The organism is Marivita sp. (assembly GCF_965656765.1).
Classification (GTDB): Bacteria; Pseudomonadota; Alphaproteobacteria; order Rhodobacterales; family Rhodobacteraceae; genus Marivita.
Genome location: NZ_CBFHLV010000012.1, coordinates 1 through 54,029, shown reverse-complemented (window position 1 = coordinate 54,029; position 54,029 = coordinate 1). Strand labels below are relative to the sequence as shown.

Genomic DNA, 54,029 nt, shown 5'->3' with positions numbered 1-54,029 from the left:
CCAAGAAGACGCATGCGGAACACGTTGGGAGCCTGGCGTTCGACGTCATGTGCGCCCATGTAGACGACGCATTTTAGACCGAACTTGGCACAGACCGTGGCGGTTGCCACACCGTGCTGGCCCGCGCCAGTTTCCGCGATGATGCGGGTTTTGCCCATGCGGCGGGCAAGGATGATCTGGCCCAGCACGTTGTTGATCTTGTGCGCGCCGGTGTGGTTCAGCTCGTCGCGCTTCATGTAGATTTTCGCACCACCCAAGCGTTCGCTCAGGCGTTCGGCGTGATAAAGCGGCGACGGACGGCCGACATAGTGCTTCCAGAGGAAGTTCATTTCAGACCAGAAACTGTCGTCGGTCTTGGCGCGCTCGTACTGCTCTTCCAGTTCAAGGATGAGCGGCATCAGGGTTTCGGACACGAACCGCCCACCGAAAATGCCAAAGCGGCCTTTTTCGTCAGGACCGGTCATGAAACTGTTGAATAGATCGTTCATCGCGCGCGCCTCTCTTGTCGAACGCGACACAGGTAGCGGGGTGGTGCGGGATGAGCAAGGGCAAGCGCCTTTGAATAGAGGCTTTCGGGCGACGTTTTGGAAGCCATACCAAACCATCAAATCAGCATTTTGGCTGCTTAATCCTCAACCGCCCTTTCAAGCGCCGGATAGCGTGCGCCAAGAGTAAGGCCGCGTGCCACGAATGAGATCAGCAGCGCCGCCCACAAGCCGTGATTGCCATAGGTCGGCACCAACACAAGTGCGGCGGTCGCATAGATGGCGGCAGAGAGCACCATCATGTTGCGCATATCTGCTGTGCGCGTCGCTCCGACAAAGATGCCGTCCAGCAGGAACGACCCCACCGCCAGCACCGGGGCCAGTGCCATCCATGCCAGATAGGTGCGCGCAGCGCTTTGCACGTCGGTGTTCTTGGCCATCAGATCAACCAATGGCGCACCAAAGAGCCAGAATCCCAGGCCAAGCAAGAACGCGCTGGCCAGCGCCAGCCTGCTCACCACCAAAGCTGCACGGCGCAGAGTTGCACGGGCCTTTGCACCTGCTGCTTGCCCGACAAGCGTTTCAGCAGCAAACGCGAAGCCATCCAGCGCATAGGCGGTGATATAGAGGAACTGCAACAGCACCTGATTGGCCGCCAGCGTCACATCTCCGAAATCAGCAGCAAGGAATATGAAGGACAAGAAAATCGCCTCGAGCAGCAGCGACCGGATCAGGATATCGGAATTGACCTGTGCCATGCGGACCAGTTTGGCGCGCTCAAAGACCCGCGCCCAGTTGCGCCAATCGGGCACTTTGAAGGCAGCGCGGCACAGATAAAGTCCCATCGCCAGCCCGCTCCATTCGGCGAGGAAGGTCGCAAAGGCCACACCGTTCACGCCCCAGTCAAAGCCCAGCACAAACAGGAAATTCAGCGCGACATTGACCCCGTTCATCCAGAACTGAAGCACCAATACAGCACGGGTGCGTTCCTGCGCGATGAGCCAACCCGTGATGCCAATGATCGCGATAGCTGCCGGGGCCGACCAGATCCGGATCGCCATATACCCGCTGGCCAGTGTTTCCACCTCATCGCTGGCCGGGGCGAGGTAAAAGGACGCCCAGATCAATGGGCTTTGCAATATGATAATCAAAGATCCGGCGATGAAGCCGATCATCAGGGCACGGGTGAGCAGCGCCGCGACCTCGGCGCGATCGCCCTGTCCCAGTGCCTGTGCAGCCAGCCCGGTGGTGCCCATGCGCAAAAAGCCGAACACCCAGTAAAGAGCCGACAGGACGATCGCGCCCAGACCAACCGCACCGATTGGGGCGGCTTCGCCCATCTGGCCGACGACGCCCGTGTCCACCGCGCCCAAGATCGGGATCGTCACATTGGACAGCACAATCGGCAGCGCGATGTTCAGAACGCGCCGGTTGGTGATGCTTTGCGGCGCTATGGCCGTGTCAGTCACTGGATGAATCGGACGTTTGGTCGGGCCTTGGCATCAAGAAATGTGCTGTTGCCTGCGCGAAAGGCCGGTCCCGATTATCTTGCCACGCGACAGCCTGCACCGATGCGTATCTCCGCCCGGCACGGGTGATCGTAGCGCGAGCATAGGCGTCGCGCGGCAGTCCGGAGCGCAGGTAGTCGACGGTAAAATCGATTGTCTTGGGCAGGCGGGGCAGGTCTCCTGCTGCCATCGCCTCGACATCCAAGCTGCCGCTTTCAAAGTCTTCCCAGATATAGGCCCAACTGAGCGAGATGACCGCCGTCACTTCGAGAAAGGCCGCCGTGACGCCGCCGTGGATTGCGGGCAGCATCGGGTTTCCGATCAGCTTGTCATCAAAGGACAGAAGGCCCGTCAATTCATCGCCGCGCCGGTCAAAGCTGATGCCCATGAAGTTGATATACGGCACACCGCTGACCAGCGCATTCAGCGCGGCATCGCGGCGTTGTTTGACAACCTGTACAGGTTCGGGGGCTTTGCGTGCCATGTCAGCGGCCCTCCACGGTGAAGGCGCCGGTGGCGGTGGCGACGGGGCGGTCTGTATCGGCGTCGCATGCGGTAGCGCGGACAAAGGCGACCGAACGGGTGATGTGATAGACCTCGGCCCGTGCTGTGATGGCCTGACCCGGGGTTGCAGCGCGCATGTAGTCGATGCGCAGGTCGATCGTCGCGGTACCTGCGGGGGCATCCGGGTGGCTCATCACTGCGGCACCGCCGCACGTGTCCATCAATGCCGACACCGCGCCACCGTGAATCACCCGCGTTTTGGGGTCGCCGATAAAGCGTTCATCATAGGGCATGGTAATTTCGGCCATGCCGTCTTCCAGCGCTGTAATCTGCATACCCAGCGCCTGGGAATGTGGGATGGTCTGGATAAACTGGCGCGCGATCTTGGCTTTGTCGGCGGTCATATGCGTCCCTTGTCCTTTGCCTTCGTTTACGCTGGAATCCGCTGTGATGCCAGACATGGCACGCTGTGGTTGCCCTTACCGAGGGTCGCTTTTATGGTCAGGCTGGGAGAAGGGGACAATATGACCGACCAGCGTCTGAGTTTCAAAGACATGTGCGCGAAGTTCGATGTGACGCCGCGCACATTGCGATACTACGAGTATATCGAACTCTTGCAGCCTGAACGCGAAGGACGATCGCGGTTTTATGGCCCCAAAGAGGTCGCGCGGATGACGTTGATCCTGCGAGGCCGAAAGTTTGGATTTCAGCTTGAAGACATCCGTCAGTGGCTCTTGATCTACGAAAACGAGGGCACCCAAGCGCAGATGCGCGCATGGATCGAGCTGGCCGACCGGCAACTGTCCGAGCTGGACGAGCAGCGCAAGCAGCTGGACGACGCGATCACCGAATTGCAGACATTGCGCAACGACACCGCCAAGACGCTCGACGGCTAACACCGTTCTTTTGGCCGCGTGGCGAAGTGTTGAATCTCGGATGACCTGAGTCGATCTGGCCTTGGACCAAGCACAGGGTATGGAATACCTGACCTGCCGCTCATGGTGCGCTCAAAGCGCTTTGAAAGAATATTTCGACCAAAGGCGGCTGACGTTGCCTGATCTTACGTCAACGCAAAAGTGACGTGGCGTCTGAGTTACGTCAACGTAAATTCCCATTGTAAGAAGACCTCAGCCTTCGCATTTCGATGCCATGACAGCACCGAAAAGGATGATGAAATGACCGACGACCGCATCATGACGATCAGGGAAATGTGCGACGTGTTCGACGTAACGCCACGCACCTTGCGGTTCTATGAAGCCAAGGAACTGATTTTTCCGATCCGCGAAGGCCAGAAACGACTGTTCACCAAGCGTGACCGCGCACGCCTTAAACTGATTCTGCGCGGCAAACGCTTTGGGTTCAGCCTTGAAGAAATTCGCCAGCTTCTGGACCTCTATCATATGGGTGACCAGCAGCAGACACAGTTGGCCCGCACCTACGAGATCGCACAACAGCGCCTTTCAGACATGGAAGCGCAGCGTGATGAACTGACCGAGGCCATTGACGAACTTAAGGAACAGATGCGTTGGGGCGAGAAAATGCTCGCATCAATGGATCAGACAAAACGCGCCGCTGAATAACCCACAGCCGCTTTAGGGAGACCCGCAATGCCAAGCTATACCGCCCCTCTGAAAGACATGCAGTTCATTCTGCAAGATGTTCTGAACGCTTCGGAACAGGACATTCCGGGTTACAACGAGCTTGACCGTGATTTCACAGGCGCGGTGATCGAAGAAGCAGGCAAGCTGGCCTCTGAGGTGTTGATGCCTCTCAACGCGGTTGGCGATACCGAAGGATGTACTCTGGAGAACGGCGTGGTGCGCACACCAGCCGGATTCAAAGAGGCATTCGACCAGATGCGCGATGGCGGTTGGACCGCGCTTGATTGCGATCCGGAATATGGCGGCCAGGGTCTGCCCTATATCATGCAGACCGCCGCGCAGGAGCCATTTGTATCCGCCAACATGGCGTTCCAAATGTATCAAGGCCTGACGCATGGGGCTTATTCGGCGATCTATATCCATGGCTCGGACGATCAAAAACAGACCTACCTGCCCAAGATGACGACCTGCGAATGGACGGGCACCATGAACCTGACAGAACCGCATTGCGGCACAGATCTGGGTATGATGCGCACCAAGGCAGTCCCTCAGGACGACGGCAGCTACAAGGTGACGGGTCAAAAGATCTTTATCTCGGCTGGCGATCACGACATGGCCGAGAATATCATTCACCTCGTTCTGGCGAAAATCCCCGGTGGACCGGACGGCATCAAAGGGGTGTCGCTTTTCATCGTACCGAAATTCATCGTCAACGATGATGGCACTTTGGGCGACCGCAACGGCGTGTCCGTCGGTAAGATCGAAGAGAAGATGGGCATCCACGGCAACGCGACCTGTGTGATGAACTATGACGACGCGACGGGCTATCTTGTGGGTGAGGCGCATAAGGGTATGCGTGCGATGTTCACGATGATGAACGAAGCGCGCGTTGGCGTTGGCTTGCAGGGCTATGCACAGGCGGAAGTGGCCTATCAGAACGCCGTAGCCTATGCGAATGACCGGCTTCAGGGGCGGGATGTGACAGGCGCCAAGGCGCCCGAGAAATCCGCTGACCCAATTATCGTGCACCCCGATATTCGGCGCAATCTGATGGACCAGAAGAGCTTTGTCGAAGGTGCGCGTGCCTTCACCTATTGGGGGTCTTATCTGATCGACCGGGCACATAAAAACGATGACGCGACCGCCGATGGCCTGATTTCCTTGCTGACCCCGATCATCAAAGGGTTCCAGACAGACAAGGGCTTCGAGATGGCGGTGAACGCCCAGCAGGTTTATGGCGGGCACGGCTACATCGAAGAATGGGGAATGTCCCAATTCGCTCGCGACGCCCGGATCGCCATGATCTACGAAGGTGCCAACGGCATTCAGGCACTTGATCTCGTGGGCCGCAAGTTGGCGCAGGATGGCGGCAAGCATGTCATGGCGTTCTTTGACATGATCAAGACGTTTGCTGCTGAAGCTAAGGGGCAAGACGAGGCGTTCGACCGCGAGTTTCTTGACCCCTTGAAATCGGCCTCCAAGGATCTGCAAGCGGCGGCGATGTACTTCATGCAAAATGGTATGAAGAACCCGAACAACGCTTTGGCGGGGTCCTATGACTTCATGCATATGTTTGGCCATGTCTGCCTTGGCTACATGTGGGCGCGGATGGGGCTTGCAGCCTCTAAAGCTTTGACAGACGGTGCATCGGACGTGGCGTTCTACGAGACAAAGCTGGCCACCGGGCGCTACTACATGGCACGACAGCTTCCGGCGACCAAAATGCACCTGGCCCGGATCGAAACCGGGGCCGACCCTGTGATGGCACTGGAGGCCGCAAACTTCTAAACAAGGTGGGTGACAGACCCATCCTAAAAGGGATGACATGCCGAAACGCTTTCGCCTGACCCGCCGCTTTCCGGCGGCCATGACAGAAGACGGTTATCGCCGCCTTAAACGGTTTGCCGACGATGCGGGTTTGGACGAAGGTGAGGCCCTGTCATTCCTTTTTGAGAACTTCGACAGCGTCACGGATTCCGAGGCGCTGGGACACCGGCTCAGGCTGTTCAATGCAGAGCTCGAGGCGCGCAAGAGATAACGCATCAGGTCCGGGAGGGGAGCCACATGCGATCAAGCTGGATGACCGACGAGCACGCCATGCTCGCCGAGATGACCGCGAAATTTATCGAGACCGAGTGGCAGCCTTTGTATGACACATGGCGCAAACAAGGTCAGATGGACCCGGAGACATGGCAACAGGCTGGAGAGCTTGGATTGCTCTGCCCGTCCGTGCCGGAAGAATACGGCGGGGTTGGTGGCGACTTCGGCCATGAGGCTGTGATCCTGATGGAAGCGGGCCGCGCCAATCTGGCGTCTTGGGGCCATGGCATCCATTCCGGCATCGTTGCGCATTATGTCCTGGCCTATGGCACGGAAGAGCAAAAGAAACGCTGGCTGCCGAAAATGGTCACGGGCGAACTGGTCGGCGCCCTGGCAATGACCGAACCCTCTGGTGGGTCAGATGTGCAGGGTCTCAAGACCCGTGCGGTCAAGGACGGCAACGCCTACAAACTGTCGGGACAAAAGACCTTCATAACCAACGGCCAGCATGCCAACCTCATCATCGTCGCGGCCAAGACTGATCCGTCGCTCGGATCCAAAGGAACGTCTTTGGTCGTCGTGGAAACTGACGGCGCAGAGGGCTTTCAGCGCGGGCGTAATCTCGAAAAGATCGGATGCCACGCTGCGGATACCTCAGAGCTGTTTTTTGACAATGTCGAGATTGCGCCGGAGAACCTGCTTGGCGGCGAGGAAGGCCAAGGTTTCTATCAAATGATGAAGCAGTTGCCGCAAGAACGCCTCATCATCGGCTGTGGCGCTGTTGGCGCGATGGAAGGCGCGGTTGCGCGCACCATCACCTATTGCAAGGAACGCGAAGCGTTTGGCGGGCCGCTGACTCAGTTCCAGAATACCCGCTTCAAGCTGGCGGAATGCAAGACCAAGACCACTGTGGCGCGCGCGTTTCTAGACAATTGCATGGAAGAGCACTTGCGAGGCGAACTGACGGTTGAGAAGGCCGCGATGGCGAAATACTGGCTGTCGGACACGCAGGGCGAAGTGCTTGATGAATGTGTGCAGCTGCATGGTGGCTATGGCTATATGCAGGAATACGCCGTTGCTGAAATGTGGGCTGATGCGCGTGTTCAGCGGATCTATGGCGGTACGAACGAGATCATGAAAGAACTGATTGCGAGGGCGCTTTGATGCATCGAGAGGTCGTGCAAACGGAGAATGCGGAATGCCTCCGGCGGGAGTTTATCTGGCAAGATGAAGGAGCGCGACAAGCTCCACCCCGCCAGTTGGCCTCTTTACCACGCGGCCTCAGGCACTGTCGGCGTGGCTTCACCTTGCACATGGCTCAACTCTCCAGTCTGCCATGTATACCTAATGTGGGGCAGTTAACCTTAACGGGTCGTAAAGAAGAGACCGATTCCAGCTTCATCTTGCCGGATAAACTCCTGCCGGAGGCATCCTGTCTTATCCGGCAAGAACCGAATGTCGAGGACCAGACACCATGACCATCCAACTCTATTGCTTTGGCGAAAGCGGCAACGCCTACAAGGCAGCCCTTGCGCTGGAACTCAGCGGCCTCGATTGGAAACCAGTGAAGGTGGATTTCTTTGGCGGTGAGACCCGTACACCGGAGTATCGCGCCGACATTAATCCGATGGGCGAGGCGCCCGTATTGGTCGACGGCGACGTGCGGCTAACTCAATCCGGTGTGATTCAGATGTATGTATCCGAGACATCAGGCAAATTCGGTGGGGCGACCCCAGAAGAGGCGCGCGAGGTGATGCGGTGGGTGTTCTGGGACAATCACAAGCTGTCGTCACAAGCTGGAATGACGCGGTTCTTGATGAACTTCCTGCCAGAGGACAAGCGGCCCAATGAGGTGATCAAGTTCATGCAGGGCCGGCTAAGCGCAGCGTATGACGTGCTCAATGCACATCTCGAGGGGCGCGACTGGATTATTGGTGACGGGATCACAAATGCCGATATCTCGTGTTGCGGTTACCTTTTTTACCCCGAGCCGTTCGGGTTCAACCGTGCGGACTGGCCCAATATCGACCGCTGGCTTTCAGGCATCGAAGCCCTGCCCGGCTGGAAACACCCATACGATTTGATGCCCGGATCCCCTGCGGATCGGGCCTGAGACGGAGAACAGAATGACTGAAGCGTATATCTACGACGCCGTTCGCACACCACGAGGCAAGGGCCGCAAGGACGGCAGCTTGCATGAGGTGACATCGGTACGGCTGTCGGCGCAGGTGCTGGACGCTGTGAAGGACCGAAACGGGCTTGAGGGTCATGCGTTCGAAGACGTGATCTGGGGCAATGTCACGCAAGTGGGCGAACAGGGCGGTTGCCTTGCGCGCACTGCCGTCTTGGCCTCGGGGCTTGATCAATCCATTCCCGGACTCGCGATCAACCGGTTCTGTGCGTCAGGCATGGAAGCGGTGAACCTGGCCGCCAACCAGGTGCGCGGTGGCGCGGGTGAAGCCTATATCGCCGGCGGGGTCGAGATGATGGGCCGTGTGGCGATGGGCAGCGATGGGGCGGCAATTGCCGTCGATCCGTCTGTTGCGATGGAGACCTATTTCGTTCCACAGGGGATTTCGGCTGACATTATCGCGACGGAATATGGCTTCAGCCGCGATGACGCGGACAGTCTGGCGGTCGAAAGCCAACGGCGTGCCAAGGCGGCGTGGGATGACAATCGCTTTGCCAAGTCGATGCTGACTGTGCGCGACCAGAATGGTTTGCCAATCCTCGATCATGACGAATACATGCGCCCGACCACGGATATGCAGAGCCTTGGCGCGCTGAACCCGTCGTTTCAGCAGATGGGCGAAGTGATGCCCGGATTCGATGCCATTGCGCTTATGAAGTATCCGCATCTGGAGCGGATAAATCACATCCACCATGCCGGCAATTCGTCTGGCATCGTTGACGGCGCTGCGGGCGTTTTGATCGGCAACAAAGAATTCGGCGAGAAATGGGGACTGAAACCTCGCGCGCGAATTAGGGCCACCGCCAAAATCGGCACTGATCCGACCATCATGCTGACCGGGCCAGTTCCTGTGACCGAGAAAATCCTTGCGGACACCGGTATGAGCATCAGCGATATTGACCTTTTCGAAGTGAACGAAGCCTTCGCATCGGTTGTACTGCGCTTCATGCAAGCCTTCGACGTAGACACTGACAAGGTGAACGTGAACGGTGGGTCGATCGCCATGGGTCACCCGCTGGGGGCAACCGGCGCGATCATCATCGGCACACTGTTGGACGAGTTAGAACGCACGGGCAAAGGCACAGGCCTTGCCACGTTGTGCATCGCCTCGGGCATGGGGGCCGCTACAATCATTGAACGCGTCTAGGTCCGTGTCCGGCAACGATCATAGAACGGCCTACGAGATAGGTTACGCGTTGCTTGATATGACAAAGGCAGCCTATTTCGCGAATGATTTCACGCTGTTTGCGCGAGCGTTCATGTTGCCGCATGAGCATGTGACACTGCAGGGATTTGCTGTTCTGGAAACCGAAGAAGACCTGCGCATGCTGTTTGACCGGATGCAGGCAGAGTTCCAGCGGCTGGAGGTGGACAATATTGCCCGCCAATTGATCTCTGCCGAATTCGTGACGCCGCACAACATACTTGCCACGGCGGTGACGCAGCTTTTTTCGAATGGAGTGCTTGCCAACCAACCCTTTGCGGTTCAGTCGACACTGCTGCGGTGCGGGCAACACTGGCGGATTGCCACGGCGAATTACGCGATACCGCTCGACGCAGGCGGGTTGCCAGACGCAATTATGCCAGACGCATTTCCATCCGAGATCAAAGGCATGGGATGATTGCCGCTCATCACATACAACCCAAAGCTTTATACATTCGAAAACGAACCGTTACCTAAAAGGAGTAATCCCCAGCAAACAGAAAGAGGCGACCCATGACAGACGTGGCACCGAACCACAGCCCGAAGGCGGGCCGGAGCGAACAATGAGCAATGTGATATCTGACAAAGCGGATGTGACCGGCAAAGGTGCCCGCATCCAGACGCCTCGCGGGGCATTCATGTGCCGTGGCATGGCCAAGTCGCTTGCAATGCCCCTGTCCCCCGGTTGCCTTTGCAAGGAGAGTGCAAAATGACGTCCGGCCTCGCAATGAAGATCTACCAAAAGAACCTCGACGCGGTCTCGGAAGCGCTCATGGATGGGGATCTGCCCAAAATGATGCGCCATATCGCGATCCCGAACATGATGTCGACCTGTGACAAGGAAATCGTCATGTCTTCGCCCGAGGAACTGGACATGGTGATGTCGGATTTCCGCACCCAATTGCTGTCACACGGGGTCGAAACCTATACCCGCATCTGTCTTGAGGCCGATTTTGTTGTCGGACGCAACGACATGATTGCAGGCCGTCACGAGACAAGCACAACTGGTGCTGATGGTGTCGCGGTCAGCCCTTATCTCAATCACATGGTTCTGATGAAAATCGACGACCAGTGGAAAGGGGTTTGGCTGCAGGCGGTCATGAAGAACACGGAATTAGAGAGCCTCAGCCCCGATATTGCAGACGCACAGGCCGAAGCCCACCGCGTTCTCGAAACACTTCGACGCTGAGGTGCAGACAGAAAGACCCACGAAAGGGAAACGCTAGAATGACCGATTTCACACTGACCAAGGACGCCGAAGGCGTTGCCACGATCACTTGGGACGTTCCGGAGAAATCCATGAACGTGCTGAGCTTTGAAGGTCTTCAGACCCTAAATGATCTGGTGGATGACGCACTGGCCGATGATGCGGTGAAAGGCATCATCATCACGTCGGGCAAGGCGGATTTTGCCGCTGGTATGGACCTGAACGTGCTAGCCACCCTGCGCGATGCCGGTGCCGAGGCAGTGTTTGATGGGATCATGAAAATGCACGGTGTGCTGCGCAAGATTGAACGCGCGGGCATGGATGCAAAGACCAACAAGGGCGGCAAGCCTGTTGCAGCGGTGCTGCCGGGAACGGCGCTTGGTATTGGTCTTGAGATTCCGTTGGCCTGTCACCGCGTGTTTTCTGCGGACAACCCCAAGGCCAAGATCGGTCTGCCGGAAATCATGGTTGGTATCTTCCCCGGTGCTGGTGGCACAACCCGTGTCGCGCGAAAGATGGGCGCGATGGCGGCGTCACCTTTCTTGCTGGAAGGCAAGCTGTCTGATCCGAAGAAAGCCAAGGCGGCTGGGCTGATTGATGAGGTCTCTGCAGACCCTATGGCCGATGCGCGCGCCTGGGTGCTGAGTGCGGGCGACGCGGACATCGTCAAGCCGTGGGAAACAAAGGGCTATAAAATGCCCGGAGGCGCACCTTATCACCCTGCAGGATTTATGACCTTTGTCGGTGCCTCTGCAATGGTCAACGGTAAAACCAAAGGCGTCTATCCGGCAGCCAAGGCGCTGTTGTCGGCGGTCTATGAAGGTGCATTGGTGCCGTTTGACACCGCCCTCAAGATCGAAGCACGTTGGTTTACGTCCGTGATGATGAACCCATCGTCTTCCGCGATGATCCGGTCGCTGTTCATCAACAAAGGTGCGCTGGAAAAAGGCGCTGTTCGACCAGACGATGTAGATGATCAGCGCGTCAAAAAGGTTGGCGTGTTGGGCGCTGGCATGATGGGCGCGGGCATTGCGTTGGTATCGGCGCAAGCAGGGATCGAGGTTGTCTTGCTCGACCGCGATCAAGCAGCGGCGGACAAGGGCAAAGCCTATTCCGCAGAATACGCAGCCAAAGGCGTTTCGCGCAAAAAGATCACGCAGGACAAGGCCGACGCGATGCTGGCCCAGATCACAGCAACCACAGATTATAATGATCTGACTGGTTGCGATCTAATCGTTGAAGCGGTGTTCGAAGACCCCATGATCAAGGCGGACGTAACCGCCGAGGTCGAAAAGGTCATCGGCGAGGACTGCATCTTTGCGACCAACACGTCGACCCTGCCGATCAGCGACTTAGCAAAAGCGTCAAAGCGACCCGAGCAGTATGTCGGCATCCACTTCTTCAGTCCGGTCGAAAAGATGATGTTGGTCGAGATCATCAAAGGTAAGAAAACCGGCGATCGTGCCGTTGCCAAGGCATTGGATTTCGTCCGTCAGATCCGCAAGACACCGATCGTGGTGAACGACGCGCGGTTCTTCTACGCCAACCGCTGCATCATTCCGTATATCAACGAAGGTATTCGGATGGTGAAAGAAGGCGTGTCCCCTGCATTGATCGAGAACGCCGCCAAAATGGTTGGCATGCCGCTGGGTCCATTGCAGCTGGTCGATGAAACCTCGATTGATTTGGGTGCAAAGATTGCCCGCGCCACCCGGGCCGCGATGGGCGATGCCTATCCCGATGGTGCGGTGGACGAAGTGATTTTCTGGATGGAAGAGCAAGGGCGTCTGGGCCGCAAATCGAAAGCCGGGTTCTACGACTATGACGACAAGGGCAAGCGCCAAGGGCTGTCCGAAGTGGTCAAAGCACAGTACCCAGAGGCAGATGACCAGCCCGATCTGATTGATGTGCAGCACCGGTTGCTGTTCGTGCAATCGCTCGAAGCGGTACGTGCGTTGGAAGATGGTGTGCTGATGGACATCCGCGAAGGCGATGTTGGCGCGATCCTTGGCTGGGGCTTTGCGCCGTGGTCGGGTGGCCCGCTGTCCTGGTTTGACATGCTGGGCGCAGAATATGCAGCGGCTCGCTGTGATGAGCTGACCGAGACATTTGGCGACCGCTTTGCCTGCCCCGAATTGCTGCGCGAGATGTCAGCAAAAGGTCAGAGCTTTTACGGACGGTTCGCGCCGGACGCGAAGGCCGCGTGATCGCGTAGGCCGGGCAATTGCCCGGCGTGACTGTGAATGTCGGGCTGAAGCCCGGCATTCTACTTATTCGGCTACCAAGGCAGCAAATCGGTCCATCCGGTCAATCTGCGGGGCCATTGTGCACCACTCGTCTGCAACGGCGACCCAATGTGCGTCGCGGGTTTCAGCGTGAACCACGATACGTCCGGGCTCGGTTGTGATCTCGGGCACTGCGATCATGTTCAGGAAAAGAGCAAGGGCTTCGGCAGTCAGACACATGGGAAAACTCCTTTTTCAAGTGTCCTCCCATGAATGATGGCTACCTCTGACGGGTGTTGGATCAAGCTTAATCCCCAAGTCTTGATTCACGCTGAACAGTATTACTGCAATGCAGCAATACTGCATTTGGTGCTTTCTTGACGGGCAGACCCAAGCGGTTTGCCCAGAAATCAGGCATCAAACCGATACCCAAACTGCGCGATGTCGTGTTCACACATCTCTGCCACAGCCCGCGCAGATTGGCCGGAATAGGCCGTGCGATAGTCGCGCGGCCTGTCAGACGCGTTCGCGTGGGGCAGTTCCAGACGAAAACCAAGATGAGCTGAGACCGGGGCCAGGTCTTGTTCCAACGCTTCAAGCCGCACATAGGCCGCTGCGCGATTGATCCCGGCGGCGTCAGTGACATAGCTTGCATAGGGCGAAGCGCGCAGGCTGGCGCCGGTACCGGGGTGCAGCACGAAATCCTCAAACGGAACCGCCTTGGCCAAGGCGACCGCAGGATGGTCAAAGCTTTGCCCGCGCAGCCAGTGGTAATAGCTGACTATCCGGTCCCATGGGTTGCGCACCAGCGTGAAGACGAACATGTCGTTCAGCGCATCTGGTTTCAACACCCCGTCGATGTCTGCCAAAGTGCTATGCTTCCAAAGCCGTCCCTTCGCGGTCAGCTTTTTCAACCTGCCCTTGCGCTTGATCGCTTTGGGTGTGTCTCCGATCAGAATGTCATCCCGATGCGCCCGATCTTCAAGCGCCAAAGCCAGCGATGTGCCACCCGTTTTGGGGATATGCACAAAGATGAATTTCCGGGCGGGTGAGATGATCATGCGCAAGAGTTGTCAGTTTGCGGCAGATCACGCAAGTTTGGGCTTTTCCCCTGTTCGATCCCTGCGCTATGTCACGCTGTACAGATTGTCGCAGGGGAGGTCACGACATGGGTTGGATGCGGGATGAAACCGGGTTGGAACGGCGTGCGGCGAATTATGTGCCGTTGACGCCCCTATCGCATTTACAACGCGCAGCAGAGGTGTTTCCCGACACGATTGCCGTCGTGCATGGGCCGCATCGAAAGACCTACGCCGAATACCATGACCGCGTGACCCGCCTGGCCTCTGCTTTGGTGGCGATGGGTGTAAAACCGGGTGATGTGGTGGCGACCGTCTTGCCCAATATCCCCGCTCAGGCCGAGGCGCATTTCGGGGTTCCAGCCTGTGGTGCGGTGCTCAACACCATCAACACGCGGCTGGATGTGGACACGATTGCCTATATCCTCGACCACGGCGAAGCAAAGGTCGTTCTGTGTGACCCACAGTTCATGCCGGTTCTGGCCGAAGCCATCGAACAAATGGAGGGCCCGGCCCCCAAGGTGATCGAAGTGGCCGATCCGCATGAAGGCGTGAATGCGTCGAGCGACTATCCAGAATACGAAGACGTACTGGCTGGTGCTGACCCGGATTTCCAATGGCTTATGCCCGAAGACGAATGGGAAAGCCTCGCGCTCAACTACACCTCTGGCACCACCGGACGGCCCAAGGGCGTGGTCTACCACCATCGCGGTGCATACCTGATGACAATGGGCACGGCAGTAAGCTGGGAAATGTCGCTGCGGCCCAAGTATCTGACCATCGTGCCGTTGTTTCACTGCAATGGTTGGAACCACACGTGGATGATGCCGATGCTCGGCGGCACAATTGTGTGCTGCCGCGACATCAGCGCAAAGGCGATCTATGACGCGATTGCAGATGAAGGTGTCAGCCATTTCGGCGGCGCGCCCATTGTTCTGAACATGATCGTCAACTCGGACCCAAGCGAACGGCGGGACTTTGACCATCTGGTAAAAGTTTATACCGCGGGCGCGCCCCCTGCCCCGGCGACGCTGGCCAAAATTGGCGACCTGGGCTTCCACGTGATGCAAGTTTACGGGCTCACCGAAACCTATGGCCATGTCACCGAATGCGTCTGGAACGGCGCGGACTGGGACGGGCTTGACCAAGATGCGCAATCCGCGATCAAGGCGCGACAAGGCGTGGCGTTCCCGATGATGGAAAAGATCGACGTTATCGGCGATGACGGCACTCCGGTGCAACGTGATGGCACAACACAGGGCGAGATTGTCATCCGCGGCAATTCGGTGATGAAAGGTTATCTCAAGAACGCAAAGGCCACCGAAGAGGCATTTGAAGGTGGCCACTTCCGATCTGGCGATATCGCGGTCATGCATCCCGACAACTATGTGCAGATCGCCGACCGGGCCAAGGACATCATCATCTCAGGTGGCGAAAACATCTCATCCGTCGAGGTCGAAGGGTGCTTAATGGCGCATGACGCGGTGATGCTGTGCGCCGTGGTGGCCAAACCGGACGACAAATGGGGCGAGGTGCCTTGCGCCTTTGTCGAGTTGAAGGGCAATCATTCTGTGACTGAAGAAGAATTGATCGCCTTTGCCCGATCCCGGTTGGCAGGGTTTAAGACACCCAAGACAGTGGTATTTGAAGAACTGCCAAAGACATCAACTGGCAAGATCCAGAAATTCCAACTGCGCGAACGGGCAAAAGGTCTCTAGGATGTCGCAGTCTGGCCAGCCCGACCGCCAGCTCACTTAAGACACTGCATCCCCCCCTTGTCCCGCATTGCGCGAAACGCCGTGCGGGTGTACTCTTGCGTCTAATCAACGAGGCAGAGCAGCCCGAATGACCGCGCTGAAGGAATTTCAACGGCTCGAGGCCGAAGGTGTCTGGCGTGCAACGCCCGCCGACCAGCGTAAGGATGTGATCGTATCCTTGGGCGATGCCTCGGTGACGATCCTTGATTTGCGCGAAAACGTGCTGGCGCATTGGTCGATTGCGGCTGTGGCCCGCGCCAACAAGGGCCAACGGCCCGCGATTTATCATCCGGACGGCGACCCGGGCGAAACGCTCGAATTTGGGGACGAAAGTGCGCAGATGGTCGAAGCCATCGAACGCATCCGTTCGGCCATCGACAAGTCGCGCCCGAAACCCGGCAAACTGCGATTCTGGATCACCGGGCTGATCGCGGCGTCCGTCATCGGCGGGATCGTGTTCTGGTTGCCGGACGCGTTGCTGCGGCACACCGTGCAGGTGGTGCCGTCGGTTAAACGTGTCGAGATCGGGGACGCCCTGCTTGCCCGGATCACGCGAATTTCTGGTCAGGCCTGCATGACACGTGACGCGCGCGAACCGCTGCGGCGCTTGGCCTCGCGGGTCTTGGGTCCGGCGCAAAGGGGCGCGCTTGTTGTGCTTCCCGGCGGCGTGACGACAACGGCACATCTGCCCGGTGGGCGCATTTTGCTGAACCGGTCCCTGATCGAAGATCCCGAAGAGCCGGATGTGACCGCTGGCTATGTCCTGACGGAACGGTTGCGGGCGCTGTCGCAGGATCCGCTTGAGGAAATGCTGATCCAGACCGGCCTATGGTCGAGCCTTCGACTGTTGACCACTGGCGAGATGGCCGACGCCGATTTAGATCGGTACAGCGAATACCTGTTGGCGCAGACACCGGGCGACCTGTCGAACGATGTGATCATCGCGGGGTTCGAAATGGCAGAATTGCGCACGACGCCTTACGCCTATGCGGTCGATATTACCGGGGAAACCACCCTGCCATTGATCGAAGCCGATCCGATGTCTGGCCGAGACGCGCGCCCGGTTCTAAGCGATGCCGACTGGTTGCGCTTGCAAGGCATCTGCGGCGAGTGATCAGTGGCCAAGGCCTTTGCCACGCCCAACGATCACCGGTTCTTTGATCTTTTGCCCCCCGCTCAGCAGCTTGCGCGGCACAGTGTTGCTCCAGATTTGCTGGGTCGCGCGGTAGCCCTGACGGGTCATGTGGGCGCGATGCGGGTTCAGGCGGTCATCCTCCCAAGCAGGTTTGTAGCCTTTGGGAACAGCAGCAAGCGTATTGCCTTGCGCATCATAGACATGTTTGGGGACGATGCGCTCCTCGTAGACCCGGCGTTGTGGGGCAGCTTGGGTCTTGCTGATTTTCCGGGCCTGCACCGTCCGGTTCGGCACTGATGGCACGACACGCTGCGGTGTGATGATCACCGGTGCGGCCTCGGCTACGGTGATGGTGGGCTCGGGGCGGGCAAGACTGGGTTGCTGGCCGCAGATCGGAGTGCGGTCACGCGACACACGCGGCACCCAGTTAACGGCCCCATCGACACCGGCCCGCACATAGACGCAGCCACGGCTATCGACATATTGCGTGGCGGTATAACTGGACGGCGGAAACTCCGCCGGTGGGCTGACCTGCAACCCCTGCGCCGAAGCGCATACTGATGAAACAATCACCGCGACCACAGCGGTCACGGTCTTGAATGTATATTCGGTCATGTCTCTGTCCCCACAGATGTGGTCCAAAGACTGCCTGTCAGCCCTTTGAGTGTAAAGGTCTATTTCGTCCCGAACATCCGGTCGCCGGCATCGCCAAGACCCGGCACGATATATCCGTTCTCGTTCAGACGTTCATCCAAAGCGGCGGTGACGATAGGTACGTCGGGATGGGCTTCTTTCATGCGGGCGACGCCTTCGGGGGCAGCGAGCAGGCAGAGGAAGATAATATTCTTTGCGCCAGCGTCTTTGACCAGATCAATCGCGGCGGCAGAGCTGTTGCCTGTGGCGAGCATCGGATCGACGACAATCGTCACGCGTTCATCGAGTTGCGTGGGGACTTTGAAGTAATACTGCACCGGCTTGAGCGTTTCTTCGTCACGGTAGAGACCGACGAAGCCAACCCGTGCTGCGGGAATCAGTTCAAGGATGCCGTCCAGCAGGCCGTTCCCCGCGCGCAGGATCGAAATCAGGGCAAGTTTTTTGCCGTCGATCACCGGGGCGTCCATTTCACACATCGGTGTTTCGATCGTTTTGGTGGTCAGCGGCAGGTTGCGCGTCACCTCGTACGCCAGCAAGTGACTGATTTCACGTAGCAATTGACGGAACGACTTGGTCGAGGTGTCTTTCTCTCGCATCAGGCTCAGTTTGTGCTGAACAAGCGGGTGGTCAACGATGGTCAGGTGATCGGTCATGTGCGCTCCAGTCGTTTCAGGACGCGCTTGCGCGTGTCCTCGTCGCAGAAGGCCGCGCGGGCGGCGGTGTCGTTTAAGTCGGCAAATACATCCTCGTCCCAGCGGAACGTGCGGGCAAGGTTGATGTATTCGTCGCGCATCGTGGTGTGGAAAAAAGGCGGGTCGTCAGTCGACACCGTGACCTTCACACCGCGTTGACGCAGTTTTTCAATGGGATGCAGATCGAGGCTTGGGTAGACGTCAAGGTTCACGTTGGAACCCGGGCAAACTTCGAGAGTAATCTCGTTTTCCACAAGTTTGTCCACAAGAGCCAAATCATTGATTGCGTGGACGCCGTGCCCGATGCGTTCGACTTTGAGGTCGTCCACCGCATCGCGCACCGATTGCGCGCCACCCCATTCGCCTGCATGGGCAGTCAGCCGCAACCCGGCTTCGCGTGCCATGTCAAAGCCGTAGGCAAAGTCCTTGGGTTTGCCCTTCATCTCGTCACCCGCGATGCCGAAGCCGACGATCCAGTCCCCTGCCGTTTCAGCCGCACACAGCGCCGAGGCCTTGGCCTTTTCCGGACCGAAATGGCGGATACAGGTGACGATGCCGCGCAGGATGATGCCGTGATCCCGCTCTGCATCGTCTGCGGCGTCTTGGATCGCATGAACGTATTCGCGCCATGCGCCCACATCGCTGCCCCCACAGAAATCAGGTGACAGAAACGTTTCAGAGTAGATCACGTCATTTGCAGCACTTTCTTCAAGCACAGCTTTGGTCAGGCGGGCGTAATCTTCTGGCGTTTTCAAAACGCTTGTGGCGGCTTCATAGACGCTCAGGAAATGCACGAAATCGCGGAAGGCATAACTGCCATCGGGTTTGAAGACACCGTCCAGATTGACGGATTTTTCTTTTGCCAGCCCTTTGATGAATGACGGCGGTGCCGCACCTTCATGGTGCAGATGCAGTTCGACTTTGGGCAGACGCATAATGCGGTCAAGCTGTTCTTCGTCCATGGGACGGCTCCGGCGGTCGCGTTCTTCTTCATCCATCACAAGAAACTCCGCCCTGATCCTCTTGCCGTTACACCCAAATGCGCGGCGATGCTTGCGGCCACATCGACGAACCCGACATGCCCGATTTCACCCGTTCCAGCACCCGCGATCAGAATCGGGACGCGTTCGCGGGTGTGGTCTGTGCCGACCCACGTCGGGTCGTTGCCATGATCCGCCGTGATGAGCAACAGGTCATCGGGTTTCAGCTTTGGCAGTAGCTTGGCGAGTTCGGCGTCGAACCATTCAAGCGCACGGGCATAGCCCGATACATCGCGGCGATGGCCATACTTGCTGTCGAATTCGACGAAATTGGCGAAGATCAGAGAACCATCTGGGGCGGTATCGATTTGATGCGCGAGGTATTCCATCAGTTTGACGTCGGCGCCTTTGTGCACCTGGTCGATGCCCGCCATCGAGAAGATGTCCCCAATTTTGCCAATGCCGATCACTTTTTGCCCAGCGTCCTGCACCCAATTGGTGAGCACAGACTCGGGCGGTGCGATGGCATAGTCGTGCCGATTGGTCGTGCGTTCGAAGTTGCCCTGCTGCCCAACGAAAGGCCGCGCGATCACGCGACCGATCTTGCGCGCGTGACACATCGGCGCGAGGTCTGCGCAGAGCTTTAGCAGTCGCTCGAGGCCAAACGCCTCTTCATGCGCGGCGATCTGAAGAACGCTGTCGGCGGATGTGTAGCAGATGGGTTGGCCCGTGCGCAGGTGTTCGGCGCCGAAGGTGTCGATCACCTTGACACCGTTGCTGTGGCAGTTGCCAAGGATGCCCTTGGTGCCGGCTAGATCACAGATGCGCCTGGTGATGTCCTCGGGAAAGGACGGCACGGTATCGGGTAAATACGTCCAATCCCACGGAACGGGTAGGCCCGCCAATTCCCAATGGCCAGACGGTGTGTCTTTGCCTTTGGAAAGTTCGGTCCCAGCCCCCCAGCGCCCTGTTGGATTGGTGTTCAGGCCGACGGGCGCTTGTTCACTGGCCAGCGCGACCGCTTGCCCAAGGCCAAGCGCGTTAAGCGTCGGAAGTCTCAAGGAGCCGGTGCGGCCCTTTTCGGCTTTGCCGTCAGCACAGGCTGTCGCGATGTGCAGCAAAGTGTTGGCCCCGGTGTCAGGTGTTCCGCCGTTAAAGAACTGATCTGCGTCGGGTGCTCCACCAATGCCGACGGAATCCATAACGACCAGAAACGCACGGCTCATGTTATGTGCTCCAAAACCAGGTTGGGCACAGGGGCCGGGCCATCAACCAATGTGATCGCGGCACGTATCGCGTTTTCCGCCGCATCTGCCTGCCCCTCGCGGGCGGCATGGATGCGAGCCAAGGGGTGGCCTTTGGTAACGCGATCCCCGATCGACACTACATCGCTCAGGCCAACGGCAGGATCGACCATATCCGTTTCGACCTGCCGCCCCCCGCCCAGCGCCACCACTGTGAGGCCCAACGCCTCGCCATCAATGGCGGCAACAGTGCCTGATGCGGGCGCAGTGACTTCGCGGATCACCGGGGCCTCGGGCAGGAAGCGCGCCCAGCCTTCGATAAAGTGCACTGGGCCGCCCATCGCGCAGACCATCGCGCCGAATTTCTCTGCCGCTGTGCCCGTGCTGATGGCGTTGCTGATCTGGTCCGTTCCATTTTTGAACCCGGCTTGGTCCAGCAGCGCACCGCCCAAGGCAATGGTGAGGTCCAGCAAGCGCCCACTGCTTTGACCGGTCAGAACGCGCATCACGTCGATCACTTCGAGCGCGTTGCCAAGGCTGGGTGCCAAGGGTTGCGACATGTCGGTGATCAGCGCCGAGGTGGGGCACCCGGTGGCATTGGCGGTATCGACCAAAGCGCGGGCCAAGGCACGTGCATCGTCTGCCGATTTCATGAATGCACCAGAGCCGCACTTGACGTCGAGCACCAAGCCTTCAAGCCCTGCGGCAAGTTTCTTGGAAAGGATCGAGGCTGTAATGAGGTCGAGGCTTTCCACCGTCGCTGTGACATCACGGATCGCATAGAGCCGTTTGTCGGCAGGCGCGATATCTGCGCTGGCACTGACAATAGCGCAACCAACCTTGGACACGACTTGGCGAAACTGATCTTCGGTCAGCGTTGTGCGGAAACCTGGAATGGATTCAAGCTTATCCAGCGTACCGCCGGTATGACCCAGACCCCGGCCCGAGATCATCGGAACGTAAACGCCACACGCGGCAAGCGCTGGTGCAAGAATCAGGCTGACGCAATCGCCAACGCCGCCGGTTGAGTGTTTGTCCAAAACCGGCGCATCCATATTCCAGCGCAAAACTTTGCCACTGTCGCGCATCGCTGCGGTGAGCGCGGCACGGCCCGCATCGCCTAGTCCGTTCAGGCAAACACCCATCGCAAACGCTCCGGCTTGGGCATCAGTAACCGATCCGTCAGCCAGACCCTGGGCAAACCACCCAAGCGCGTCGGCCTCTGGTGTGTTGCCTTTGCGCAGGGTCGCGATGATGGCGCGTGCATCCATCAGCTTTTGTCCATGTGACCAGCGTCGAAGGCGCCGGGCAGCAAATCACCAACTGTTGTGCGAAACTCCACACCGTCGGTAGTGGCCAGCGTCACGGACACATCGCGCGCAGCAAATTCAGACAGTTTCTGGCGACACCCCCCACAAGGCGGCACAGGGTCAGGGCTGTCGGCAATGACATACGCCTCGACGATCTTTTGCACACCGGATGCAACCATAGCTGCAATGGCGCCGGCTTCGGCACAGGTGCCTTCGGGATAGGCCACGTTTTCGACGTTGCAGCCTACATAGACCGTGCCATCCTCGGCCAGCAGCGCTGCGCCGACTTTAAATCTGGAATAGGGCGCATATGCGTTTTTACGAACGGCTTGTGCCGCAGTCTTGAGATCCATTGTTGCCCTGCCCCTCTTTTGTGTGACCCTTATGATTGCGAGGCTGCGTCACCGATTGCAAGGGCTGGCGGAACTGGAAACGCTGCGTTCGCGTTTTCCTCCAATCAAAGGAGCTAGCTATGCCGATGCAAAACAGTCTCGCGCTTGATCCATCGCTTGGATTGGGCCCTGACCCCAAAGAACAGATGACCGAACCACAAGCCGTCAAGCTGCGCGAACTGACACAGCGTGCAGATGAGCCATTTGATGGCAGCCTGACACGAAGGCAAGCCGAACGACGGATCGCGCATCTTCAGGAATATCTGAACTAAGCTTCGCGAAAGACACAACACCGCTTGCTCTTTCCCTCCGCTGCAATTTGGTTTAGCCCTAAACCAAATTGAGCGGGGCAATTTCATGTCAGATAACACCAATGAATCGCTGCGTCAGGCAGCGCTGTTCTACCACGAGCATCCAAAGCCCGGAAAACTTGAAATCCGCGCCACCAAGCCTTTGGCGAATGGCCGCGACTTGGCCCGCGCCTACAGCCCGGGGGTCGCCGAAGCCTGCCTTGAGATCAAGGCCGACCCGACCAATGCCGCGCGCTACACTGCCAAGGGCAACCTTGTGGCCGTTGTCTCGAATGGCACTGCGGTTCTGGGTTTGGGCAACATCGGAGCCCTTGCGTCAAAACCAGTCATGGAGGGCAAGGCGGTTCTGTTCAAGAAATTCGCCAATATCGATTGCTTCGACATTGAAGTGAACGAAAGCGACCCCGAAAAGCTTGCAGATATTGTTTGCGCGCTTGAACCGACCTTTGGTGCGATAAACCTTGAGGACATCAAGGCGCCTGATTGTTTCATTGTCGAAAAACTGTGCCGAGAACGGATGAACATTCCGGTGTTCCACGACGATCAGCACGGCACCGCGATTGTGGTCGGTGCCGCTGCGACGAACGCGCTTCATGTCGCGGACAAAGCGTTTGAGGACATCAAAATCGTATCCACCGGCGGCGGTGCTGCGGGCATCGCCTGTTTGAACATGCTTCTCAAGCTGGGCGTGAAGCGCGAAAACATCTGGCTTTGTGACATTCACGGGCTGGTCTACGAAGGTCGGGCCGAAGACATGAACCCGCAAAAGGCGGCGTATGCGCAGAAAAGCGACCTGCGCACCTTGGATGATGTGATCGAAGGTGCGGATCTGTTTCTGGGACTGAGCGGACCGAAGGTGCTCACGCCTGAGATGGTCGCCAAAATGTCGGATCGGCCCATCATCTTTGCGCTGGCCAATCCGACGCCGGAAATCCTACCCGACGAGGTGCGCGAGGTTGCGCCGAATGCGATCATGGCCACTGGGCGCAGCGACTTTCCCAATCAGGTCAATAACGTGTTGTGTTTCCCATTCATTTTCCGGGGCGCATTGGATGTCGGAGCGACCGAGATCAACGACGCGATGCAGGTGGCCTGTGTTGAAGGCATTGCCAAGCTGGCACGCGCCACCACCAGCGCCGAGGCAGCCGCCGCCTACCGAGGTGAACAACTGACCTTTGGAGCAGATTACCTGATCCCCAAACCGTTTGATCCACGCCTGTCCGGTGTCGTATCGACGGCGGTTGCCAAAGCAGCGATGGAGTCCGGCGTGGCAGTGCGCCCGGTCGAAGACCTTGCCGCCTACAAAGCCAAACTGGATGCCAGCGTCTACAAATCCGCGCTCTTGATGCGTCCGGTGTTCGATGCGGCAGCCACAGGCGCGCGGCGGATCGTCTTTGCCGAGGGCGAGGACGAACGAGTGCTGCGGGCGGCACAGGCGATACTGGAGGAAACCACCGAAACCCCAATCCTGATTGGCCGTCCCGACGTGATCGCGTCGCGCTGCGAACGACTGGGGCTTGAGATCCGACCTGACCGGGACTTCACATTGGTGAACCCCGAAAACGACCCGCGCTACCGCGATTATTGGGAGACCTACCACAAAATCATGGCGCGGCGCGGTGTGACGCCCGATCTGGCCCGAGCAATCATGCGCACCAACACCACTGCCATCGGCGCCGTTATGGTGCATCGCGACGAAGCCGACAGCCTGATCTGCGGCACATTTGGCGAATTTCGCTGGCATCTGAACTACGTCACGCAAGTCTTGGGCACAGCTGAGCATTCGCCGCATGGCGCACTGAGCATGATGATTCTTGAAGACGGGCCATTGTTCATTGCCGACACCCATGTGAGGTCTCTGCCGACACCCGAAGAATTGGCCCAGACAGCCATTGGTGCCGCGCGCCATGTGCGCCGCTTTGGACTGACGCCGAACATCGCGTTCTGTTCGCAATCGCAGTTCGGCAATCAGGACGAAGGATCCGGCAAACGGTTGCGTGACGCGATTGCAGTGCTGGATTCAGAGCCTCGCGAATTCTGTTATGAAGGCGAGATGAATGTGGATGCGGCCCTTGATCCGGAGTTGCGCGAGCGTCTTTTACCGGGCAACCGGATGCAGGGTGTTGCCAATGTTCTGATCTTTGGACATGCCGATGCGGCCTCGGCGGTGCGCAACATTCTCAAGATGCGGGCTGGTGGTCTTGAGGTGGGGCCGATCCTCATGGGCATGGGTAACCGGGCGCATGTGGTAACATCCGGAATCACCGCGCGCGGCTTGCTGAACATGGCCGCGATCGCCGGAACGCCGGTTGCGCAATACGGATAAACGAGGCGTTCATGCCTCGTGATGTCGGGCCGCACCGACATGGCACGCGTCGGGCGAACCAAAACCGGGTGTGGTGACACAAAACGCTAACTCAACCCGTCGAGAAATGCTTCGGCCTCGGACAGGATGGTCTGCTTTCGATCCTCGTCCATCCGCTTCCAATTGGCGTAGATCTGGTTCATGCGGTTGTTTCCGCTGAACCTTTCGGCATGCCGATCCAGAAAATGCCAATAAAGCACATTGAACGGACAGGCATCTTTGCCGGTCTTGTCCTGAACCTTGTAGCGGCAGGATTTGCAGTAATCCGACATCCGATTGATATATGCACCCGACGATACATAGGGCTTGGACGCGATGATCCCGCCATCCGCAAATTGGCTCATTCCGACGACATTGGGCGCTTCGACCCATTCAAACGCGTCGATATAAACGCGCAGATACCATTCATGCACCTCGTGCGGGTTAATCCCCGCCAGAAGCGCGAAATTGCCGGTGACCATCAATCGCTGAATGTGGTGGGCATAGGCCTCGTCCGCCGTCTGCGTGATGGACTTGGACAGGCAGTTCATGTCGGTGTCACCCGTCCAGTAAAAATCAGGGAGCTTGCGCTGGTGGTTCAGCGCATTACGGCTCGGATAATCCGGGCCTTCGCGGAAATAGATGCCACGCACGTATTCTCGCCAGCCGATGATCTGCCGGATAAAACCTTCGACTGCGTTCAGCGGCGCGTGCCCGTCTTTGTAAGCGTCCTCGGCTGCACGGCACACCTCTATCGGGTCGAGCAACCCGACATTGAGGTAAGGCGAGATCATTGCGTGATAGAGGAAGCGGTTGTCGTTCAACATTGCGTCTTGAAAATCGCCAAAGCGGGGCAGCGCGTAAGTGATGAAATGCGTCAAAGCGCGCCGCGCCTGTTTGCGGTCGGTGGCGAACCAAAAGGGGCGCAGCGATCCAAATGAATTGCCGAACCGCGACTCGACCAGATCAAGCACGTCGGTCACTGTGTCGTCAGGCGTGAACTGCATCGGGCCGGAAAAGGCCACATCGTCCGGGGCGGGTTTGCGGTTGTCGGCATCGTAATTCCACTTGCCACCCTCAGGGTCGTCCCCATCCATCAAAAGCCCTGTCTTGCGCCGCATGTCGCGGTAGAAATACTCCATCCGCAGCGCTGTGCGGCCTTCGGCCCATGCGTCGAATTCGTCTTGCGTGCTGATAAAGCGGGTGTCTGGTTTCATGCTCAGCTTGAGCGGCATGTCTTCGAGCGCCTCAATCAACCGCCATTCACCAGGTTGGGTCGCGATCACCTCGGATGCGCCGGTTTCGTCGGCCCGGCGCAACAATTCGCCGGGGATCGAGCCTGCGTTGTCGGTATCGTCAAGCTGAGTGTAGCGAACGTCCCATCCATTATCCTTGAGCCGGGCGGCGAACTTGCGCATCGCGGCAAAGATAAAGGCGATCTTTTTGGGGTGGTGCTGGACGTAGGTGGCTTCTTCAGCGACTTCGGCCATGACCACAACGTCAGACGATTTGTCCGCCTGCTCCAGCGCTGACAAGCTGTCAGTCAGCTGATCCCCAAGGACGAGAACAAGACGGCTCACCATGGCACCTCTTTACCCTGCCAATCGAAGAACCGGCCCGTGTCGTCTGGCGTCAAACCATCAAGAACCGACAGCAAATTGTCCGCCGCTTCTGGTGCGGGCACGGTCGGATGGTTGGCAGCATATTTTTCAGTAAAGGCGGTTTCAACGGTGCCCGGGTGCAGCGCGACACAGATCAGGTCTTTATGCGTGCGGCCCAGTTCAATCGCCGCACCGTGCAGCATCTGGTTTAGCGCCGCCTTTGAAGTGCGATAGCTGTACCAGCCTCCCAGATTGTTATCACCAATCGACCCGACACGCGCCGACAGGGCCGCAAAGACCGACCTGCCCTTGCGCGGCAAGAGACGCAGAGCGTGTTTCAGCAACAATGATGGGCCAACTGTGTTCAGCTTGAACTGGTCGATCATTGCATTTGCCGTCACATGGCGCAGAGTTTTCTCAGGTTCGGCACCTTTGATCTCTAACGCGCCAGTCGCAACAAAGATGAGATCGAAAGGGCCGTCCAACGTGCCAAGCGCTTTTTCAACGCTGGCTTCGTCCGTCACATCCAGCCCGTTGCCGCTGCGCGAAAGACCCGTCACGGCGACGCCGCGCGCAGTCAATGCCTGTGTCAGCGCCATGCCAATGCCGCCGCTTGATCCAATGATAAGTGCTTTTTCCATGACCCCGCCACGTAGGGTGTCGAGTGTCTGGGTCAACGGCGTCAGGCCAGCCCACGCCACCGTAGAACTACAATCAACAAAAAGATCACGGCCAGAATGTTGAACGCAACACTACCCAAGATTGAAAGGGCAAACCCCTTGCGGCGATCCGCAACATCAATCGCCTTTAGATGGGCCACCGCACGGTCGTAGGCGCCTTTTGTAGCGGTTGGATCAAGGCGGATGGCAAGCTTTGGATGGCGCGCCAGGTTTTCGGCTTCAGCAACAACGGCGATGTCATTGCGCACGGCTGTCGGCAGTCGACGCCCGGCCTTGGCGACGCGACGCGATAGCGACCCACGCTTGAGCCCCAGCCTTTTTGCCAAAAGTGTCCGCAGCGTGTCGGCTTCTTCCTTGATCATATCGACATGTTCCATGCCAGAGGCATAAAGCGCACCGCCCTCTTGCTCAAGGCTGTAAGGGCGCAGTATGCAGCACCCATGCTGAATACGCTGTTTACAGACTCGCAGGGCCCGTCAACGCCTTTGCTGATCGTTCATGGGCTTTATGGGTCCGGACGGAATTGGAGTGTGATCGCGAAACGTTTATCCGATCGCGGGGCAGTAGCCACTGTTGACCTACGCAATCACGGTGACAGCTTTTGGTCCGACGACCACAGCTACCCCGATATGGCGGCTGATCTTGCCCAAGTGATAGAGGCGCACGGCGGCCTGATGGATGTGGTCGGTCATTCCATGGGCGGAAAGGCGGCGATGGTGCTGGCACTGACCCGGCCAGAGTTGGTCAATCGTCTGATTGTCGCTGATATCGCGCCCGTCGCATATACACATTCGCAAATCCAGTTCATCGAAGCGATGCGGGCGGTCGATCTTTCAGCCATTGAAAAACGATCCGATGCGTCAGCCCAACTGGCCGCGCATGTGGACGACCCGACCTTGCAGGCGTTCTTTACGCAATCGCTTGATGTGAAAGGCAAACGCTGGAAACTGAACCTTGATGCGCTGGCCGCCGAGATGCCCAAGATCCTTGGGTTTCCAGACTTGGAGGGCAGCTTTGACAAACCGACGCTATTTCTGTCAGGGGCGCAATCGGACTATGTCACGCAAGAGTATCGGCCAAAAATTAAAGGGCTGTTCCCTAAGGCGCGGTTCGCCAAAATCCCGGGGGCAGGCCATTGGCTCCATGCTGAAAAGCCGCGAGAATTTGAAGCCTCCGTGCGGGCGTTTCTCGACCTGGATCAATAACCGCGACAGGAATTTGCGGACCGCGCGGCAAAGACCTTGTACCGCTCCCAAAACGCATCATCCGACGCTGACTGCGACATCCATGTATCATGCGCGCGCTGCGGGTCGCCAAAGAAACGTGACGCCTTGCGCTGATCGGCGCTGGATAAGGATCGGTTCGCCACTGTCTGAATACATCCGCACAGTCTCGAATTGCGTGCCTTACGGTCCGACGACAAACACGCCCGGCTGATCGGTCCGGTCGAGAAACGGGTGACGGTGCCGCTGTCGCCACGATCAAATCGGTTTCCGCCGCATCCTGCGACCAATGCCGTGACCAATAATGCTGCCAAGAGTTTCATGCTGCCTGCTCTCTCTTGAATGATCCGCGCCCTGGGTCTTGCGCCCGATTTGGCGGTTCAGTGCCTGTGGTAAGAATGCCCGAAATGGAATCTGTTTTCAAATCACCTTTTGTCAATCGTCGCAGAGCAGTCGCGCCACCTTGACCAGACCCCAAAACCGCATCATATCCGGCACATGACAGAGCTTTCGCACATCCGTAATTTCTCCATCGTAGCCCATATCGACCACGGGAAATCCACCCTGGCCGACCGGCTGATCCAGTCCACTAATACCGTGACGGAACGGGAGATGAAGGAACAGCTTCTTGACTCGATGGACATCGAGCGGGAACGCGGCATCACGATCAAGGCCAACACGGTTCGGATCGAATACAAGGCCGAGGATGGCGAGGTCTATATCCTCAACCTAATCGACACGCCCGGACACGTGGATTTCGCCTACGAGGTGTCACGGTCGATGCGCGCGGTCGAAGGGTCGTTGCTGGTTGTGGACGCGACCCAAGGCGTGGAAGCTCAGACGCTGGCCAACGTTTATACCGCGATTGACGCCGACCACGAAATTGTCCCGGTCCTAAACAAGATCGACCTGCCCGCCTCCGAGCCGGAGCGCGTGAAGGAACAGATCGAAGACGTGATCGGGATTGATGCCTCCGACGCTCTGGAAATCTCGGCGAAAACAGGCATCGGCATTCCCGCCGTGCTCGAAGCCATCGTCAAACGTCTGCCGCCGCCGCATGAGGGCAAGGCCGACGCGCCACTCAAGGCGATGCTGGTGGATAGTAAATACGACCCCTACCTCGGCGTCGTTGTGATTGTGCGCGTCATCGACGGGGTTCTGAAAAAGGGCCAGCGGGTCAAGATGATGAAAACCGGTGGGACCTATGACATCGACCGAATTGGTGTCTATCGCCCCGCCATGCAAGCTGTGGACGAGCTTGGGCCCGGTGAGATCGGCTACATCACCGCGCAGATCAAACAGGTGAGCGACACCCGTGTGGGTGACACAATCACAACCGAGAAGAAGGGCGTCGACACGCCCCTGCCCGGCTTTAAGCCGTCGATTCCGGTGGTGTTCTGCGGCTTGTTCCCTGTCGATGCCAACGATTTTGAGGACATGCGCGGCGCGATTGAAAAGCTTGCGCTGAACGACGCTTCTTTTACGTCCGAGATGGAAACCTCTGCCGCATTGGGTTTTGGCTTCCGTTGCGGTTTCCTCGGTTTGTTGCACCTTGAGGTGATCCGCGACCGCCTTGAGCGCGAATATGACATTGACCTGATCACCACGGCCCCGTCGGTGATCTATCACGTCTACACCCGCGACGGCGAAATGCTCGAATTGCACAATCCGGCAGACATGCCCGACCCATCAACCATCGACCATATCGAAGAGCCACGCATCAAGGCGTCGATTCTTGTGCCAGATGAATACCTGGGCGATGTTCTCAAGCTGTGTCAGGACCGCCGCGGTGAACAGATTGACCTGACCTATGTCGGAAACCGCGCAATGGTGGTCTATGACCTGCCGCTGAACGAGGTTGTGTTCGATTTCTACGACCGCCTAAAGTCGGTCACCAAGGGTTACGCGTCGTTCGACTACCAGATGATCGGCTATCGCGAGGACAACCTTGTGAAGATGCAGATCCTTGTGAATGACGAACCTGTCGATGCGCTCTCTACCATGGTGCACCGCGACCGCGCCGAAACCCGTGGCCGCGCCATGTGCGAAAAGCTCAAAGACCTGATCCCGCGCCACATGTTCAAGATCCCGATCCAAGCCGCCATCGGCGGCAAGGTGATCGCCCGCGAAACACTGGCCGCCCTGCGCAAAGACGTGACCGCCAAATGCTATGGCGGCGACGCCACCCGCAAGAAGAAGCTTTTGGAAAAGCAGAAGGCCGGTAAAAAGAAGATGCGCCAGTTTGGCAAGGTCGACATCCCACAGGAAGCGTTCATCTCGGCGCTGAAGATGGATGGGTAGGTAAAAATCTACCGCCTTCGGGATACATGACCGGCACTTGTAAGGCCCGGCGGCTAAGCCGGGCCTTTATTCTACCTGCGTAAGCTCGGCGATGCAGTCGGCCGCGACAGGTTTCGGCAATACATCTTGGAAACGCTGCGCTTCGGCGTCTAAAAACGTCGCAAGATTGTCTTTGGTGCGGTCCTCTGATCCAAAATGACCAGCAAGCAATTCGCAGGTAGATGGGGCAAGCCAAGGTGCACCATTGAGTGCCTCAAGAAACGTTTCGGTGTGTCTGAGATAAACCGGAAGGATGTCGGCAGTGTAGGATTGCGTTAATGACGCGTCATTACTGCGGACAGCGATATCTCCCAACAATAGCCAAACGCTTATAGCCCCCGCGTCATTGTTCCATGCACGGTCCTTGTAGGACACATAAAGCTCGGCACGTCCATGCATTGCCGCAAGCGGCGTTGCATGTCTGGATGGTGTCCGACCAAGCATGAGTTCAACGATCTCAACCGCGTCCAGCGTATCTGGGGGTGGAAGGTTCTCTTGAGCAAAGGCCACAGTGCAAGCCAGAACTGAGCCAGTTAGCGCTGCGAATGATGATTTGAGTAACATCAGAATTCCGGCATCCCACCCCATAGCGAATGCATCTGGAGAGTGCAGTCCCAATCCTGTGGCCGGCCACGGCTCACTTCTTCATCTGAAATGGTAACCGTGATGTTCCCGCTTTCTTTTGGCGTAATCTCGGACCACATCTGATAAACTTTGGCTCCGGGCATAACGATACAGCCATCGGACCATGACGCGCTTGTGCCCTTATGAATGAAAAACCCATTCGCTGTGCTTCCATCACCGTTGTACGGCACCTTAAGTCCGAGCCAAATTGCCTCTCGATTGCCCCCATCCGTCCCATCGGTTTTGTTGGCCATGCGCGTCGCATAACCGGTGTACGAGCCCGCGTCGATTACCACCTCTTGATCCCACCAGCAGGTTTCCGAAATGTTTACGGAGCCACTCTTGAAGGTCAGCGTACCCTGACCGTTTTTACGAACAACATTGATTGTGTAGGTCATCAAATCTCTCCGAAATGAAATAGACAAATAAAATAATGAAGAAATTTTGTGCCGATTCCGGCATTCCATCAAGTGTTTTTGTTTCTCTCGTTTTTACAGCGCAGTTAAGCAATTTGACTGACACAGAAAAAAGATGTTCCAGCTTGCTCCAAACCTGCTCAAACCAAGATGAAAAGTGCAGGTTTTCACCTACCAAGCAGGCAATCCGGGCCAAACGACCTTTGGAAAACTAGCTTACAAACAGCGCCACTTGCCCAAACCGCAAAACTGCGAAAGGCAGCAGATACATGGCCTGTGCATTATGCTAACTTTTGCATTCCAAAAGTTGGGCACGCGCAGTTTTCCGCCGACTCGACCCCACAACAAAAATCACATGTAAAACCTTGCACCCGTGATACGCTCCTCCAACATAAGGGAGGAACCACTATGAAATATCTGATCACGGCTGCCGCAGTGTCGCTGACAATGGCGGCAGGCGCACAGGCCGAAGGGCTGACGCATCACGTGGCCATTCACGTCAACCAGAACGACCCGCAGGTCATGAACATGGCGTTGAACAATGCGCAGAACATGGCGAATTACTATGCGTCGCAAGGCGACGAGGTGGTGATCGAGATGGTCGCTTATGGACCGGGCCTTCATATGCTGATCCCCGGCAAGAGCCCGGTCGAAGACCGCATCTCGACCATGTCTTTGGAGCTGGATAACCTGACCTTTTCGGCCTGTGGCAACACCCATCGCAAGATGAGCGAAAAAGCCGGATCAGAGATCACTTTGTTGGATGAAGCCGTCATGACCCCGTCAGGCGTGGTACGCCTCGTCGAACTGCAAGAACAGGGATATGCCTACGTCAGGCCCTGATGCAGTCACGTATCAAGACCGGGCGGCAAAAGCACCTATCCTGATGCCTCTGGCCGCCCTCCCCTGAATTTGACCGATATCAACGCGCAAACCTTCGCCCTGGGTCAGAATCATCTGAACCAAGGGAGAGCTGTCATGGACCTGACTGAAACCAAAGACCTTCTTCTCAAGCGGCGCGCAGAGCTGACGGGGGATCTGGCTGATATTGAAGACAAGCTGGACGATCCGATGCCAAAGGATTGGGAGGACCGAGCCTCGGAACGGCAAGGTGACGAGGTGCTGGAAGCATTGGGAAATGCCGACCTCGAAGAGCTGCGCCGGATTGATGCAGCGTTGGAGCGGATTGAGGCCGGAACGTATGGCACCTGCGCGAAATGCGGGGAAACCATATCTGACGACCGGTTGCGCGCGGTTCCGACGGCGGCACTGTGCCGGACCTGTGCTTAGCGCAGTCGGCCAATCTGATTGGCCCTTCGCAGCAGACGCGTTGGGTTTTCGACAGGAGGTCGCGCCTCTTTTGCGCGCCACCTTCCCTGTTGGTGGAGAGCACTACATTTTTTCAAACCACGTGCCTCAAATTAAAAATGAGGCTTCTTTCCTCATCAAAACATGGGCTTGTTCTTTTTTCAGGCGGAAAACTGATCCATGTACGGCATGCAGCCGTACACAAATATGTCAGAAATATTTTACACGTTAGGAGGGGCTGTGTCAGATTTTCTAGACTCGATGCGACAGGATTTTGACGCACGTATGAACGCACATGAAGGCATGCTCGCGCATTTGAGCCTTCAACTGACCGAACACCACGCCGCTTTGCTGATTCCAGAATTGAAGGCGACCTTTGCGGCATGTGGCACCTGCCATTGCCCAAAAACCTGTCTGGAGTGGCAAATGTCAGGCGACGACGGGCCCCCACCCTGGTGCCACAAACGCGGGACGTTTCTGGCACTGATCGACGCCTGCGCCGCGCTTGAGCGTGATAATGTCTGCGCGATGGGCACGGCCTAACCACCGCAACTTGATTCCGATCAAGGAAAAACCGGCACCTGTATACAAAATAGGATTCGTGCAAACAGAATAGGAGGCTACTATGTTTGGACTTACCAGTATTTTGTATTCTCTTATCGCAACGACTCTTGCCGGGAACTTTGTTCTGATTTGTTTGACTGTCGGGTGCGCTACGGTGGTCGGCATGATCACGGCCGCTCTTGCAGGTAGTGTTCTCGCCCTGCCCCTAGCTATTCTCATGGCAAATGAACTTCGCCCGAACTGCTAAATTCAGGCGCTTGATTTGATCCGTATCAATGCAAACACATCTCATTTACAGAATACTCAAGTTATTAATATGGAGTGGAGGCTGAAATGTTCCGACTTGCCAGTATTCTTTATTCACTGATTGCCACAACCCTTGCAGGCACCGCCATGGTGGCTGTTTTGACTGCGGGTTATGACACGCTGGTCCCCATTGTCGGCGCGGCCGCGTTGGGTGCGATTGTGGCCTTGCCGGTTAGCTATCTCGTAGCTCGGGAAATAAGCCAGTCTTAAGCCTGGCGGCTGCCTAACCTATCCAACAATCCGTCTGCACAGTCTTCGATAAGCGCCAAGGCGCCGTCGAAGTCTCGCGTGAAATACGGATCGGGCACATAGGTGGTGGTGGTCGATGTGAAATCTGTGAACAGTTTCACGCGATCCTGCGGGCCGATCGCAGCCATATCGGCGGCATTGTCGTCATCCATTACGACGATCAGATCGTATTCGATGAAATCCGATGCTGCCACCTGTCGCGCGCGTAAGGCTGACAGGTCATAGCCCTTTGTGCGAGCCGCCTCCTGCATGGGGCCATAAGGCGGCTTGCCGATATGCCAGTCGCCAGTCCCGGCACTGTCCAGAGTGACGTCCAGACCACGTTCCGCCGCCTTGGCGCGCGTCACAGCTTCGGCAGTTGGCGAACGGCAGATGTTGCCCAGACAGACAAAGAGAATACGATAGGTCATGTATGGGATTTAGCGTGTTGCGGTCGAATGGAAAAGGAAACGTGATGCGAAAGGTAGACCGGATCGTGATTTTGACGGGCGCCGGAATATCAGCAGAAAGCGGGCTTGGCACCTTTCGCGACGAAGGCGGGCTGTGGGCGCAGCACCGCATCGAAGACGTCGCCACCCCAGAGGCCTTTGTTCGCAACCCAGACCTTGTCCATCAATTCTACAACGCACGGCGCGCCCAAGCTGCCGATGCAGGATCGAACGCCGCCCATGTTGCCCTCGCGCGCCTGCAATCCGAGTTTCCAGGCGACGTGATACTGGTCACGCAGAACGTGGACGGCTTGCACGAAATGGCCGGGGCCGCCGCGATCCATATGCACGGAGAGTTGTCTCGCGCGCTCTGCGCCACCTGTGAGCACCGCTGGGACGCGCCGTTGTCGATGGAGACAGGCGCCACATGTCCAGCCTGCGCTGCGCCGACCGCACGCCCGGATATCGTCTGGTTCGGCGAAATGCCCTATCACCTGGACCAGATCGTCGAGGCGCTGCAGACCTGCGACCTCTTTGCGGCCATCGGCACCTCGGGTCAGGTCTACCCCGCTGCTGGTTTTGTCGAAGAGGCACGGATGGCCGGAGCCGCCACGATTGAGCTGAACCTGCGCGATAGCGATATGTCCCACGCGTTCGAGGACCACATCACAGGCCTCGCAAGCGTAACCGTGCCAAAATGGGTCGATCAAGTGCTGGCCGGGCGGTGAGGCACGCCCTACCGCCCGGCCTTGTGCAATCAGCTGTCAGAGCCGTGGTTCATTTTACCATGACCCATCATACCACCGTGATCTTGTCGCTCCAGATCCACTGGGATTTCAACCACGATGTCGCCTGCGTTCTCGAAGGTCAAAGTGACGGTGACGATCTCGCCCTGCTCCATCGCCCCATTGAGACCCATGAGCATGACGTGCTTGCCCCCACGCTGCATTGAGATCATGCCATCGGCCGGCAGTTCAAAGCCTTCCTCGACATGCACCATGCGCATCACGCCATTGCCGTCATCAAGGTGCGTGTGCAGTTCGGTCCGTGCCGCAGCATCGCTGCTGGCGGCGATCAGGCGATCCGCCTCGCCTCCGGAATTGTGGATCATCATGAAGGCTGCGCCGGATTTGGCCATCGGAGAAGCCGAACGCGCATAGGCGTCGTCAATCCGGATTTCCGCAAAGGCGGACGTGGCAAACATAAGGGCGGTTGCCCCGGCGAAAAGAGATGTCTTGAACATTGGTTTGGTCTTTCGTTTGACGTCAGAAAAGGGTGATCATCAAACGTGGTCGGGCGGTCCCCGCGCGTTGGCTGGTGTCGCACCCCACTCTACCGAGGCTGCGTGCCCTGTGCTTTGCCACATATCTCGCCACACATCGACGCGATGAACACCCGGTACAGCGAACGAGACATCGGCAAAAAACGCCATCGCATAGTCAGGGCAAATCATCACCCCACCGGTTGGCACACCGTTTTCATCAACAAGGATGTGCATCGGCCCAGAACCGGTGCAGATGACCAGCGTGCCAACTGCAGGCGGCTGACCACGCGCAGCAGCAAGCTGAACACTGGTGAAACCCACCACCAGAACCAGAAGAAACGCCGTGATATGCCGCGCCATGAATCTCATGATGCCTAGCTAAGCGCACACTGTGAAGGTGCAAGGCGACAAAAGGAAACAGCCCCGCCCAGATGTCCGGACGAGGCTGTTTTCATGTGTGTTAGGAGAAAGCTTACGCTTGCGCAGTTTGCGCCTTTGCGATCTCTTTCTTAACCTTGAGCGCGTTAGCCGACAGCTCAGTATCCTTGGCTTTCGCCAGAAACTTGTCGAGCCCACCGCGGTGGTCAACGCTGCGCAGCGCGTGCGCTGAAATACGCATCTTGATGCCACGGCCGAGTGTCTCGGATTGCAGCGTCACGTCGTTCAGGTTCGGCAGAAAACGCCGACGTGTCTTGTTGTTGGCATGGCTGACATTGTTGCCAGTCATCGGGCCTTTACCGGTCAGTTCGCAAACACGCGACATGGGTTCATCCTCGTTTTATCAGAAGCGGAAGTACGGGCTCCCACCAATATGAAAGGGCGCCGACTGGCAGCGCCCGGAATCTCGTTGGCTGTCCTTAGAGGGATGCGGCATAGGCGTCAAGTAGCGGTTGCGCGAAAACCCGGCAATTCGTCGGGTTGTTTCGACATGCCTTAGGCTGTCCGACGGGATGGGGGCTCGGCCCCCCTGCCACGCTGCGCGCGGCATTCCCCCCGAGGTATTTTAAAACCAGAGAAATGCAGAACCGCTCCCCGCTTCTTCGGTTTTCAAATATCTCGGGGGAGTCACCCAAAGGCGACGGGGGCAGCGCCCCCGAACGGCCTGCAAAGCCGAAGGCGACGCAGGCTCATGACGCGCGCCCAAGAGGCGCACTTTTGCTTAACTGACTAAATGCGCGCGACCTTCGAGCTGGGCAAGAACGGCTTCTGCAGCTTGGCTTGGCGTCTGGGCACCGATCTCTACCTCGTGACCAAGGGATTGCACCAAACCCTTCATGGGTTCGCGCTCCAACCGTGCCAGCAAGGATTGCTTGAGTTCCGCTTCGAACCAGAAGCGTGCTTGCGACGCGCGGCGGGCGGTAAAGTGGCCGTTTTCACGCCGCCAGTTCGTAAGGCTTTGCATCTCGTCCCACGCCGTTTGCAAACCTAAATCTTCCAACGCTGAGACGGTCATTGCTTTTGGGAAGCCTTGCGGATCCTGCGGTCGCTTGCGCAACAGGCGCAGCGCACCAGCATAGTCCGCGCAGGTGCGGGTCGCTGTGGATTTGAGATCGCCATCGGCCTTGTTCACCAAAATGATATCGGCCATTTCCATGATACCGCGTTTGACGCCCTGCAATTCATCGCCCCCCGCGGGTGCCAGCAACAACATGAACAGATCCGACATCTCGGCCACAACAGTTTCAGATTGACCCACGCCAACGGTTTCGATCAGCACCACATCAAAACCTGCCGCCTCGCATAGGTCGATGGCCTCGCGCGTGCGGCGGGCGACCCCCCCCAGATGGGATTGCGACGGCGACGGGCGGATAAACGCGCTGGGATCGCGCGACAGGCGCTCCATCCGGGTTTTGTCACCAAGGATCGACCCACCCGACCGCGCAGAGCTGGGATCGACGGCCAATACCGCCACTTTGAGCCCTTGCCCCGTCAACATTAGGCCAAAGGTTTCGATGAAGGTGGATTTACCCACACCGGGCGTGCCCGAAAGACCAATACGCAGAGCTTCGCGGTCGTGCCTCTTAAGCCGGTCAAACAACGTGATTGCATCCGTCCGGTGATCGGCGCGACCGCTTTCGACCAATGTAATGGCGCGGGCCAAGGCACGGCGTTCGCCGTTCAGGATACGGCGGGCCAGATCGTCGATGTCCATGTGCGGGGCTCCGTCTTGGTCTGGCAGCACATGTGCCACGCGGTGGGCCGCCAAGTAAAGCGGTCAGCCAAGGCCAGCCGGGCCGTGTTTGAGAATCACCGGTACAACGAGTTCTTCTTCATCGATAAGGTGGCGATTAAGCATGGACTGAAAGCTCAGCAGATCATCGCGAAACACCCCCGGCTCGGCTTGCCCCTGAATCACAGCGTTTGCGCCATCGGCAAACCGATTGAGCAAACCATCCATTGCGTGGTGATCGGAGTCCAACAGCTCAAACCCCTTATTCAACACAGGCTCTCTGGTAGCCAGCACCGGGAAATAGTGGTGGTCTTCGATCTGGTGATGCCCGTGCAGGTTTTGTAATAACATGGAGCCATAGCGCGACAGCTTGGCGGCATGGGTCTGAGCATCGATTTTGCGGTCTACGGCCTGTTCGGCATCGTCGATAAGCGCGGACATCAAACGACGAAACATCAGGTGCCGGTCGAGCCAAAACGCGACCAGCCCCGCAAAATTGTCATGGTCCGGCCATGTCTCGCGCGGGTGGTCGTGCAGCAGCACGCGCAGTGCATCAGGCAGACCATCGCGGGTGTCGAGCATTAGGGTTTCGTCCATGAGCACCTCCTGTTGGGCAGGAGGTGCAGCCCAGCGCGGATTTGTCAATCAGCGCAGGACGTGAACCGCACATTGCGCGTGGCGTACCACATGGGTTGCCGTCGATCCAAGCAGCAGCGTCTGCATTCCCGGTCGGTGCGAGGCGATGACAATCAAGTCACTTTTGTGCTCGTCCGCATAGTCAAGGATCGACCGGCCCGAATGGCCGTCGATGACCACTGATTTTGCGCCGATGCCTTCAGCCAAGCGGCTCATCTCGGCCTCAATCCCGGAGCGCGTGGCTTTCAGGATATCGGCAGAGATATAGCTGATGGCATAGCTGGGCACGGATTCTACCACGTGCAGCAGCGTGATTTCACCGCCCTCGGACACCATGGCCTTGGCGATTTTAAGTGCTTGAGCGGTGCGGTCGTCTTCGTTGTCGAGAGCGATTGGCACGAGAATATTGCGATACATATGTCCCCTCCCTTTCTCAGGATGGTGCCATCTTAAACCACATGAAGGATCTGGTGCTTTGATCCGCATCATACCGGCAGCCAACTTTGCAAAGTCGCTAATGGAGTTTGCAAAGTTCGCCTTTCAGGACACGTTTGGTTCGCCTTGAAGCCCAAGCAACTTACGAAACCCGGTCCAGTATCCCGGCAAGCGTGGAGGTTCTTGCAGGTTCGGCAGCGCTTCATCGGCCCAGCGAGACATACGACGCTGCGTGAAATCTCGGCCCCAGGCAAGATAGGCTTGCGCATCATCCGGCCGTAGGCGGCAGGCCGACCCAACCAGACCAACCAGTGTTTCGGGCGGTGAATACCATTCGTCCTGAATGCCCGTAACCTTGGCTTGCAGGAATGGGCCGACCCAGCGCATCAATGCCTTGTCGGAAAAGAGCAGGAGCATCTTGCCCATCTCTTCACGGTCATAGTGGATGAGAGGCGGGAAGGTGTCGAAGAACAAAGCTTTGCCGTCGAGATACGCGAAATTGCGGATCGACGGGTGAAAGCCAATGCGAGAGTTGAACTGGTCGGCGTTGTTCCAAAAGGTGGCGATCACGTCACCAGCTGCTTCCATCATCGCAAGTGTTTCGTCGGTGCTCGCGACCTGCATCTGCGGCCGCATCATGCTGTCAGAGGGCAGTGCCTTTTGTACGATCACCGGAATACGGGTGCCGTCCATGTCGAGCAGGTGAAATTCGGTTTCTGGCAACGCAACCCCAGCGGTGTTCAGCGCTGCAACGTAATCATCGTGGCACTGTGCCAGACGGTCGAGGGCGGCAGCATCGCGCAAGCCGCGGTAGACCTTGATCACTTTGTCCGAGAACGGCCCAGATGCGGGACGGAAAGGCGCGCAAAAATAGCCCAGCTTTGACACGGTCTGACCGCGTGAGGCACCATCGGCGCGGATCACGTCTTTCAAAGCGTCAAGATCGGTCATGGTGTAGGCTCCTTCAGGCTCCCTAATGGGACGCCCTAGCCTTTACCTGTTTGCCAGCACCTCTGCTACCTCTGAGGTGAGCGCGTCGACTTCGGCCTGAGCAGGCGTCTTGCGACCTTCGGCGGCGCCACGCCCCTGGCCCAGCGCCTCGGCATAAATCACCCGATTGGCGAAGGTGGCATCTGCGATGCGGGCCATCAGTTTTTCGGCGGCTTCGGCGACTTCACTGCCAAGGCGGGTGTTCTTGCGTGCGCGGTTGAGAACGACGATGGCTTCTTTGTCTTCGCGGCGCGCAAGATCAAGCACTCCTTCGGTGGCCCATAGGTCCACATGACTGACGCTGACGGGCACAACAACAAGGTCGGCAACACGCAAGGCCGGACGGAGGTCGCTGTCGGCTTTGGGCGGTGTGTCGATGATCACGATGTCATAGGCATCAGACAGTTTACGAACCTCGTAGGTGATGCCCCAAGCCGACGATGTCGCGAATTCCAGGTTGTCGACCGGACCAGATTCTGTATCGATCCGGGTCATGAACCAGCGGCCAAGACTGCCCTGTGGGTCAATGTCGACCAATGCAACGCGTTTGCCCTGTCGCAAGAAGCCAACGGCGAGGTTTGCGGAAACGGTGGTCTTGCCAGAGCCGCCTTTTTGCTGCGCAACTGTAATGACGTGGCCGGGCATAATCTGTTCCTTCGATTCGGCCAAAGGGTACAGAGTTATTGTGCAGGTGCAGCATAAAAATTGCCACACCCCTGCCAGAAACAAGGACCAGTTGTATGAAATCCCCCATTCGCCCCACCGATGACGACGCCCGTTCTCTGGCCCGGAACCTAATAGAAACCGCCCGTTTTGCGGCGCTTTCCTATCTCAATCCCGAAAATGGCACACCAATGGTGAGCCGCATTGCGCTGGTCGCAGGGCCCGATGGCGCGCCGTTGAGCCTGATTTCAGATCTGAGCCACCACAGCGCTGCACTGCAGCACAATCCGCTGTGTTCCCTATTGATCGGAGAACCGACCGGCAAAGGCGACCCGCTCACGCATCCACGGCTGAGTTTGCAGGCGACGGCGCATTTTGTACGACATGGCGACGAGGGTCACGCAGATTTAGCCAAGGCGTTTCTAACGAAGCAGCCTAAAGCCAAGCTTTACATAGGGTTTGCCGACTTTGCGCTGGTGCGATTCACGTCGCTGGGCGCGCATTTGAATGGTGGGTTTGGAAAGGCCTATGTGCTGGGGGCGGACGATGTGGCGGGGGCGATGCGTTGATGCATCGCTGCGTTCCGTCGACGAAACGCGCCTCTAGGCAGCGACTTCGGGTGCCTGCAAAATCTGCACGCCCGAGATCCGCCACTGTCCGTCGATCATCGACATGCGGTAATCCAGGTAGTGCAAGTTCCCGGCCCCATCGGTCAGGATGACTGTCTGGTAAAGCCCGCCGGCAATCGACCTGAGGTCACCAAACGTCACGCTGTCAGGCCGCCAGACCATCGGATAACCTTGCTGCACCATCGCGCCAAAGTTTTCTGGCGTGCGGAACATATTGCGGATGTTAGGCCCCGCAAAAGTAAACGCGGTTTCGAAATCATCCTGCAGAAACGCGTCAATCTGGCTTTGTATAGTGCTTTCGATGGCAGGCTCAGGGGCAAGAACCTCTTGCGCCCAGAGGCTGCCCGCCATCGACAGGGCTAGTGTCAGTCCGGTGATGAGTTTGCGCATCGTGTCACCTCTTGTTGCTAACAAAGAGGTAGAGCAAATGCGGTCACGGGCAAAATTTACGACTTATGCAAGCTCTCCGGCCAGACCTTTGCGGATCAAAGCGACGGTTTCATCGACACCGTAGAGCGCGATAAAGCCACCGAAACGGGGGCCTTGGGATTGCCCCAGAAGAACCTCGTAAAGCGCTTTGAACCAGTCGCGCAGCGGGTCGAATTCATGCTCTTTACCGACCGCAAAGACGATGGTTTGCAATGTTTCGTCGTCGGTGGGACCATCATGCGCCTCAAGCCGTGCAGCCAAATCTTGCATCGCCGCCCGCTCTTTTTCATCGGGCAAACGGAACGTCTTGGAGGGTTTTACGAAATCTTCGTAATAGCGCACGGCAAAGCCTGCCGCCTGATCGAGATCGGCATGGGTTTCGGGCGTCGCCTCCGGTGCGTAGCGATTGATAAAGCCCCACATTGCATCCTTGTCCTCGGCCCCAGCGGCAGATGCGAGGTTGAGCAGCATCGAAAACGGCACGACCATTTTGGATTCAGGCACATCTCCGGAATGGATGTGCCAAACCGGGTTGTTCGCTTGCGCCTTGGCGTCTTGCGTTGGGTAAGCACGCAGTTGTTGATGGTATTCGTCGACTGCCTTGGGGATCACGTCAAAATGCATCCGCTTGGCCGTCTTGGGCTTGAGATACATGAAGTACGACAGCGATTCTGTGCTGGCATAGGTCAGCCATTCGTCGATGCTGACGCCATTGCCTGTGGTCTTGGATATCTTGTGACCATCCGCATCAAGGAACAGCTCGTAGGTGAAATGCTCGGGCTTGCGACCACCGAGGATTTCACAAATCCGGTCGTAGATCGGCGTGTTGGTGCTGTGGTCCTTGCCGTACATTTCAAAATCAACATCCAGCGCCGCCCAGCGCGCGCCGAAGTCGGGCTTCCACTGAAGTTTGACGTTGCCGCCCGTGACAGGAAGCGTGATCTCGCGACCAGTCTCGTCATCGAATGTGATTTCGCCGTTGATCGGATCAACGTTCTTCATCGGTACATACAGCACACGCCCTGTGTCGGGATGGATCGGCAGGAAGATCGAATAGGTCTCGCGCCGCTCATCCCGCAATGATTTGAGCATGACCTCCATTACCGCATCGTACTTTTCGCAGGCGCGAAGCAGCACCTCATCGAATTTGCCCGAACGGTAGAACTCGGTGGACGAAATGAATTCGTATTCGAACCCGAACGTGTCCAAAAACCGATTCAGCATCGCGTTGTTATGCGCGCCAAAGCTTTCGTGGGTGCCAAACGGGTCTGGCACGTCGGTCAGCGGACGTTGCAGATGCTCGTGCAGCATTTCGGGATTGGGCACGTTGCCCGGCACCTTGCGCATACCGTCAAGATCATCGGAAAAGCAGATCAGCTTGGTCGGGATATCCGAGATCAGTTCGAACGCGCGCTTGATCATGGTGGTGCGCGCAACTTCGCCAAAGGTCCCTATATGCGGCAGACCAGAGGGGCCATAGCCCGTCTCAAAGAGGACATAGCCCTTTTCCGGCGACTTCTTTTCGTAGCGTTTGAGCAGCCGGCGCGCCTCTTCAAAGGGCCAGGCCTTTGAGGTCATTGCAGCTTCGCGCAGATCGGACATTGCTCTTATTCTCCGGATGGTCGCCACACGGGACTGTGCGTGCGTTCAAAAAGCACTCCCTATTGCGGGGGCGCGGGCGGGTCAATAAGTTGGGCTTAGTTCACGCAACAGATCAGAAAGCGTAATTGTGCCAGATACAGACCCTCACCCCCTTAGCCCGCAGGATTGTCTTGTCGCGCTCATGATCGCCGTTTCCGCATCGGATGAAAGCATCCGGACAGCGGAACTCGTTAAAATCCAGTCAGCGGTCAACAACCTGCCGATTTTCGCGGAGTATGACGAGGCACGCATCCCAGACATGTCGGGACTGGTGTTTGACCTGTTCGAACAGGAAGACGGGCTCGATGCCTTGTTTGGATTGCTGCGCGACAATCTTCCGGAACGCCTTTTTGAAACAGCCTATGCGTTGGCCTGTGATGTGGCGGCGGCAGATGGCACGCTGCGCGAAGGTGAACTGCGTTTGCTGGAAGAAATTCGCTACGAACTTGCGTTGGATCGGTTGCATGCAGCAGCTATCGAGCGGGGATCGCGGGCACGGCACGTGCATCTGTAAACCGCGCGTTTCCATCGCTTTTTGTGTCAAGCCGTGGTAATTGCTGTTTTTAAGCAATTTATTTCCATCAGGGTTTTTCAACCATGGCGCTGACCGACAAGGATTACTACCGCGCGGCAAACAAAAGCGTTTTCAAGCATGGCGTCTGGGAAGATGACGACACCCCCGCCGAGGGCGTTCTTCACGGTGATATCGAAGCGCGATCGTGGACGGTGACCAAGCTGATCAAGGGCGGGATACGCGTACAACAGGTGCGCACCCGTCAAGATTGGGAAATCAAGAATGGCTACATGGAGCCCGGCAGCGGCACATCCCTACACGACCACGAGGGTGAATTTGGCTATCTTGCCTGGTCATACTTTCGGCTACCCGAGGGCACTGTCATTCCTGAAAACCTTGTGATTGTGCAGCGTGGTGCGGCGGGGCATTACCAGATCGAGGTCCGCACCGGCGGAGACATGACACCCGACGCTCTTCGAGGGGCTTTGGACAATCTTGCGCGCAATTGTGTCGTGCGGCTCAAGCAATTGGCAGACGGGATCGATCGATGATCCAAAACGCCTCAAGAGGCATATATGGTTGAAATCAGCACCCCCGCCCTGATGATGTCAATTCAGGCGATCGCACAGATCATTTCGGAAGAAGAAGCCGTGATGGAGTCGATGGAAGAAAGCGAGGACTTGTACGAACTGGCCGAATCTGTTGCCGCGTTCCGCAAAACGCTGGAGGAGTTGAAGTCGGTCTACGAGGCGGCGCGCCGGAATGGGTCCGATCTACCGCCCTATGGTAATCTGGTACTTTAGTCCTAACGGTTACGCAGCGCGGTTCGGCGGGATCGAATAGGTCAACGTGGCACGCGCCACCGGGTCGGGAAGTCCTTCGGAATAAAGCAAAACGTCAGTGACACTTAGCGCACGCCCGAGCTTGAGCACTTTGGCATGGGCAATCACATCGGCGCCGGCGACTGGTTTACGCATGAAATCGATCGAACAATTGGTCGTCACCGCCAACGCCTCTTTCCCGATACGCGACATGGTGGCGACGTATGCTGCCACATCCGCAAGACTGAACATGGCCGGGCCAGACACTGTACCGCCCGGGCGCAGATGCTGCTCACCCGCATGCAGGCGCATCACCAAAAGGTCTTCATTCAGATGGTCGATACCGAACATGCCTTTGACTTGAGGAAAAACCTCGTCCAAGAATGCTTCCATGTCCTCTGCCGGAACTTTGAGCGTCATGCTTTCCTCCCCTGCTCTGAACCGGTAGAGTTGCCTCAAGTCACTGGGAGGACAAGATGAAAATCCTGGAACGTCGCGACACAGACGCGGTTTGCCATTTGCACATGAACGCGCCAGAGCGGTTGAACGCGCTGTCCGAAGAAATGCTGGACGCATTGCAAGAACAGGTCGACTCACTGCAGAACGATCCGTCAACGCGGGTTGTTGTGATTTCGGGCGCGGGTAAGGCATTTTGCGCGGGCCACGACCTCAAGCAGATGACAGCAGGACGGCAAGCCGAAGATGGTGGCAAAGCGTATTTCAAAGAGTTGTTCGACCACTGCGCCAAGGTGATGACCGGTGTGCAACGTCTGCCGCAGCCTGTAATCGCACAGGTACATGGCATTGCCACAGCTGCTGGGTGCCAGCTAGTCGCGTCCTGCGACATGGCTGTTGCCGCAGAAGGCACCCGTTTTGGGGTCAACGGAGTAAATATCGGGCTGTTCTGCTCAACACCGATGGTCGCGCTGTCCCGTAACATCCCGCGAAAGCAGGCGTTCGAGATGCTGGTGACCGGTCAATTCATTGATGCTCACCGCGCCGAGGCGCTGGGTTTGGTGAACAAAGTTGTCCCTGTCGAGGATTTGGCCAGCACGACAGAAGAGATGGCGCAATTGGTTGCAAGCAAACTGGGTGCTGCAGTGAAGGTCGGCAAGCAGGCGTTCTACGAACAAGTGCAGATGGGTCTGGACGATGCTTATGCCTATACTGGCCAAGTCATGGTCGAAAACATGCTGTATCGTGACACCGAAGAAGGGATCGCCGCCTTTCTGGACAAACGCCCTCCCGACTGGTCACAGTAAGCTTGGCCCAAAACAGGCTACATTTGCGGCCCGGCATGCGCGTGGGCTTGTTGGGCGGCTCGTTTGATCCGGCTCATGAGGGGCATGTGCACTTGACCCGTGTCGCGATGCGCCGGTTCGGCTTGGACAAGGTGATCTGGCTTGTATCGCCGGGCAATCCGCTCAAGACGCGCGGACCTGCGCCACTGGACGACCGGATTGCACATGCACAGCAGATCATTCGGGACCCAAACGTGATCATAAGCGATTTCGAGACTCGGATCGGCACCGCATACACCGCCGAGACGATCGACGCTTTGAAAGCTATTCATCCCGGAGCGAATTTCGTTTGGCTTATGGGCGCAGATAATCTGCAACAGTTCCATCGTTGGCAGCGCTGGGAGGACATCCTGCACACCCTGCCAATTGGCATTCTTGCGCGTCCCGGATGGCGGCAATCGGGGCTGCATTCCCGAACGGCGCGGCAATACCGACATGCCCGCCTGCCCGGTCGCGCCTCACAGCTTTTGGCGGATTTCAGCGCGCCTGCATGGTGTTTCGTCAACATGCCGATGACGCCCGTCAGTTCGACAGAATTGCGTGCGACGGGCGTGTGGAAGCACAAAGATTGACCCTGATCATTCAAAAACTGACGATACTCATGATCCAAGATATCACTCCGTCAAGCATCACCAAAGCGTGTCCTTGTCAGCCGCTGGTTCGTAGGGTTACATCCGGCGCATGACAGGGCAGATCTCACGTCGCGCGGTATTGGGCGGTCTGGCAGCGGTAGGGCTGGGACAGGCGGCTTCAGCGCAATCCGCATTGGCCCCGTTGACATCACTACGTCCAGCGTCACGAGCGGAAGACCTTCTTAAAACATACCAAGCACCGCTGAGCGAGTTGATCGGTCAATCCGGTCTGGCCGGCAAGATCAGCGTTCAGGTGGCCGACGTAACAACTGGTCTGGTGCTTGAGTCGCACAATCCGTTGCGCGCACTGCCACCGGCCAGCGTCGCTAAGGCACTGACCGCGTGCTATGCGCTTGATGTGTTGGGACCGGGATATCACTTTGAGACCCGTGTTCTGGCGACTGCACCAATCGCCAACGGCCGTATCGAAGGTGATCTGATTCTTGCGGGCGGTGGTGACCCGACGCTCGACACGGATGCCATTGCGTCCATCACCAAACGCCTGCGCGAAGAGGTCGGCCTGACCGAAGTGACAGGCCGTTTCCTTGTTTGGGGCGGCGCCCTGCCCGCGCTGAATGGGATCGATGCCGAACAACCGTATCAAGTGGGGTACAATCCGGGGATTTCCGGCCTTAACCTGAATTTCAATCGGGTTCATTTCGAATGGGCGCGGTCCGGAAACGGGTACAATGTCACGATGGATGCACGCTCTGCGACGTTGAGGCCCGAAGTCCGCGCGGCCCGGATGCGGATCGAAGCCCGGAATTACCCGATCTACACCTATGCGGATGGCGGATCCTACGACAATTGGACCGTCGCCAAAGGCGCGCTGGGTCGTAACGGGTCACGTTGGTTGCCCGTGCGCAAACCTGCACGCTATGCCGCTGAGGTGTTCCAGATACTCGCGCGTTCGAACGGGATTGCTCTGAAGACACCCGAACTGATCGATGCGCTGCCCGCTGGGGCCACGCCAATTCTGACACATGAAAGCGCGCCGCTGCGTGTGGTTCTGCGCGATATGCTCAAGTATTCGACGAATATCACTGCGGAATGTGTTGGCCTGACAACCACCGTTGCGCGGCTGGGCTCGGCTCCGTCACTCAAAACGTCCGCTGACGCGATGAACGCGTGGGCCAAGGATACGCTTGGCATGTCGTCCGTCGCCCTTGAGGATCATTCGGGCCTTGGTGATGACAGCCGGATTTCTGCGCGCGACATGGTCAAAGGCCTGATTGCGGCGCGGAAGACTATGGGATTGAAACCACTTCTTAAGCAGCACGCTTTGCGCACCGAAGACCGTAAAATCATCGAAGATCATCCGGTGAGTGTGCGCGCCAAGACCGGAACGTTGAATTTTGTCAGTGGTCTTGGTGGCTTCATCGACTTGCCTGACGGCACAGAATTGGCCTTTGCCTGCTTTTCCGCCGACCTTCCACGCCGTGACGGACTAAGCCGAGAAGAACGCGAAAGCCCACCTGGCGGCAGAACCTACGCCGTCGAAGCCCGCGAGTTGCAGCAGCGGTTGTTGGCGCGATGGGGCGTTCTGTATAACGGCTAACCCTGGCGACCAGAGACAAAAAAAGGGCGCAAAGCCGGTCTTTGCGCCCCCAGAGGTCTGTCTGACGCAGGGATTTACATCAGCCAGAACTTACGATTGGCCTCGCGTTGCGCGGTCAACCGATCCAGTCCGATATCATTTAGCAAATGATCATCGAGGTGTTTGAGCTGAAGCCGCGTGCGACGGCGTTCGGACCACTTCGTGAGGGTCACCGCGACACGCAAAGCCACAATAGCCAGCGGGGACAGTGTTGACTGTCCGCCCAAATAGGCGATCTGCGGGGCATGAGTTGCGTGTGTCATGGGTGTACTCCTCAAATGTATCGACACAATTTACCATTATCGCAACAAGTGTCTTGCCATTGCGATACAAAAAGCGATACATTCGAGTCACCAAACGATCCAGAGAAAGATTGTGTCGGATACAATTTCCCCAGATCACATTGTTGCGCTGCCCCAGCCGTCCAGCGGACCAAAGTACAAACGCGTGGCGGACACGATACAATCCGCGATCCGATCAGGCGACCTGCGCGAAGGTGACAAGCTGCCCCCCGTGCGGGAACTGGCCTGGTCTCTTGGCATCACACCCGGCACCGTGGCGCGGGCCTATACGCTATTGACGGATGCCGGTCATGCCGTGGCCGAGGTCGGGCGCGGGACATTCGTCGCACACAAAACCGCACGGGCCCAAAGCCATCCACGAGAATACGTGTCGATCCCGATGCAAAACGGAAAACTGTCCCTCGCAAGCCCGCAACTGCCCGATCTGGGCCAGGTGTCGCTCCTGCGCGAGGCATTCGCCCGGATTGGTGAAACCGCACCAGAACGACTTTTGCATTACCCGACCCGTGACGCCTATCGCCCGCTACGCGAAGCTGCTGTGCACTGGATGCGAAGCATTCCATTAGGGCGGATCGACGAATCCGATGTGGTTATCGTCCACGGAGCACAAAACGGTCTGTGCGTTATTATGCAGGCCATACTAAAGGGGGCACGCCCCACCCTACTGGTCGAGGACATGGCCTATCCCGGCTTTCGCCGTGCGGCGGACCTGATGCGCGCAGATATCGTCGGGCTACCCAGCGATGAAAAAGGTCTATTGCCAGATGCGCTAGAAGAGATCGCCCGAAGAACCGGTGCACAGGTTCTGTGTACGTCGCCCGACGTGCACAACCCGACGCTAACATGCACCCCCTCTGATCGCCGCGCCGAGATTGCCGAAGTGTGTCGGGCGCTGGATATCCTGATCATCGAAGACAATTGTTACCGCCGCACCGACATCGCCGCTCCCAGCTACCGCATCCTGGCGCCTGAACGCACGTGGCATGTGGCGTCGATTTCAAAGACACTTACCCCCGCCTTGCGGATCGGATTTGCCATCGCACCACGAGGCCGCGGGCCCGAGTTGCGCCAGATCGCGGAGCATGGGTTTTTCGGCATCGCCCAACCTTTGGCCGAAGTTGCCGAGCACGTCCTAACCAGCCCCGAAACTGACGAGATCATTGTGGCAATTCGAAAAAGAATGGCGGAATTCGTGCGCGTAGCTGTGAACGCACTTGGTACGTACAAGCTAACCTGGCACGAGGATGTACCGTTTCTTTGGCTCCCCTTGCCCCAAGGTTGGCGTGCAGCCGCGTTTTGCCGGGCAGCCGAGGCACGCGGCATTCAGATCAGGTCTGCTGATGAATTTGCCTTGCGAGACGGGCGCGCGCCACATGCGGTGCGGATCGCCGTGAATGCGCAGGTCCCGCTCCGCGAGTTTGAAAACGCGATGATGCAACTTCGCGACTTGTTGGGGCACCCACCAGAACAGATAAGTGTCTGATTTTCCGCTGGAATGATCAGAAAATGGTCGCCTGCGCGGAAATCCGGCGCTACGCTGGAGTGCACGACTCACCTTTCAAGAGAATTAAATGGGTTTAGACATTAGCTTGGCCTTCGTCGAAACGCGGCCTGATCTCGACGAATTGTCCGACATTCTGACCGAGTATTACGCCCAGATTCTTGAGCGATTGATGGCTGTCGGCGGGCCAAGTCTTTCTGTCGAGGACCACGTTCGATCCAGCCTTGACGAAATAGATGATTTCCTGCCGCCGAATGGCGGCGTTCTTTTGGCACGGGACAGCTCTGGTTACTTACTGGGCTGCGGCTTTGTTCGCATGATCGACGCAGACAGGGCCGAATTGAAACGTCTATTCGTACGAGATATCGCCCGCGGATATGGGCTGGGACGACGTATGATCGAGATGCGCACAGAAAAAGCCAAGGAGCTTGGCGCAACAACGATCCTTGCCGACACGGTACGCGGCAACAGCTCTATGTTGGCCCTGTATGATCGGCTCGGGTTCAGCGAAACGCCGCGATACGACGGCAATGCGAACCCGGCTGCGTTCGAGAAATACCTCGTCTATCGCAAGCTGGAGCTTATGCGGTCGTGAATTGACATTTTTTATGGGGTATATTGTTACCTTATTTTCAAGTCACTGATTTTACTGCATTAACCTAGATAAACTGCGCTTGACGGCATTTTGGCAATCCTTATAACCCGCCCATCGGAACACGAGGGGTGCAAAGCGCCCTGTCTTACCAATCAAACGTCAGGGACTTCCCACGATGAAAACCTTTTCTGCAACACCGGCAGATATCGACAAGAAATGGATCATTATCGATGCTGAAGGCATCGTTTTGGGCCGTCTTGCGTCGATTGTTGCCACTCGCCTGCGCGGCAAACACAAGCCGTCTTTTACTCCGCACATGGACATGGGTGACAATGTCATCGTGATCAACGCGGACAAAATCCAGATGACCGGTAACAAGCGCCACGAGAACTTCTACTGGCACACTGGCTATCCGGGCGGCATCAAATCCCGCACCAAGCAGCAGATCCTCGAGGGTGCACACCCCGAGCGTGTCGTCCAAAAAGCGGTTCAGCGTATGCTGCCGGGCAATCGCCTGTCCCGCAAGGTGATGACCAACCTGCGCGTCTATGCTGGCGCCGAACATCCGCACGAGGCCCAGAGCCCCGAAGTGCTGGACGTCAAATCCATGAACTCCAAAAACACCCGGACGGCAAAATAATGGCTGAGCAACTCAATTCTCTCGAAGAGCTGAACACCGCCGCAGGCCTTGATGCCGCGCCGGAAGTGGTTGAAACCCCGCGTGAGCCGCAGCGTGATGCGCTGGGCCGCGCCTATGCCACCGGCAAGCGTAAAGATGCTGTTGCCCGCGTTTGGATCAAGCCGGGCTCCGGCAAGGTCAACGTGAACGGCAAGGAAATGAAAGTGTATTTCGCACGTCCGGTTCTGCAGATGATCCTGCGCCAGCCATTCACCATCTCTGGCACAGAAGACCAGTTCGACGTGATGGCGACTGTCAAAGGTGGCGGTTTGTCCGGACAAGCGGGCGCGGTCAAACACGGCATCTCCAAGGCGCTGCAGCTTTATGATCCGTCCCTGCGTGGCGCACTCAAAGCAGCGGGCTTCCTCACACGCGACAGCCGCGTTGTGGAACGTAAGAAATTCGGTAAGCGCAAAGCGCGTCGGAGCTTCCAGTTCTCCAAGCGTTAAAAAATTACGCGACACTCAAATCGTTAACCTATTGAAAAAGCGCAGTTTTTACTGCGCTTTTTCTTTGCTTGTCGAACTTACAAAAGATTTACAAGAAACAAATCATAGACGCATGGCTTAGTTGATTTTACAGTAGTTTTACGACGAAATGATGCTGGCGATACTGCTGTGAGCAAGAGTTACTTGAACAAAGTAGAGTTAAAAGATGGGCAGATTATTCTATTTCATCGCCAAAATGCCAAGCGCCCCATTTACCACATGCGCATACACGTCAGAGGCATGCGGGATATTTACGGCAATAAACTGACATACGTTCAGGAAAGCACTGGCGAGACAGATTTAGAGGAAGCAAAGCGCTAAGCTTTGGACAAGTACGACGACTTGCGGCTTAGGGCTAAGAAAAATGAACCTGTCAAACAGCTTACTTTCGAAGACCTCTATGTGATTTGGTGGGCGGATAAACGACAGCGTTTGGAAGCAACACAATACGCCAAAGGCCGTCCTGGTGCTTCACAGCGCGTTGGCTGGTACGAAAAACACGCACAGCGCTACTGGCTACCCTACTTTGGCCCAATGAAGCTTGAGGAGATGACGCAGGCGTATGTTGCGGGTTACTGGACTTGGCGTATGACGTACTGGCAACGCGCTGACGAAGAAGAACGCAAACGACACCCAAATCATGCTCTTAAACCTGCCAAAAAAAGCATGGACATGGAGCAAAGTGCGCTGCGTGAGATATTTGGTTGGGCAAATAGTATGAAGCTACTATCGCACATACCAATCATCGAAAATCCGTTTGCGCGTCAAGGCATAGCTCCAAATCGTCGTCCATCGTTTTCGGCGCAAGAATTTAAGCATCTGGATGCTTATTTGGACAAATGGGTCGAAGGAAGGGGCGTAAATGATACACGCGTGAACTCAGCGCATAAATTCAATCGTCAGCTGCTGCGCTGTTATATCCATTTTTTAGCCGGAACAGGCATGCGCACTGGGGAGGTTTTACAGCTGAAACATAAGCATGTGCGTGCGGAACGCAGCGTTTTTACTGAAACGCAGTATTTGAAAATTCACGTGCCAAAACATACGAAAACGGGTGAGCGTATTGTAAGCTCACAAAGCGAAGTTGTTGCTTTTTATCGGCACTTGCGAGAACTGACTGGGCATACAGACGCGGATTTTGGGTGTTTTGCTACGCAAATGGCAAGAAGAACGAAGGATTTTACAAAACTTTGCCCAAAATGCTCGACGACATCGGCTTGCTTTACGACGAACATGGCCAACGACGCACAGCTTACAGCTTTCGTCACTACTATGCTGAACAACGCTTTGTGGAACACGGTTATAACGCTGCTGTGTACGACATGCTTTGTACAAACATGGGCACTAGCCGACAGCAAATCGAAGATCATTATGTGCGTAAAGGCATTATGATGGACGTGGACGTGCTTATCGGTGGCGGTGAATTTGCGCACAGCAAGGTGTCTACTACAGGCGCAACTGAAAGCGAGCGCGCGCAACGTAAGCTTGAGACAATGCGTGAAGCTGCGAAACGGCGCAGTTAGTCATGTCTAGATTTTCAAGCAAATATTCGATCTGCGCAACGTGTGCTAACTGGGCTGGCGTTCGCAAAGCTGTTGGACAGCCCAGAAACTACAAGCTGTTGGAAGCGCTGGAGCAAGACGGCTATTGCTACGAGCAGCGTGTCGCGCAAAGCGCCACTGCGACTTGTAGGCAGTTTGAGCTTTGGGGCGTGCTGAAGCGGTAAGAGTTTTGGGCTAACATCAAAGTTTGATGTAAGCGCACACTGTCAAACAGCTTCGTACAGCGCTCTTTGACTTAGGTCCGCTGCCACAGTGCGTTTTTGAAGCGGATGACGTGTACAGATAGCGCACAAAGCGTTTGTCGTGCTTTAACCAACACTAGATGCGGAAATCCGACGCAAAGAACTTAGTTGCTGACTAGGCCGCAATGAGCTTAGCTTACAACAGGCTCGAGCAAGGACGCTTTAAAAGTTAATAAACGGAGCTTGTGATGGAGTGGCTATTAGCAGCTGTTATTTTGATTTGCGCAACGTTGCTTATCGGATATCATAAAATAGCTAAGGCTGCGACATTAAAGGTCAAAAACATACAGTGGCTGGCAAATCAGCAAAGCGCTGAGAATAACGTATTGGTAATGA

At 57.1% G+C, this 54,029-nt stretch carries 65 protein-coding genes (1 of these 65 running past the window's edge); 34 read left to right on the top strand and 31 right to left on the bottom strand.

Features of this window, described 5'->3' with window-relative positions:
• The 4 genes from trpB to ACTG4M_RS05700 form a co-directional block, all read right to left on the bottom strand.
• Positions 1–488, bottom strand: partial view of a tryptophan synthase subunit beta gene (gene trpB, locus ACTG4M_RS05715; protein WP_439122678.1) — the beginning only. The gene continues 733 nt to the left of window position 1, outside the view; only the first 488 of its 1,221 coding nucleotides appear in the window; it begins with the start codon at positions 486–488; its stop codon lies beyond the left edge, outside the window.
• A gap of 137 nt (positions 489–625) precedes the next feature.
• Entirely contained in the window at positions 626–1,954 is a 1,329-nt protein-coding gene (locus ACTG4M_RS05710; RefSeq protein WP_439122677.1) for an MATE family efflux transporter, read from the bottom strand.
• Positions 1,947–2,477: a PaaI family thioesterase gene (locus tag ACTG4M_RS05705; protein WP_439122676.1), complete on the bottom strand. Its 531-nt coding sequence runs from the start codon at positions 2,475–2,477 to the stop codon at positions 1,947–1,949. The genes ACTG4M_RS05710 and ACTG4M_RS05705 overlap by 8 nt, the downstream gene beginning before the upstream one ends.
• A 1-nt stretch (position 2,478) precedes the next feature.
• Positions 2,479–2,901, bottom strand: a complete 423-nt coding sequence (locus ACTG4M_RS05700; RefSeq protein WP_439122692.1) for a PaaI family thioesterase — start codon at positions 2,899–2,901, stop codon at positions 2,479–2,481.
• Positions 2,902–3,021: 120 nt separating this feature from the next.
• On the opposite strand from ACTG4M_RS05700, the gene ACTG4M_RS05695 reads away from it, so the two are divergent.
• The 11 genes from ACTG4M_RS05695 to ACTG4M_RS05645 all read left to right on the top strand — a co-directional run bounded on the left by ACTG4M_RS05695 (position 3,022) and on the right by ACTG4M_RS05645 (position 12,947).
• Complete coding sequence (locus tag ACTG4M_RS05695; protein WP_439122675.1) at positions 3,022–3,393, top strand: MerR family transcriptional regulator; 372 nt, start codon at positions 3,022–3,024, stop codon at positions 3,391–3,393.
• Positions 3,394–3,672: 279 nt separating this feature from the next.
• Positions 3,673–4,077: a MerR family transcriptional regulator gene (locus ACTG4M_RS05690; RefSeq protein WP_439122674.1), complete on the top strand. Its 405-nt coding sequence runs from the start codon at positions 3,673–3,675 to the stop codon at positions 4,075–4,077.
• Positions 4,078–4,104: 27 nt separating this feature from the next.
• The gene (locus tag ACTG4M_RS05685; RefSeq protein WP_439122673.1) at positions 4,105–5,886 is read left to right on the top strand and encodes an acyl-CoA dehydrogenase C-terminal domain-containing protein; all 1,782 of its coding nucleotides are present in this window, start codon (positions 4,105–4,107) and stop codon (positions 5,884–5,886) included.
• Positions 5,887–5,923: 37 nt separating this feature from the next.
• Positions 5,924–6,136, top strand: a complete 213-nt coding sequence (locus ACTG4M_RS05680; protein WP_439122672.1) for a hypothetical protein — start codon at positions 5,924–5,926, stop codon at positions 6,134–6,136.
• Between the two features lie 26 nt (positions 6,137–6,162).
• A complete protein-coding gene (locus tag ACTG4M_RS05675; protein ID WP_439122671.1) occupies positions 6,163–7,302 on the top strand; it encodes an acyl-CoA dehydrogenase family protein in 1,140 nt (379 codons plus the stop codon).
• 310 nt (positions 7,303–7,612) lie between these two features.
• Positions 7,613–8,251 carry a glutathione S-transferase family protein gene (locus ACTG4M_RS05670; protein ID WP_439122670.1) on the top strand — a complete coding sequence of 213 codons (639 nt, stop codon included), beginning with the start codon at positions 7,613–7,615 and terminating at the stop codon, positions 8,249–8,251.
• A 13-nt stretch (positions 8,252–8,264) separates the two neighbouring features.
• Positions 8,265–9,476, top strand: a complete 1,212-nt coding sequence (locus tag ACTG4M_RS05665) for an acetyl-CoA C-acetyltransferase (RefSeq protein ID WP_439122669.1) — start codon at positions 8,265–8,267, stop codon at positions 9,474–9,476.
• Between the two features lie 4 nt (positions 9,477–9,480).
• A complete protein-coding gene (locus tag ACTG4M_RS05660; RefSeq protein ID WP_439122668.1) occupies positions 9,481–9,951 on the top strand; it encodes a hypothetical protein in 471 nt (156 codons plus the stop codon).
• Positions 9,952–10,096: 145 nt separating this feature from the next.
• Positions 10,097–10,246 (top strand): hypothetical protein, encoded by a 150-nt coding sequence (locus ACTG4M_RS05655; RefSeq protein ID WP_439122667.1) that lies wholly within the window; start codon positions 10,097–10,099, stop codon positions 10,244–10,246.
• Positions 10,243–10,722 carry a hypothetical protein gene (locus ACTG4M_RS05650; protein WP_439122666.1) on the top strand — a complete coding sequence of 160 codons (480 nt, stop codon included), beginning with the start codon at positions 10,243–10,245 and terminating at the stop codon, positions 10,720–10,722. Before ACTG4M_RS05655 ends, ACTG4M_RS05650 begins: the two co-directional genes overlap by 4 nt.
• A gap of 38 nt (positions 10,723–10,760) precedes the next feature.
• The gene (locus ACTG4M_RS05645; protein WP_439122665.1) at positions 10,761–12,947 is read left to right on the top strand and encodes a 3-hydroxyacyl-CoA dehydrogenase NAD-binding domain-containing protein; all 2,187 of its coding nucleotides are present in this window, start codon (positions 10,761–10,763) and stop codon (positions 12,945–12,947) included.
• 63 nt (positions 12,948–13,010) lie between these two features.
• Here ACTG4M_RS05645 and ACTG4M_RS05640 read toward each other — a convergent pair whose 3' ends face one another.
• Positions 13,011–13,205, bottom strand: coding sequence for a hypothetical protein (locus ACTG4M_RS05640; RefSeq protein ID WP_439122664.1), 195 nt, complete (start codon positions 13,203–13,205; stop codon positions 13,011–13,013).
• Positions 13,206–13,375: 170 nt separating this feature from the next.
• Positions 13,376–14,026, bottom strand: coding sequence for a sulfotransferase family 2 domain-containing protein (locus ACTG4M_RS05635; RefSeq protein ID WP_439122663.1), 651 nt, complete (start codon positions 14,024–14,026; stop codon positions 13,376–13,378).
• 107 nt (positions 14,027–14,133) lie between these two features.
• Here ACTG4M_RS05635 and ACTG4M_RS05630 point away from each other — a divergent pair, with 107 nt between their 5' ends.
• Together ACTG4M_RS05630 and ACTG4M_RS05625 are read left to right on the top strand one after the other, a co-directional pair.
• A complete protein-coding gene (locus tag ACTG4M_RS05630; protein ID WP_439122662.1) occupies positions 14,134–15,762 on the top strand; it encodes an AMP-binding protein in 1,629 nt (542 codons plus the stop codon).
• A 127-nt stretch (positions 15,763–15,889) separates the two neighbouring features.
• Positions 15,890–16,915 carry a hypothetical protein gene (locus tag ACTG4M_RS05625; protein WP_439122661.1) on the top strand — a complete coding sequence of 342 codons (1,026 nt, stop codon included), beginning with the start codon at positions 15,890–15,892 and terminating at the stop codon, positions 16,913–16,915.
• On the opposite strand, the gene ACTG4M_RS05620 is transcribed toward ACTG4M_RS05625, so the two are convergent.
• From ACTG4M_RS05620 to ACTG4M_RS05595, 6 genes are all read right to left on the bottom strand, one after another.
• Positions 16,916–17,551, bottom strand: coding sequence for a hypothetical protein (locus tag ACTG4M_RS05620; RefSeq protein WP_439122660.1), 636 nt, complete (start codon positions 17,549–17,551; stop codon positions 16,916–16,918).
• A gap of 59 nt (positions 17,552–17,610) precedes the next feature.
• On the bottom strand, positions 17,611–18,243 hold the full coding sequence (upp, locus tag ACTG4M_RS05615) for a uracil phosphoribosyltransferase (RefSeq protein ID WP_439122659.1): 633 nt from the start codon (positions 18,241–18,243) through the stop codon (positions 17,611–17,613).
• Positions 18,240–19,217, bottom strand: coding sequence for an adenosine deaminase (locus ACTG4M_RS05610; RefSeq protein WP_439122691.1), 978 nt, complete (start codon positions 19,215–19,217; stop codon positions 18,240–18,242). Before ACTG4M_RS05610 ends, upp begins: the two co-directional genes overlap by 4 nt.
• Positions 19,218–19,279: 62 nt before the next feature.
• Positions 19,280–20,488, bottom strand: coding sequence for a phosphopentomutase (locus ACTG4M_RS05605; RefSeq protein WP_439122658.1), 1,209 nt, complete (start codon positions 20,486–20,488; stop codon positions 19,280–19,282).
• Positions 20,485–21,777: a thymidine phosphorylase gene (locus ACTG4M_RS05600; protein ID WP_439122657.1), complete on the bottom strand. Its 1,293-nt coding sequence runs from the start codon at positions 21,775–21,777 to the stop codon at positions 20,485–20,487. Before ACTG4M_RS05600 ends, ACTG4M_RS05605 begins: the two co-directional genes overlap by 4 nt.
• Positions 21,777–22,169, bottom strand: coding sequence for a cytidine deaminase (locus ACTG4M_RS05595; protein ID WP_439122656.1), 393 nt, complete (start codon positions 22,167–22,169; stop codon positions 21,777–21,779). The genes ACTG4M_RS05600 and ACTG4M_RS05595 overlap by 1 nt, the downstream gene beginning before the upstream one ends.
• A gap of 119 nt (positions 22,170–22,288) precedes the next feature.
• On the opposite strand from ACTG4M_RS05595, the gene ACTG4M_RS05590 reads away from it, so the two are divergent.
• On the top strand, positions 22,289–22,480 hold the full coding sequence (locus tag ACTG4M_RS05590; protein WP_439122655.1) for a DUF3072 domain-containing protein: 192 nt from the start codon (positions 22,289–22,291) through the stop codon (positions 22,478–22,480).
• An 85-nt stretch (positions 22,481–22,565) separates the two neighbouring features.
• On the top strand, positions 22,566–24,845 hold the full coding sequence (locus ACTG4M_RS05585; RefSeq protein WP_439122654.1) for an NADP-dependent malic enzyme: 2,280 nt from the start codon (positions 22,566–22,568) through the stop codon (positions 24,843–24,845).
• Between the two features lie 86 nt (positions 24,846–24,931).
• Here the strand turns inward: ACTG4M_RS05585 and ACTG4M_RS05580 are convergent, their stop codons facing one another.
• The 3 genes from ACTG4M_RS05580 to ACTG4M_RS05570 are packed head-to-tail and all read right to left on the bottom strand — an operon-like array spanning position 24,932 to position 27,521.
• Entirely contained in the window at positions 24,932–26,446 is a 1,515-nt protein-coding gene (locus ACTG4M_RS05580; protein ID WP_439122653.1) for a cryptochrome/photolyase family protein, read from the bottom strand.
• On the bottom strand, positions 26,440–27,105 hold the full coding sequence (locus ACTG4M_RS05575; RefSeq protein WP_439122652.1) for an SDR family NAD(P)-dependent oxidoreductase: 666 nt from the start codon (positions 27,103–27,105) through the stop codon (positions 26,440–26,442). The genes ACTG4M_RS05580 and ACTG4M_RS05575 overlap by 7 nt, the downstream gene beginning before the upstream one ends.
• Positions 27,106–27,146: 41 nt before the next feature.
• The gene (locus ACTG4M_RS05570) at positions 27,147–27,521 is read right to left on the bottom strand and encodes a hypothetical protein (protein WP_439122651.1); all 375 of its coding nucleotides are present in this window, start codon (positions 27,519–27,521) and stop codon (positions 27,147–27,149) included.
• A 63-nt stretch (positions 27,522–27,584) separates the two neighbouring features.
• Between ACTG4M_RS05570 and ACTG4M_RS05565 the strand changes: the two genes are divergently transcribed.
• Complete coding sequence (locus tag ACTG4M_RS05565; protein ID WP_439122650.1) at positions 27,585–28,349, top strand: alpha/beta fold hydrolase; 765 nt, start codon at positions 27,585–27,587, stop codon at positions 28,347–28,349.
• Here ACTG4M_RS05565 and ACTG4M_RS05560 read toward each other — a convergent pair.
• Positions 28,343–28,690 carry a hypothetical protein gene (locus ACTG4M_RS05560; RefSeq protein ID WP_439122649.1) on the bottom strand — a complete coding sequence of 116 codons (348 nt, stop codon included), beginning with the start codon at positions 28,688–28,690 and terminating at the stop codon, positions 28,343–28,345. The genes ACTG4M_RS05565 and ACTG4M_RS05560 overlap by 7 nt on opposite strands.
• A 175-nt stretch (positions 28,691–28,865) precedes the next feature.
• Between ACTG4M_RS05560 and lepA the strand changes: the two genes are divergently transcribed.
• Complete coding sequence (gene lepA / locus ACTG4M_RS05555) at positions 28,866–30,668, top strand: translation elongation factor 4 (protein WP_439122648.1); 1,803 nt, start codon at positions 28,866–28,868, stop codon at positions 30,666–30,668.
• A gap of 66 nt (positions 30,669–30,734) precedes the next feature.
• Here the strand turns inward: lepA and ACTG4M_RS05550 are convergent, their stop codons facing one another.
• Together ACTG4M_RS05550 and ACTG4M_RS05545 are read right to left on the bottom strand one after the other, a co-directional pair.
• On the bottom strand, positions 30,735–31,271 hold the full coding sequence (locus ACTG4M_RS05550; RefSeq protein ID WP_439122647.1) for a hypothetical protein: 537 nt from the start codon (positions 31,269–31,271) through the stop codon (positions 30,735–30,737).
• A complete protein-coding gene (locus tag ACTG4M_RS05545; protein WP_439122646.1) occupies positions 31,271–31,729 on the bottom strand; it encodes a hypothetical protein in 459 nt (152 codons plus the stop codon). The genes ACTG4M_RS05550 and ACTG4M_RS05545 overlap by 1 nt, the downstream gene beginning before the upstream one ends.
• Positions 31,730–32,155: 426 nt before the next feature.
• Here ACTG4M_RS05545 and ACTG4M_RS05540 point away from each other — a divergent pair, with 426 nt between their 5' ends.
• From ACTG4M_RS05540 to ACTG4M_RS05525, 4 genes are all read left to right on the top strand, one after another.
• Positions 32,156–32,590, top strand: a complete 435-nt coding sequence (locus tag ACTG4M_RS05540; RefSeq protein ID WP_439122645.1) for a DsrE family protein — start codon at positions 32,156–32,158, stop codon at positions 32,588–32,590.
• Between the two features lie 135 nt (positions 32,591–32,725).
• Positions 32,726–33,037, top strand: coding sequence for a TraR/DksA family transcriptional regulator (locus tag ACTG4M_RS05535; RefSeq protein WP_439122644.1), 312 nt, complete (start codon positions 32,726–32,728; stop codon positions 33,035–33,037).
• Positions 33,038–33,295: 258 nt separating this feature from the next.
• A complete protein-coding gene (locus ACTG4M_RS05530; RefSeq protein ID WP_439122643.1) occupies positions 33,296–33,598 on the top strand; it encodes a hypothetical protein in 303 nt (100 codons plus the stop codon).
• A gap of 354 nt (positions 33,599–33,952) precedes the next feature.
• Entirely contained in the window at positions 33,953–34,135 is a 183-nt protein-coding gene (locus ACTG4M_RS05525) for a CTP synthetase (protein WP_439122642.1), read from the top strand.
• On the opposite strand, the gene ACTG4M_RS05520 is transcribed toward ACTG4M_RS05525, so the two are convergent.
• Positions 34,132–34,584, bottom strand: coding sequence for a low molecular weight protein-tyrosine-phosphatase (locus tag ACTG4M_RS05520; RefSeq protein ID WP_439122641.1), 453 nt, complete (start codon positions 34,582–34,584; stop codon positions 34,132–34,134). The two genes, ACTG4M_RS05525 and ACTG4M_RS05520, sit on opposite strands and share 4 nt — an antisense overlap.
• A gap of 44 nt (positions 34,585–34,628) precedes the next feature.
• Here ACTG4M_RS05520 and ACTG4M_RS05515 point away from each other — a divergent pair, with 44 nt between their 5' ends.
• Positions 34,629–35,330, top strand: a complete 702-nt coding sequence (locus ACTG4M_RS05515; RefSeq protein ID WP_439122640.1) for an NAD-dependent deacylase — start codon at positions 34,629–34,631, stop codon at positions 35,328–35,330.
• Between the two features lie 29 nt (positions 35,331–35,359).
• Here ACTG4M_RS05515 and ACTG4M_RS05510 read toward each other — a convergent pair whose 3' ends face one another.
• From ACTG4M_RS05510 to parA, 8 genes are all read right to left on the bottom strand, one after another.
• The gene (locus ACTG4M_RS05510; protein ID WP_439122639.1) at positions 35,360–35,845 is read right to left on the bottom strand and encodes a copper chaperone PCu(A)C; all 486 of its coding nucleotides are present in this window, start codon (positions 35,843–35,845) and stop codon (positions 35,360–35,362) included.
• Between the two features lie 39 nt (positions 35,846–35,884).
• The gene (locus tag ACTG4M_RS05505) at positions 35,885–36,235 is read right to left on the bottom strand and encodes a hypothetical protein (RefSeq protein WP_439122638.1); all 351 of its coding nucleotides are present in this window, start codon (positions 36,233–36,235) and stop codon (positions 35,885–35,887) included.
• Positions 36,236–36,338: 103 nt separating this feature from the next.
• Positions 36,339–36,629, bottom strand: coding sequence for a 50S ribosomal protein L28 (gene rpmB, locus ACTG4M_RS05500; protein WP_411232974.1), 291 nt, complete (start codon positions 36,627–36,629; stop codon positions 36,339–36,341).
• A gap of 396 nt (positions 36,630–37,025) precedes the next feature.
• Entirely contained in the window at positions 37,026–38,018 is a 993-nt protein-coding gene (gene meaB, locus ACTG4M_RS05495) for a methylmalonyl Co-A mutase-associated GTPase MeaB (RefSeq protein ID WP_439122637.1), read from the bottom strand.
• A 63-nt stretch (positions 38,019–38,081) separates the two neighbouring features.
• Positions 38,082–38,633 (bottom strand): hemerythrin domain-containing protein, encoded by a 552-nt coding sequence (locus tag ACTG4M_RS05490; protein ID WP_439122636.1) that lies wholly within the window; start codon positions 38,631–38,633, stop codon positions 38,082–38,084.
• 48 nt (positions 38,634–38,681) lie between these two features.
• A complete protein-coding gene (locus tag ACTG4M_RS05485; RefSeq protein WP_439122635.1) occupies positions 38,682–39,089 on the bottom strand; it encodes a universal stress protein in 408 nt (135 codons plus the stop codon).
• Positions 39,090–39,212: 123 nt separating this feature from the next.
• A complete protein-coding gene (locus tag ACTG4M_RS05480) occupies positions 39,213–40,058 on the bottom strand; it encodes a DUF6206 family protein (RefSeq protein WP_439122634.1) in 846 nt (281 codons plus the stop codon).
• A 42-nt stretch (positions 40,059–40,100) separates the two neighbouring features.
• Positions 40,101–40,742, bottom strand: coding sequence for a ParA family partition ATPase (gene parA, locus ACTG4M_RS05475; protein ID WP_439122633.1), 642 nt, complete (start codon positions 40,740–40,742; stop codon positions 40,101–40,103).
• Positions 40,743–40,837: 95 nt separating this feature from the next.
• Here parA and ACTG4M_RS05470 point away from each other — a divergent pair, with 95 nt between their 5' ends.
• Entirely contained in the window at positions 40,838–41,329 is a 492-nt protein-coding gene (locus ACTG4M_RS05470; protein WP_439122632.1) for a HugZ family protein, read from the top strand.
• Between the two features lie 33 nt (positions 41,330–41,362).
• On the opposite strand, the gene ACTG4M_RS05465 is transcribed toward ACTG4M_RS05470, so the two are convergent.
• Both ACTG4M_RS05465 and ACTG4M_RS05460 read right to left on the bottom strand, forming a co-directional pair.
• Positions 41,363–41,779 carry a DUF4864 domain-containing protein gene (locus ACTG4M_RS05465; RefSeq protein WP_439122631.1) on the bottom strand — a complete coding sequence of 139 codons (417 nt, stop codon included), beginning with the start codon at positions 41,777–41,779 and terminating at the stop codon, positions 41,363–41,365.
• A gap of 63 nt (positions 41,780–41,842) precedes the next feature.
• On the bottom strand, positions 41,843–43,420 hold the full coding sequence (locus ACTG4M_RS05460) for a lysine--tRNA ligase (protein ID WP_439122630.1): 1,578 nt from the start codon (positions 43,418–43,420) through the stop codon (positions 41,843–41,845).
• Positions 43,421–43,601: 181 nt separating this feature from the next.
• Between ACTG4M_RS05460 and ACTG4M_RS05455 the strand changes: the two genes are divergently transcribed.
• The 3 genes from ACTG4M_RS05455 (at position 43,602) to ACTG4M_RS05445 (ending at position 44,776) form a co-directional block, all read left to right on the top strand.
• Positions 43,602–43,973 carry a tellurite resistance TerB family protein gene (locus ACTG4M_RS05455; protein WP_439122629.1) on the top strand — a complete coding sequence of 124 codons (372 nt, stop codon included), beginning with the start codon at positions 43,602–43,604 and terminating at the stop codon, positions 43,971–43,973.
• An 83-nt stretch (positions 43,974–44,056) separates the two neighbouring features.
• Complete coding sequence (locus ACTG4M_RS05450) at positions 44,057–44,524, top strand: hypothetical protein (RefSeq protein ID WP_439122628.1); 468 nt, start codon at positions 44,057–44,059, stop codon at positions 44,522–44,524.
• A gap of 24 nt (positions 44,525–44,548) precedes the next feature.
• A complete protein-coding gene (locus ACTG4M_RS05445) occupies positions 44,549–44,776 on the top strand; it encodes a hypothetical protein (RefSeq protein WP_439122627.1) in 228 nt (75 codons plus the stop codon).
• A 9-nt stretch (positions 44,777–44,785) separates the two neighbouring features.
• Here the strand turns inward: ACTG4M_RS05445 and ACTG4M_RS05440 are convergent, their stop codons facing one another.
• On the bottom strand, positions 44,786–45,214 hold the full coding sequence (locus tag ACTG4M_RS05440; RefSeq protein WP_439122626.1) for a PaaI family thioesterase: 429 nt from the start codon (positions 45,212–45,214) through the stop codon (positions 44,786–44,788).
• Between the two features lie 56 nt (positions 45,215–45,270).
• Here ACTG4M_RS05440 and ACTG4M_RS05435 point away from each other — a divergent pair, with 56 nt between their 5' ends.
• From ACTG4M_RS05435 to dacB, 3 genes are all read left to right on the top strand, one after another.
• Positions 45,271–46,056, top strand: a complete 786-nt coding sequence (locus tag ACTG4M_RS05435; RefSeq protein ID WP_439122625.1) for an enoyl-CoA hydratase — start codon at positions 45,271–45,273, stop codon at positions 46,054–46,056.
• A gap of 2 nt (positions 46,057–46,058) precedes the next feature.
• Entirely contained in the window at positions 46,059–46,667 is a 609-nt protein-coding gene (locus ACTG4M_RS05430) for a nicotinate-nucleotide adenylyltransferase (RefSeq protein ID WP_439122624.1), read from the top strand.
• 109 nt (positions 46,668–46,776) lie between these two features.
• Positions 46,777–48,285, top strand: a complete 1,509-nt coding sequence (gene dacB / locus ACTG4M_RS05425) for a D-alanyl-D-alanine carboxypeptidase/D-alanyl-D-alanine endopeptidase (RefSeq protein WP_439122623.1) — start codon at positions 46,777–46,779, stop codon at positions 48,283–48,285.
• Positions 48,286–48,359: 74 nt separating this feature from the next.
• On the opposite strand, the gene ACTG4M_RS05420 is transcribed toward dacB, so the two are convergent.
• Positions 48,360–48,587 carry a DUF1127 domain-containing protein gene (locus tag ACTG4M_RS05420; RefSeq protein WP_439122622.1) on the bottom strand — a complete coding sequence of 76 codons (228 nt, stop codon included), beginning with the start codon at positions 48,585–48,587 and terminating at the stop codon, positions 48,360–48,362.
• 112 nt (positions 48,588–48,699) lie between these two features.
• On the opposite strand from ACTG4M_RS05420, the gene ACTG4M_RS05415 reads away from it, so the two are divergent.
• From ACTG4M_RS05415 to ACTG4M_RS05395, 5 genes are all read left to right on the top strand, one after another.
• Positions 48,700–50,109: a PLP-dependent aminotransferase family protein gene (locus ACTG4M_RS05415; RefSeq protein WP_439122621.1), complete on the top strand. Its 1,410-nt coding sequence runs from the start codon at positions 48,700–48,702 to the stop codon at positions 50,107–50,109.
• An 88-nt stretch (positions 50,110–50,197) separates the two neighbouring features.
• Positions 50,198–50,722 carry a GNAT family N-acetyltransferase gene (locus ACTG4M_RS05410; protein ID WP_439122620.1) on the top strand — a complete coding sequence of 175 codons (525 nt, stop codon included), beginning with the start codon at positions 50,198–50,200 and terminating at the stop codon, positions 50,720–50,722.
• A 175-nt stretch (positions 50,723–50,897) separates the two neighbouring features.
• A complete protein-coding gene (gene rplM / locus ACTG4M_RS05405) occupies positions 50,898–51,362 on the top strand; it encodes a 50S ribosomal protein L13 (protein ID WP_439122619.1) in 465 nt (154 codons plus the stop codon).
• On the top strand, positions 51,362–51,850 hold the full coding sequence (gene rpsI, locus ACTG4M_RS05400) for a 30S ribosomal protein S9 (RefSeq protein ID WP_439122618.1): 489 nt from the start codon (positions 51,362–51,364) through the stop codon (positions 51,848–51,850). The genes rplM and rpsI overlap by 1 nt, the downstream gene beginning before the upstream one ends.
• 363 nt (positions 51,851–52,213) lie before the next feature.
• Positions 52,214–53,281, top strand: a complete 1,068-nt coding sequence (locus ACTG4M_RS05395; RefSeq protein ID WP_439122617.1) for a hypothetical protein — start codon at positions 52,214–52,216, stop codon at positions 53,279–53,281.
• The last annotated feature ends 748 nt before the right edge of the window (positions 53,282–54,029 follow it).

Excerpts from the sequence above, each read along its gene's own strand:
- ACTG4M_RS05705 (WP_439122676.1), bottom strand. The coding sequence starts at position 2,477 with ATGGCACGCAAAGCCCCCGAACCTGTACAGGTTGTCAAACAACGCCGC.
- ACTG4M_RS05700 (WP_439122692.1), bottom strand. The coding sequence starts at position 2,901 with ATGACCGCCGACAAAGCCAAGATCGCGCGCCAGTTTATCCAGACCATC.
- ACTG4M_RS05695 (WP_439122675.1), top strand. The coding sequence starts at position 3,022 with ATGACCGACCAGCGTCTGAGTTTCAAAGACATGTGCGCGAAGTTCGAT.
- ACTG4M_RS05690 (WP_439122674.1), top strand. The coding sequence starts at position 3,673 with ATGACCGACGACCGCATCATGACGATCAGGGAAATGTGCGACGTGTTC.
- ACTG4M_RS05685 (WP_439122673.1), top strand. The coding sequence starts at position 4,105 with ATGCCAAGCTATACCGCCCCTCTGAAAGACATGCAGTTCATTCTGCAA.
- ACTG4M_RS05680 (WP_439122672.1), top strand. The coding sequence starts at position 5,924 with ATGCCGAAACGCTTTCGCCTGACCCGCCGCTTTCCGGCGGCCATGACA.
- ACTG4M_RS05675 (WP_439122671.1), top strand. The coding sequence starts at position 6,163 with ATGCGATCAAGCTGGATGACCGACGAGCACGCCATGCTCGCCGAGATG.
- ACTG4M_RS05670 (WP_439122670.1), top strand. The coding sequence starts at position 7,613 with ATGACCATCCAACTCTATTGCTTTGGCGAAAGCGGCAACGCCTACAAG.
- ACTG4M_RS05665 (WP_439122669.1), top strand. The coding sequence starts at position 8,265 with ATGACTGAAGCGTATATCTACGACGCCGTTCGCACACCACGAGGCAAG.
- ACTG4M_RS05655 (WP_439122667.1), top strand. The coding sequence starts at position 10,097 with ATGAGCAATGTGATATCTGACAAAGCGGATGTGACCGGCAAAGGTGCC.
- ACTG4M_RS05650 (WP_439122666.1), top strand. The coding sequence starts at position 10,243 with ATGACGTCCGGCCTCGCAATGAAGATCTACCAAAAGAACCTCGACGCG.
- ACTG4M_RS05645 (WP_439122665.1), top strand. The coding sequence starts at position 10,761 with ATGACCGATTTCACACTGACCAAGGACGCCGAAGGCGTTGCCACGATC.
- ACTG4M_RS05640 (WP_439122664.1), bottom strand. The coding sequence starts at position 13,205 with ATGTGTCTGACTGCCGAAGCCCTTGCTCTTTTCCTGAACATGATCGCA.
- ACTG4M_RS05635 (WP_439122663.1), bottom strand. The coding sequence starts at position 14,026 with ATGATCATCTCACCCGCCCGGAAATTCATCTTTGTGCATATCCCCAAA.
- ACTG4M_RS05630 (WP_439122662.1), top strand. The coding sequence starts at position 14,134 with ATGGGTTGGATGCGGGATGAAACCGGGTTGGAACGGCGTGCGGCGAAT.
- ACTG4M_RS05625 (WP_439122661.1), top strand. The coding sequence starts at position 15,890 with ATGACCGCGCTGAAGGAATTTCAACGGCTCGAGGCCGAAGGTGTCTGG.
- ACTG4M_RS05620 (WP_439122660.1), bottom strand. The coding sequence starts at position 17,551 with ATGACCGAATATACATTCAAGACCGTGACCGCTGTGGTCGCGGTGATT.
- upp (WP_439122659.1), bottom strand. The coding sequence starts at position 18,243 with ATGACCGATCACCTGACCATCGTTGACCACCCGCTTGTTCAGCACAAA.
- ACTG4M_RS05610 (WP_439122691.1), bottom strand. The coding sequence starts at position 19,217 with ATGCGTCTGCCCAAAGTCGAACTGCATCTGCACCATGAAGGTGCGGCA.
- ACTG4M_RS05605 (WP_439122658.1), bottom strand. The coding sequence starts at position 20,488 with ATGAGCCGTGCGTTTCTGGTCGTTATGGATTCCGTCGGCATTGGTGGA.
- ACTG4M_RS05600 (WP_439122657.1), bottom strand. The coding sequence starts at position 21,777 with ATGGATGCACGCGCCATCATCGCGACCCTGCGCAAAGGCAACACACCA.
- ACTG4M_RS05595 (WP_439122656.1), bottom strand. The coding sequence starts at position 22,169 with ATGGATCTCAAGACTGCGGCACAAGCCGTTCGTAAAAACGCATATGCG.
- ACTG4M_RS05590 (WP_439122655.1), top strand. The coding sequence starts at position 22,289 with ATGCCGATGCAAAACAGTCTCGCGCTTGATCCATCGCTTGGATTGGGC.
- ACTG4M_RS05585 (WP_439122654.1), top strand. The coding sequence starts at position 22,566 with ATGTCAGATAACACCAATGAATCGCTGCGTCAGGCAGCGCTGTTCTAC.
- ACTG4M_RS05580 (WP_439122653.1), bottom strand. The coding sequence starts at position 26,446 with ATGGTGAGCCGTCTTGTTCTCGTCCTTGGGGATCAGCTGACTGACAGC.
- ACTG4M_RS05575 (WP_439122652.1), bottom strand. The coding sequence starts at position 27,105 with ATGGAAAAAGCACTTATCATTGGATCAAGCGGCGGCATTGGCATGGCG.
- ACTG4M_RS05570 (WP_439122651.1), bottom strand. The coding sequence starts at position 27,521 with ATGGAACATGTCGATATGATCAAGGAAGAAGCCGACACGCTGCGGACA.
- ACTG4M_RS05565 (WP_439122650.1), top strand. The coding sequence starts at position 27,585 with ATGCTGAATACGCTGTTTACAGACTCGCAGGGCCCGTCAACGCCTTTG.
- ACTG4M_RS05560 (WP_439122649.1), bottom strand. The coding sequence starts at position 28,690 with ATGAAACTCTTGGCAGCATTATTGGTCACGGCATTGGTCGCAGGATGC.
- lepA (WP_439122648.1), top strand. The coding sequence starts at position 28,866 with ATGACAGAGCTTTCGCACATCCGTAATTTCTCCATCGTAGCCCATATC.
- ACTG4M_RS05550 (WP_439122647.1), bottom strand. The coding sequence starts at position 31,271 with ATGTTACTCAAATCATCATTCGCAGCGCTAACTGGCTCAGTTCTGGCT.
- ACTG4M_RS05545 (WP_439122646.1), bottom strand. The coding sequence starts at position 31,729 with ATGACCTACACAATCAATGTTGTTCGTAAAAACGGTCAGGGTACGCTG.
- ACTG4M_RS05540 (WP_439122645.1), top strand. The coding sequence starts at position 32,156 with ATGAAATATCTGATCACGGCTGCCGCAGTGTCGCTGACAATGGCGGCA.
- ACTG4M_RS05535 (WP_439122644.1), top strand. The coding sequence starts at position 32,726 with ATGGACCTGACTGAAACCAAAGACCTTCTTCTCAAGCGGCGCGCAGAG.
- ACTG4M_RS05525 (WP_439122642.1), top strand. The coding sequence starts at position 33,953 with ATGTTCCGACTTGCCAGTATTCTTTATTCACTGATTGCCACAACCCTT.
- ACTG4M_RS05520 (WP_439122641.1), bottom strand. The coding sequence starts at position 34,584 with ATGACCTATCGTATTCTCTTTGTCTGTCTGGGCAACATCTGCCGTTCG.
- ACTG4M_RS05515 (WP_439122640.1), top strand. The coding sequence starts at position 34,629 with ATGCGAAAGGTAGACCGGATCGTGATTTTGACGGGCGCCGGAATATCA.
- ACTG4M_RS05510 (WP_439122639.1), bottom strand. The coding sequence starts at position 35,845 with ATGTTCAAGACATCTCTTTTCGCCGGGGCAACCGCCCTTATGTTTGCC.
- ACTG4M_RS05505 (WP_439122638.1), bottom strand. The coding sequence starts at position 36,235 with ATGAGATTCATGGCGCGGCATATCACGGCGTTTCTTCTGGTTCTGGTG.
- rpmB (WP_411232974.1), bottom strand. The coding sequence starts at position 36,629 with ATGTCGCGTGTTTGCGAACTGACCGGTAAAGGCCCGATGACTGGCAAC.
- meaB (WP_439122637.1), bottom strand. The coding sequence starts at position 38,018 with ATGGACATCGACGATCTGGCCCGCCGTATCCTGAACGGCGAACGCCGT.
- ACTG4M_RS05490 (WP_439122636.1), bottom strand. The coding sequence starts at position 38,633 with ATGGACGAAACCCTAATGCTCGACACCCGCGATGGTCTGCCTGATGCA.
- ACTG4M_RS05485 (WP_439122635.1), bottom strand. The coding sequence starts at position 39,089 with ATGTATCGCAATATTCTCGTGCCAATCGCTCTCGACAACGAAGACGAC.
- ACTG4M_RS05480 (WP_439122634.1), bottom strand. The coding sequence starts at position 40,058 with ATGACCGATCTTGACGCTTTGAAAGACGTGATCCGCGCCGATGGTGCC.
- parA (WP_439122633.1), bottom strand. The coding sequence starts at position 40,742 with ATGCCCGGCCACGTCATTACAGTTGCGCAGCAAAAAGGCGGCTCTGGC.
- ACTG4M_RS05470 (WP_439122632.1), top strand. The coding sequence starts at position 40,838 with ATGAAATCCCCCATTCGCCCCACCGATGACGACGCCCGTTCTCTGGCC.
- ACTG4M_RS05465 (WP_439122631.1), bottom strand. The coding sequence starts at position 41,779 with ATGCGCAAACTCATCACCGGACTGACACTAGCCCTGTCGATGGCGGGC.
- ACTG4M_RS05460 (WP_439122630.1), bottom strand. The coding sequence starts at position 43,420 with ATGTCCGATCTGCGCGAAGCTGCAATGACCTCAAAGGCCTGGCCCTTT.
- ACTG4M_RS05455 (WP_439122629.1), top strand. The coding sequence starts at position 43,602 with ATGATCGCCGTTTCCGCATCGGATGAAAGCATCCGGACAGCGGAACTC.
- ACTG4M_RS05450 (WP_439122628.1), top strand. The coding sequence starts at position 44,057 with ATGGCGCTGACCGACAAGGATTACTACCGCGCGGCAAACAAAAGCGTT.
- ACTG4M_RS05445 (WP_439122627.1), top strand. The coding sequence starts at position 44,549 with ATGGTTGAAATCAGCACCCCCGCCCTGATGATGTCAATTCAGGCGATC.
- ACTG4M_RS05440 (WP_439122626.1), bottom strand. The coding sequence starts at position 45,214 with ATGACGCTCAAAGTTCCGGCAGAGGACATGGAAGCATTCTTGGACGAG.
- ACTG4M_RS05435 (WP_439122625.1), top strand. The coding sequence starts at position 45,271 with ATGAAAATCCTGGAACGTCGCGACACAGACGCGGTTTGCCATTTGCAC.
- dacB (WP_439122623.1), top strand. The coding sequence starts at position 46,777 with ATGACAGGGCAGATCTCACGTCGCGCGGTATTGGGCGGTCTGGCAGCG.
- ACTG4M_RS05420 (WP_439122622.1), bottom strand. The coding sequence starts at position 48,587 with ATGACACACGCAACTCATGCCCCGCAGATCGCCTATTTGGGCGGACAG.
- ACTG4M_RS05410 (WP_439122620.1), top strand. The coding sequence starts at position 50,198 with ATGGGTTTAGACATTAGCTTGGCCTTCGTCGAAACGCGGCCTGATCTC.
- rplM (WP_439122619.1), top strand. The coding sequence starts at position 50,898 with ATGAAAACCTTTTCTGCAACACCGGCAGATATCGACAAGAAATGGATC.
- rpsI (WP_439122618.1), top strand. The coding sequence starts at position 51,362 with ATGGCTGAGCAACTCAATTCTCTCGAAGAGCTGAACACCGCCGCAGGC.